Origin of the sequence: Bacillus coahuilensis m4-4, from assembly GCF_000171615.1 — a bacterium.
Classification (GTDB): domain Bacteria; phylum Bacillota; class Bacilli; order Bacillales; family Bacillaceae_K; genus Bacillus_T; species Bacillus_T coahuilensis.
In genome coordinates, this window is sequence record NZ_ABFU01000030.3 from 1 (window position 1) to 57671 (window position 57671).

At 36.0% G+C, this 57671-nt stretch carries 54 protein-coding genes, 13 pseudogenes, 1 riboswitch and 1 other annotated feature (1 of these 69 running past the window's edge); of the genes and pseudogenes, 56 read left to right on the top strand and 11 right to left on the bottom strand.

The genetic code is table 11. The features are described from left to right. The coding region (locus M44_RS07780) for a GNAT family N-acetyltransferase (protein ID WP_237705237.1) at window positions 1–471 on the top strand (471 nt) is incomplete at its 5' end. A gap of 151 nt (window positions 472–622) precedes the next feature. On the opposite strand, the pseudogene M44_RS28030 reads toward M44_RS07780, so the two are convergent. Continuing rightward, a pseudogene (locus M44_RS28030) lies at window positions 623–776 on the bottom strand (group II intron reverse transcriptase/maturase); the annotation flags it as partial. Between the two features lie 107 nt (window positions 777–883). Beyond that, window positions 884–1090, bottom strand: coding sequence for a transposase domain-containing protein (locus M44_RS26075; protein WP_081447448.1), 207 nt, complete (start codon window positions 1088–1090; stop codon window positions 884–886). 129 nt (window positions 1091–1219) lie between these two features. Between M44_RS26075 and M44_RS26875 the strand changes: the two genes are divergently transcribed. The 9 genes from M44_RS26875 to M44_RS07830 all read left to right on the top strand — a co-directional run bounded on the left by M44_RS26875 (window position 1220) and on the right by M44_RS07830 (window position 7728). Beyond that, window positions 1220–1387, top strand: a complete 168-nt coding sequence (locus M44_RS26875) for a hypothetical protein (protein ID WP_010172545.1) — start codon at window positions 1220–1222, stop codon at window positions 1385–1387. A 6-nt stretch (window positions 1388–1393) separates the two neighbouring features. Further along, the gene (locus M44_RS07790; RefSeq protein WP_010172546.1) at window positions 1394–1630 is read left to right on the top strand and encodes a hypothetical protein; all 237 of its coding nucleotides are present in this window, start codon (window positions 1394–1396) and stop codon (window positions 1628–1630) included. 256 nt (window positions 1631–1886) lie between these two features. Beyond that, the gene (locus tag M44_RS07795; protein ID WP_081447449.1) at window positions 1887–2684 is read left to right on the top strand and encodes an alpha/beta hydrolase family protein; all 798 of its coding nucleotides are present in this window, start codon (window positions 1887–1889) and stop codon (window positions 2682–2684) included. Between the two features lie 475 nt (window positions 2685–3159). Beyond that, window positions 3160–3435, top strand: a complete 276-nt coding sequence (locus tag M44_RS07800; protein WP_155814925.1) for a hypothetical protein — start codon at window positions 3160–3162, stop codon at window positions 3433–3435. A 310-nt stretch (window positions 3436–3745) separates the two neighbouring features. Further along, window positions 3746–4525 carry a DUF2268 domain-containing putative Zn-dependent protease gene (locus M44_RS07810; RefSeq protein WP_010172550.1) on the top strand — a complete coding sequence of 260 codons (780 nt, stop codon included), beginning with the start codon at window positions 3746–3748 and terminating at the stop codon, window positions 4523–4525. Between the two features lie 73 nt (window positions 4526–4598). Then, the gene (locus tag M44_RS28035) at window positions 4599–4928 is read left to right on the top strand and encodes a class I SAM-dependent methyltransferase (protein WP_010172551.1); all 330 of its coding nucleotides are present in this window, start codon (window positions 4599–4601) and stop codon (window positions 4926–4928) included. 355 nt (window positions 4929–5283) lie between these two features. Next, complete coding sequence (locus tag M44_RS07820; protein ID WP_010172552.1) at window positions 5284–5814, top strand: putative periplasmic lipoprotein; 531 nt, start codon at window positions 5284–5286, stop codon at window positions 5812–5814. A 121-nt stretch (window positions 5815–5935) separates the two neighbouring features. After that, window positions 5936–6718 (top strand): nucleotidyltransferase domain-containing protein, encoded by a 783-nt coding sequence (locus M44_RS07825; RefSeq protein WP_010172553.1) that lies wholly within the window; start codon window positions 5936–5938, stop codon window positions 6716–6718. A gap of 761 nt (window positions 6719–7479) precedes the next feature. Then, window positions 7480–7728: a hypothetical protein gene (locus M44_RS07830; protein WP_010172554.1), complete on the top strand. Its 249-nt coding sequence runs from the start codon at window positions 7480–7482 to the stop codon at window positions 7726–7728. Window positions 7729–8162: 434 nt separating this feature from the next. Here the strand turns inward: M44_RS07830 and M44_RS21445 are convergent. After that, window positions 8163–9415: pseudogene (locus tag M44_RS21445) on the bottom strand (MFS transporter). A 66-nt stretch (window positions 9416–9481) separates the two neighbouring features. Further along, window positions 9482–9737, bottom strand: a binding site (T-box leader). A gap of 503 nt (window positions 9738–10240) precedes the next feature. Between M44_RS21445 and M44_RS07845 the strand changes: the two are divergent. The 7 genes and pseudogenes from M44_RS07845 (at window position 10241) to M44_RS07875 (ending at window position 17360) form a co-directional block, all read left to right on the top strand. Next, window positions 10241–10537, top strand: coding sequence for a hypothetical protein (locus tag M44_RS07845; RefSeq protein WP_010172557.1), 297 nt, complete (start codon window positions 10241–10243; stop codon window positions 10535–10537). Between the two features lie 295 nt (window positions 10538–10832). Next, the gene (locus tag M44_RS07850) at window positions 10833–11162 is read left to right on the top strand and encodes a hypothetical protein (RefSeq protein WP_010172558.1); all 330 of its coding nucleotides are present in this window, start codon (window positions 10833–10835) and stop codon (window positions 11160–11162) included. A 568-nt stretch (window positions 11163–11730) separates the two neighbouring features. After that, the gene (locus M44_RS07855; protein ID WP_010172559.1) at window positions 11731–12459 is read left to right on the top strand and encodes a GntR family transcriptional regulator; all 729 of its coding nucleotides are present in this window, start codon (window positions 11731–11733) and stop codon (window positions 12457–12459) included. 4 nt (window positions 12460–12463) lie between these two features. Further along, window positions 12464–13607, top strand: a pseudogene (locus M44_RS21450) (BMP family lipoprotein). Between the two features lie 222 nt (window positions 13608–13829). Then, window positions 13830–15361: pseudogene (locus M44_RS21455) on the top strand (ABC transporter ATP-binding protein). Then, the gene (locus M44_RS07870; protein WP_010172562.1) at window positions 15354–16400 is read left to right on the top strand and encodes an ABC transporter permease; all 1047 of its coding nucleotides are present in this window, start codon (window positions 15354–15356) and stop codon (window positions 16398–16400) included. Before M44_RS21455 ends, M44_RS07870 begins: the two are co-directional and overlap by 8 nt. Beyond that, window positions 16401–17360, top strand: a complete 960-nt coding sequence (locus M44_RS07875) for an ABC transporter permease (protein ID WP_010172563.1) — start codon at window positions 16401–16403, stop codon at window positions 17358–17360. 37 nt (window positions 17361–17397) lie between these two features. Here M44_RS07875 and M44_RS07880 read toward each other — a convergent pair whose 3' ends face one another. Both M44_RS07880 and M44_RS07885 read right to left on the bottom strand, forming a co-directional pair. Continuing rightward, complete coding sequence (locus tag M44_RS07880) at window positions 17398–18288, bottom strand: manganese catalase family protein (RefSeq protein WP_010172564.1); 891 nt, start codon at window positions 18286–18288, stop codon at window positions 17398–17400. Window positions 18289–18307: 19 nt separating this feature from the next. Beyond that, a complete protein-coding gene (locus M44_RS07885) occupies window positions 18308–18523 on the bottom strand; it encodes a YuzF family protein (RefSeq protein ID WP_010172565.1) in 216 nt (71 codons plus the stop codon). A 175-nt stretch (window positions 18524–18698) separates the two neighbouring features. Here M44_RS07885 and yfmF point away from each other — a divergent pair. From yfmF to M44_RS21500, 23 genes and pseudogenes are all read left to right on the top strand, one after another. After that, window positions 18699–19978, top strand: a pseudogene (gene yfmF / locus M44_RS21460) (EF-P 5-aminopentanol modification-associated protein YfmF). Next, window positions 19978–21268 (top strand): annotated as a pseudogene (yfmH, locus tag M44_RS21465) (EF-P 5-aminopentanol modification-associated protein YfmH). Before yfmF ends, yfmH begins: the two co-directional pseudogenes overlap by 1 nt. A gap of 87 nt (window positions 21269–21355) precedes the next feature. After that, complete coding sequence (gene ymfI, locus M44_RS07910; protein ID WP_010172567.1) at window positions 21356–22081, top strand: elongation factor P 5-aminopentanone reductase; 726 nt, start codon at window positions 21356–21358, stop codon at window positions 22079–22081. A 68-nt stretch (window positions 22082–22149) separates the two neighbouring features. Further along, a complete protein-coding gene (locus M44_RS07915) occupies window positions 22150–22443 on the top strand; it encodes a DUF3243 domain-containing protein (protein ID WP_010172568.1) in 294 nt (97 codons plus the stop codon). A gap of 166 nt (window positions 22444–22609) precedes the next feature. After that, window positions 22610–23425: a DUF3388 domain-containing protein gene (locus M44_RS07920; protein WP_010172569.1), complete on the top strand. Its 816-nt coding sequence runs from the start codon at window positions 22610–22612 to the stop codon at window positions 23423–23425. Further along, complete coding sequence (locus M44_RS28780; RefSeq protein ID WP_010172570.1) at window positions 23422–23553, top strand: helix-turn-helix domain-containing protein; 132 nt, start codon at window positions 23422–23424, stop codon at window positions 23551–23553. The genes M44_RS07920 and M44_RS28780 overlap by 4 nt, the downstream gene beginning before the upstream one ends. Next, window positions 23553–24332 (top strand): helix-turn-helix domain-containing protein, encoded by a 780-nt coding sequence (locus tag M44_RS21470; protein WP_050770938.1) that lies wholly within the window; start codon window positions 23553–23555, stop codon window positions 24330–24332. The genes M44_RS28780 and M44_RS21470 overlap by 1 nt, the downstream gene beginning before the upstream one ends. 80 nt (window positions 24333–24412) lie before the next feature. Next, the gene (gene pgsA, locus M44_RS07930; protein WP_010172572.1) at window positions 24413–24991 is read left to right on the top strand and encodes a CDP-diacylglycerol--glycerol-3-phosphate 3-phosphatidyltransferase; all 579 of its coding nucleotides are present in this window, start codon (window positions 24413–24415) and stop codon (window positions 24989–24991) included. 22 nt (window positions 24992–25013) lie between these two features. After that, window positions 25014–26250: pseudogene (locus M44_RS21475) on the top strand (competence/damage-inducible protein A). Window positions 26251–26352: 102 nt separating this feature from the next. Then, the gene (locus tag M44_RS07940) at window positions 26353–27063 is read left to right on the top strand and encodes a nucleotidyltransferase domain-containing protein (RefSeq protein ID WP_010172575.1); all 711 of its coding nucleotides are present in this window, start codon (window positions 26353–26355) and stop codon (window positions 27061–27063) included. A 260-nt stretch (window positions 27064–27323) separates the two neighbouring features. Beyond that, window positions 27324–28361 (top strand): recombinase RecA, encoded by a 1038-nt coding sequence (recA, locus tag M44_RS07945; RefSeq protein ID WP_010172576.1) that lies wholly within the window; start codon window positions 27324–27326, stop codon window positions 28359–28361. A gap of 342 nt (window positions 28362–28703) precedes the next feature. Beyond that, window positions 28704–30269 carry a ribonuclease Y gene (gene rny / locus M44_RS07950; protein WP_010172577.1) on the top strand — a complete coding sequence of 522 codons (1566 nt, stop codon included), beginning with the start codon at window positions 28704–28706 and terminating at the stop codon, window positions 30267–30269. 108 nt (window positions 30270–30377) lie between these two features. Further along, window positions 30378–31172, top strand: coding sequence for a TIGR00282 family metallophosphoesterase (locus tag M44_RS07955; RefSeq protein ID WP_010172578.1), 795 nt, complete (start codon window positions 30378–30380; stop codon window positions 31170–31172). 239 nt (window positions 31173–31411) lie between these two features. Next, on the top strand, window positions 31412–31672 hold the full coding sequence (gene spoVS, locus M44_RS07960) for a stage V sporulation protein SpoVS (protein ID WP_010172579.1): 261 nt from the start codon (window positions 31412–31414) through the stop codon (window positions 31670–31672). Between the two features lie 70 nt (window positions 31673–31742). After that, window positions 31743–32662, top strand: a pseudogene (locus M44_RS21480) (dipeptidase). 76 nt (window positions 32663–32738) lie between these two features. Further along, a riboswitch (TPP riboswitch) is annotated at window positions 32739–32846 on the top strand. 119 nt (window positions 32847–32965) lie between these two features. Beyond that, entirely contained in the window at window positions 32966–33655 is a 690-nt protein-coding gene (gene tenA, locus M44_RS07970; RefSeq protein ID WP_010172581.1) for a thiaminase II, read from the top strand. Next, entirely contained in the window at window positions 33652–34230 is a 579-nt protein-coding gene (locus M44_RS07975) for an ECF transporter S component (RefSeq protein ID WP_010172582.1), read from the top strand. The genes tenA and M44_RS07975 overlap by 4 nt, the downstream gene beginning before the upstream one ends. Then, window positions 34214–34693, top strand: a complete 480-nt coding sequence (locus M44_RS25005; protein WP_029326791.1) for an ABC transporter ATP-binding protein — start codon at window positions 34214–34216, stop codon at window positions 34691–34693. The genes M44_RS07975 and M44_RS25005 overlap by 17 nt, the downstream gene beginning before the upstream one ends. A 14-nt stretch (window positions 34694–34707) precedes the next feature. Next, a pseudogene (locus M44_RS29375) lies at window positions 34708–35664 on the top strand (ABC transporter ATP-binding protein). Next, a complete protein-coding gene (locus M44_RS28785) occupies window positions 35665–36039 on the top strand; it encodes a CbiQ family ECF transporter T component (RefSeq protein WP_010172583.1) in 375 nt (124 codons plus the stop codon). A 25-nt stretch (window positions 36040–36064) separates the two neighbouring features. Then, entirely contained in the window at window positions 36065–36445 is a 381-nt protein-coding gene (locus M44_RS28790; protein ID WP_010172584.1) for an energy-coupling factor transporter transmembrane component T family protein, read from the top strand. Window positions 36446–36603: 158 nt separating this feature from the next. After that, window positions 36604–38143, top strand: a pseudogene (gene miaB, locus M44_RS21495) (tRNA (N6-isopentenyl adenosine(37)-C2)-methylthiotransferase MiaB). Continuing rightward, a pseudogene (locus tag M44_RS21500) lies at window positions 38144–38576 on the top strand (YlbF/YmcA family competence regulator). A gap of 259 nt (window positions 38577–38835) precedes the next feature. Here M44_RS21500 and M44_RS21505 read toward each other — a convergent pair. Then, entirely contained in the window at window positions 38836–39240 is a 405-nt protein-coding gene (locus M44_RS21505; RefSeq protein WP_010172586.1) for a GNAT family N-acetyltransferase, read from the bottom strand. Between the two features lie 111 nt (window positions 39241–39351). On the opposite strand from M44_RS21505, the pseudogene M44_RS21510 reads away from it, so the two are divergent. The 5 genes and pseudogenes from M44_RS21510 to M44_RS08035 all read left to right on the top strand — a co-directional run bounded on the left by M44_RS21510 (window position 39352) and on the right by M44_RS08035 (window position 42685). Beyond that, window positions 39352–40061: pseudogene (locus M44_RS21510) on the top strand (Type 1 glutamine amidotransferase-like domain-containing protein). Window positions 40062–40255: 194 nt separating this feature from the next. Then, window positions 40256–40825 (top strand): 2'-5' RNA ligase family protein, encoded by a 570-nt coding sequence (locus M44_RS21515; protein WP_010172588.1) that lies wholly within the window; start codon window positions 40256–40258, stop codon window positions 40823–40825. Between the two features lie 401 nt (window positions 40826–41226). After that, on the top strand, window positions 41227–41877 hold the full coding sequence (locus tag M44_RS08025) for a VC0807 family protein (RefSeq protein ID WP_010172589.1): 651 nt from the start codon (window positions 41227–41229) through the stop codon (window positions 41875–41877). Between the two features lie 113 nt (window positions 41878–41990). Continuing rightward, entirely contained in the window at window positions 41991–42221 is a 231-nt protein-coding gene (locus M44_RS08030) for a hypothetical protein (protein WP_010172590.1), read from the top strand. Between the two features lie 65 nt (window positions 42222–42286). Then, a complete protein-coding gene (locus M44_RS08035; protein ID WP_010172591.1) occupies window positions 42287–42685 on the top strand; it encodes a GNAT family N-acetyltransferase in 399 nt (132 codons plus the stop codon). Here M44_RS08035 and M44_RS29860 read toward each other — a convergent pair. Together M44_RS29860 and M44_RS26880 are read right to left on the bottom strand one after the other, a co-directional pair. Beyond that, a complete protein-coding gene (locus M44_RS29860; protein WP_081447454.1) occupies window positions 42649–42915 on the bottom strand; it encodes a DUF2254 family protein in 267 nt (88 codons plus the stop codon). The two genes, M44_RS08035 and M44_RS29860, sit on opposite strands and share 37 nt — an antisense overlap. Further along, on the bottom strand, window positions 42855–43019 hold the full coding sequence (locus tag M44_RS26880) for a hypothetical protein (protein WP_155814926.1): 165 nt from the start codon (window positions 43017–43019) through the stop codon (window positions 42855–42857). The genes M44_RS29860 and M44_RS26880 overlap by 61 nt, the downstream gene beginning before the upstream one ends. 302 nt (window positions 43020–43321) lie before the next feature. Between M44_RS26880 and proC the strand changes: the two genes are divergently transcribed. The 5 genes and pseudogenes from proC to M44_RS08070 all read left to right on the top strand — a co-directional run bounded on the left by proC (window position 43322) and on the right by M44_RS08070 (window position 47936). Continuing rightward, complete coding sequence (proC, locus tag M44_RS08040) at window positions 43322–44155, top strand: pyrroline-5-carboxylate reductase (RefSeq protein WP_040365373.1); 834 nt, start codon at window positions 43322–43324, stop codon at window positions 44153–44155. A gap of 49 nt (window positions 44156–44204) precedes the next feature. Then, window positions 44205–45231, top strand: a pseudogene (gene proB, locus M44_RS21520) (glutamate 5-kinase); the annotation flags it as partial. A 114-nt stretch (window positions 45232–45345) separates the two neighbouring features. Then, window positions 45346–46605 carry a glutamate-5-semialdehyde dehydrogenase gene (locus M44_RS08060; protein WP_010172595.1) on the top strand — a complete coding sequence of 420 codons (1260 nt, stop codon included), beginning with the start codon at window positions 45346–45348 and terminating at the stop codon, window positions 46603–46605. 301 nt (window positions 46606–46906) lie between these two features. After that, window positions 46907–47455 (top strand): outer spore coat protein CotE, encoded by a 549-nt coding sequence (locus M44_RS08065; RefSeq protein WP_010172596.1) that lies wholly within the window; start codon window positions 46907–46909, stop codon window positions 47453–47455. A gap of 115 nt (window positions 47456–47570) precedes the next feature. Next, window positions 47571–47936 (top strand): VOC family protein, encoded by a 366-nt coding sequence (locus tag M44_RS08070; protein ID WP_029326798.1) that lies wholly within the window; start codon window positions 47571–47573, stop codon window positions 47934–47936. A 377-nt stretch (window positions 47937–48313) separates the two neighbouring features. Here the strand turns inward: M44_RS08070 and M44_RS08080 are convergent, their stop codons facing one another. Together M44_RS08080 and M44_RS08085 are read right to left on the bottom strand one after the other, a co-directional pair. Then, on the bottom strand, window positions 48314–48553 hold the full coding sequence (locus tag M44_RS08080; RefSeq protein ID WP_029326799.1) for a hypothetical protein: 240 nt from the start codon (window positions 48551–48553) through the stop codon (window positions 48314–48316). A gap of 16 nt (window positions 48554–48569) precedes the next feature. Then, complete coding sequence (locus M44_RS08085; protein WP_010172600.1) at window positions 48570–48959, bottom strand: C40 family peptidase; 390 nt, start codon at window positions 48957–48959, stop codon at window positions 48570–48572. A gap of 80 nt (window positions 48960–49039) precedes the next feature. On the opposite strand from M44_RS08085, the gene M44_RS08090 reads away from it, so the two are divergent. Next, entirely contained in the window at window positions 49040–51205 is a 2166-nt protein-coding gene (locus M44_RS08090) for a sensor domain-containing diguanylate cyclase (protein ID WP_010172601.1), read from the top strand. A 31-nt stretch (window positions 51206–51236) separates the two neighbouring features. Here M44_RS08090 and M44_RS28795 read toward each other — a convergent pair whose 3' ends face one another. Continuing rightward, a complete protein-coding gene (locus tag M44_RS28795) occupies window positions 51237–51359 on the bottom strand; it encodes a hypothetical protein (RefSeq protein WP_272941183.1) in 123 nt (40 codons plus the stop codon). Window positions 51360–51498: 139 nt separating this feature from the next. Between M44_RS28795 and M44_RS08095 the strand changes: the two genes are divergently transcribed. The 5 genes from M44_RS08095 to M44_RS08110 form a co-directional block, all read left to right on the top strand. Next, complete coding sequence (locus tag M44_RS08095; RefSeq protein WP_010172602.1) at window positions 51499–52614, top strand: M20 family metallopeptidase; 1116 nt, start codon at window positions 51499–51501, stop codon at window positions 52612–52614. A 267-nt stretch (window positions 52615–52881) separates the two neighbouring features. Beyond that, window positions 52882–55485 (top strand): DNA mismatch repair protein MutS, encoded by a 2604-nt coding sequence (gene mutS / locus M44_RS08100; protein WP_010172603.1) that lies wholly within the window; start codon window positions 52882–52884, stop codon window positions 55483–55485. A 13-nt stretch (window positions 55486–55498) separates the two neighbouring features. Continuing rightward, the gene (locus M44_RS29865) at window positions 55499–55627 is read left to right on the top strand and encodes a hypothetical protein (protein WP_420167099.1); all 129 of its coding nucleotides are present in this window, start codon (window positions 55499–55501) and stop codon (window positions 55625–55627) included. 68 nt (window positions 55628–55695) lie between these two features. Beyond that, a complete protein-coding gene (gene mutL / locus M44_RS21525; RefSeq protein ID WP_420167100.1) occupies window positions 55696–57417 on the top strand; it encodes a DNA mismatch repair endonuclease MutL in 1722 nt (573 codons plus the stop codon). Between the two features lie 129 nt (window positions 57418–57546). Continuing rightward, window positions 57547–57671, top strand: partial view of a hypothetical protein gene (locus tag M44_RS08110; RefSeq protein WP_010172604.1) — the start only. Its footprint extends 226 nt past the window's final position; 125 of the gene's 351 nt are visible here — the first part of the coding sequence; it begins with the start codon at window positions 57547–57549; its stop codon lies off the right edge, out of view.

Below are 57671 nucleotides of genomic sequence, written 5' to 3' on the forward strand. Positions count from 1 at the left end.
ACGTCCCCAGCGACTCCTAACAAGTTAATAATTCAGGAGGTCACAATGCATACTTTTTTAACGATTGATGAAAACAACTTGCTTGATACTTTTTCTTTATTTACTCAATTGAGAACAGATTTGAGTCAGCAAGAGTATAAAGATTTATTTAAAGTCATGAAATCTGAAGGATATCAAATGATTGGACTTGTAGATAAAGGTGATATCAAAGTGTTGGCTGGATACGCAATAAGAACAAATTTTTATAATAAGAGACACTTGTATCTATATGATTTAGTTGCAGCAACTGAAGACAGATCAAAAGGGTATGGAAATAAAATGATGCAATATCTTGAGCAAATTGCATCTGTGAACGATTGCAAGTTTGTTGCATTAGAATCAGGTCTTATGCGAGTAGATGCTCATCGCTTTTATGAAGATAAAAATAATTATGAAAGGTTTTGCTATTCATTTAGAAAATCAATTTTGTAAATGTTACATCAATAAAGATAAATGATCTTTTTTCCGAGYGTTATATGTGTTGTTCAACAACTGACTGCTGAAACGCTCACYCAACATTTTTATTACCCTAATGTCTATTAATTTAAGATCAGTTTGGTATTCTGCGGTTTAATCAATATTATTATCSAAGACTTTCATATCTTATGATAAGACTAACGAGCCCTTGGCGATTCCAGTAGGAGTTACCAAGGGCTCTGTGTAGTATTGGCAACCCTACAATATCCCTTACGGGTATTCCCCCACTCATATGCTTTCCATTTTGGAACATTGAGTGCAACGTAAGCGTCAAACTAACAACACATATATCTTTTGATCAACTTGTGGTAGGGTACAAAAAAACCGCACTCTCTTTAAGGTGCGGTTCATGGGTTCAATTTATTTATTACCTCACACGACACGTGTCAGGTAAGTGCTTTGACCAGAGTAGTAACGAATCAAGCGCCTCAGGTTGATCGAGATCACTGTTCGGTAACATCTCAAATAAACAAGTTAAATACTGATACGGATTTAAGTCGTTTTCTTTCGCGGACACGATAATGCTATAAATGGTCGCACTTGCGTTGACTCCTTTTACAGAGCTTGAAAACAAACAGTTTTTTCATCCAATGACAAAGGGTTTTATCGTGCGTTTCAAGAAACGGGGGCGTTTTATGAACAAGCAGCCCCTACTGTTAAAGTAAAGGGCAGCTTTATCTCTTTCTTTATAGAGGGAGTTTAATTGAGTAACTTTATTGCGAATTTATTGAAAGTTATGAAACCTTATGTGGATGTTGAGCGTATGTATTGGGAAAAGGAGGGAAATTACTTAAAGAAAGCGATGATTGTATTTAATAAAATTTTGATAGAAGGCGGATTGATATGGGGAGTGGCAGAGTTTTTTGGATGAGACGTAATGGAGATTCTATTTCTGGGTGAGACATGGATTTTCGGATTATTATGGATATTTGTCTATTACACCACTCATATACATAACCAAATGAATGTGGGCACAAAGGGTTGGACTGGACAAGATGAAGGTGGAATAAAACGATTCCAATTCCGTCTATCTCCTTTGATCCTAGAAATTACATTGTTTATAATACTGAGTTTCGGTATCACTGAGATCCATTATACTGAATATTTTATTTAAACGATAACAGAAGGTCCTTCCAATTCAAACGAAAATTTTTACTATTGTATCTCACTTAACTTTAATATTTGGATTAGTCGGTTGTTCATATCCAACTATTGATGATTCTGATGGAATTCAATCAGAAGAAAAAATAACTGCACCAGAACAAATAGAATCAAAAGAATCACATGATACACCTAAAGCAGATGGTAGGGTTATATCGTTCAACCAAATAGACGTAATTGGAATAGACCCTGATTTAATCGCATATCAGATGATGTATTGGAGTGAAGGTATTGAGACATCAGCCTATGTAACAATCCCTAAGAAAAAAGGCTATTACTCTTTAGCTGTATCATGTCACGGAGGATACGTAATTCCCTTAGATATAGAAAATGTACAAAGTATTTCTGGTGATAATCTGGATGCTGAAACTATGCTAAGTGATGCTAAAAGTGAAATAATTACTCTCAGTCCCTTATACAGAGGTTATGGAGATAGCAAGGGAACGGTCGATGGGCTGAGCGGTGCCACGATAGATACCAATAATGCCATTGATGCTTTGTATGCCCATTTTAAAGAAGCGAATATGGAGAGCGCAATTAGGTCTGGTTTTGTTAGTGTAGGCGGTACATCTTTGGGTGGCGGGGTAGCATTGAAGTTATCTCAAACAAGAAAAGATATTAACAATGTTGTAGCAATAAACCCGTATGTTGGACTGGACTTATTATACCCATGGGCAGAAGATAATCTTGATAATGATTGGAATAAGGGGTTTTTAGAAACATATCATCAGGAATTTGGAAAGTATGACCCAACATCTATCCAAACCAAGGAAGAATCTATCGAAATAAAAAGGTCTCTGATCCCAATTCTAATTGTGCAGGGACAAAAGGATGAAGTAATGAACTGGGAACTTACACAAAAATTTTATGAGAAATTAAAAAAAGAAAACCAGAATGAACATACCACTCTCGAATTCATACCAGATGGTGACCATGGTTTAACAAAACACCAAGCTGATTTATATGAAATAATGGAAAATTGGTATAAAGAAATTAGTGAGAGGTAACAGGTTGTTTAGGAAGGGTTACTGATATGCCATCTTCCGTTAACGGAGGCTTTATTTGAAGTCCAAAATTTCTCGGTCTCAAGTCTTCAATAATCGGGCGCAAATCTGTAATAAGATTACTGCTCTTTTGCCCTTTACTACAATTTTTGAATAAGAATATTGATCACATGAATAAATATTAAAATAATTGATAGTGTGTTATCCAATTAGCAGTTATATTGGAGGGGGTTTTTTATAATAATACTTTTAATCCTCATAACAGTATTTGTTTTGGGTCCAATTAATATTTTCATTCATGAGCTAGGTCATGCAACGGGTATCCTTCTAACTATGAAAGAGCGTGAGGCTAATTTATTTTTAGGAGCACCTAATAGCAGAAGTTGTCTTAAATTTAAGATAGGAAGAGTAAATTTTCATATTCGAATTGCTTCAGAAGGCTTTTGTTATAATTAAAAAAGAAGAAAGTGATGAGAGTGTGGAAAAAGTAACACCAATTAAAGAGATTATTATTATGGCAAGTGGACCTATATTCTCCTTTATGGCTGCATTTCTTGCATTAATACTGTCTTATTACATTGAAGGAAATTTTAAAAGATTAGTAGTTGCATTTGCCATTCTATCATTCGCTACATTTATTAATACAGCCATTCCTCACAGATATAAATCTCGAAACAAGTATCTAAATGGTATAAAAAGTGATGGATTAGTTATCAAGGAAATACTTAGGAAGAATAAAGAAAAATCCGTTTGATCAACAAGGGAGTATGGGGAATCAAGGGGACGGTTCTAGCGATTCTATTTTAAGAATATTGAAACTTTAGAAACAAGAGAACCGTCCAAACGACTCCCTTACAAAAGGAGAGTGAGGAAATGATAAAAGCATTCAATCTATTAACTTTAGTCTCAATTTTAATTTWACTTGTGAGTTGTTCTAATAAGAGCATCTCTGAGTATAATGGCGAGGATGAAGTCCTTTCTCAGGAGTCGGCGGAGTTTTTCAAAACGGTCAAAATCTACGAATTATTCCTTTATATGAAGAAGTATTAGAATATACAAAAGAAATGAAGGAAGAAGAGTCGATAAATAATAAACAAGTCTATATTGATAACGTGTTAAAACCGTTTCAATTTATAGCTTGGAATAATGATGTAAATATAGGAAATGGTTACTTTTCTTTCTTTTCTCCTACTAATAATATTAACAAATTGGAAGAGAATACAATCCAGTTGCTGAAAAACCAAGAATTAATAAATGACTTGATTAAAGAAGCTCTTTTAGAATCAACCGCGGTTCTTCCTGGGAATGATAAAACGTTTTTTGTTATGCCACTCTCTCCTGAAGATACTTTTCCGATTCAAGAAATGGAGGGAGTAACAGGTGCAGCATTTAGTGAGAATGCAGTGTTGGTTAAAATAGACCCTTCGTTTGTTGAAGAAGCTTTAAAATATTTGGTGGCTCACGAATACCATCATACTGTACGTATGGAGGAAGCAGGCGTTATGGGAGGGACTTTGTTAGATTCATTCATCACTGAAGGTCAGGCTGAAGTGTTTGCTAGAAGTGTTTATCCAGATAAAAATCCTCCTTGGGAACAAGAGCCCCTAACGGAAGAAACAAAGAACATAATTCTAGAGGAGTTAACGAAAAATATAGATTCGACTGATAGGGATATTTACATTGACTTTGTAAGTGGGAATCCTTCCAAAGCGATTCCAACATGGGCGAATTACAGATTGGGATATAGGATTGTTGAGAGTTATATAGAAAATCACCCTTCTGTTAAAGTTGAGCAATGGACTCAATTAGATGCTGAGGAGGTTCTAAAAGGAAGTAGTTTTTAATGCCAATAAGAAAGCGGTTGAAAGAAATTCATCGGATATACCCGACTGGAAGAATAAACAAAGAGAGATTTTTTTGAAAAGCATACATAATGAAAATTATAGTAGGTTACTGGAGATTGGAGCAGGGACAGGGAAAGATAGTCTTTATTTTAAAGAGCAAGGATTAACTACATTCAGTACCGATATATCATCTGAAATGATTAAGCTGTGCAGAGATAAGGGTTTAAATGCTGCTGTTATGAGCTTTTACAATCTTGATTTTCCTAATCACCACTTTGATTCCATTTGGAGTCTTAATTGCTTACTGCACGTTCCCAAAGAAGACATTAGAGGTGTCTTAAATGAAATAAAAAGGGTGTTTAAAACCATCTGGATTATTTTATTTAGGAGTTTATGGTGGTGAAAACTCTGAAGGGATTTGGGAAGATGACCCTTATACTCCTAAAAGAWTTTTTTCCTTTTATGATGATGCATCTCTAAAAGAATTATTATCAGAACTGTTTATAATAGAAAATTTTGAAGTGGTGCCAAAAGACATAGTTGGCGGAAAATTCCACTTCCAATCAGTTATATTGAGAAATAAATAGATAACTTTGTGAAGATATGCACTTTAATTAAAGGGGGGCAATAACAGAAGATAATCTAATTGATCCGACGATTGCCCTTATTCCATTAAAGGGCAGCATTAATTGAATAATGGGCTGTGTGGAACTTTATGCTTTTTTGTTCGTAAAGGTATTAAAGGGGGAATTTTATTTATGAAAAAACTGCTAATTATTGTGCTTTTAACTTTATCAATGGTAGCTTGTTCTAACAAAGCTAACTATGAGTTACCTGTGGATGAATATCCGCAAACCATTTTTGACCAAATAAGTGAATTGCCTGAGGAAATTCAAGAAAAAATAATTGTTCCTACCGAGTTTCCATTCAAAATAGAGGAACCAAGCTATCGTAAAGAAGAAACCTCAGATGGAAGGGTACTTGTTACAGCCCTACATTTTATATCTGTCGCTGAAGAAAAAAATGATAAAATTGTCGTGCATTTCACAACATCCTATTTAGAAGGGCTTGATCCGTATGATGAGAATGCGGTAGAAACGCTTAAATTAGATAATGGCATCGAAGCAAATATAAGGAAAGATAATAAACAGGATAAAACAATTATTTGGACAAATGACAATGAGGCATTTCATACGCTGTCTATATTATCACTAGGCGAAAAAATTTCATTAGAACAATTGAAAATTATAGCTAACTCAATGACTTCAATATCTTCTTCAGGTAATTAGTAACGGTCCTCCTTATAAAGGGACAGGATAGTGAATAAAGCAATAAGAGAAAAGATAATAAAATGATATATTTTTATATATGGGGAGATAAAATGACTTAGAAGAAAAAAGGAGACCAGATATGGTTCTGGAGAAGGTTATAAAGAAAATCAATATTCAGAGTGAGTACAAGACTTTTGTAGAGGAGTATTCAGCTAGCTTGCTTTCAGAGTTCAATGGGAAAATTCACAGTATTTATATGTGTGGCTCAATTCCTAAAGGTACTGCTCAGCCATTTAAGTCTGATGCAGATTTTACAATAGTATGCGAAAGACCAGAAGATATAGATTATGATAGAGTTTCATGTCTGAAGGACCAGATTTTGCAAAAATATCGATTAGTAACCAAGGTTGATACGGTTATTTGTTCACTGGATGATGTAAGAAGAAAGCCCACTGAATGGGGATTTTGGCTCAAAATAATCTGTGTTTGTATGCATGGTACTGATATTGGCGAAGAAGTACCGCCTATTCTTATTTCACCTGAGTTCATAATAGACTTGAATTCAGACACTCAAGAGGAGGTGGCTCGCGTTCGCGGTTTTCTAACTAATGCCAATGATGACTCATTGAAATCTAGATATACCAAAGGTTACTCAAAGAAATTAATTCGTGCATTATACTCTTTGGTTTTAGAAGATACAGGGGTTTGGCAAGATGATATTACTAATATGAAGAGTGCCATATCAGATTATTCCAATATTGATTCAGCTTTAGTTGACTATCTGTATGCGTGTTATTTAGATAGTAATGTAGATGTTGAAGAATTTCTGGGGATTGCAGAAGAAGTATATAGTTATATTGAGAAGGCTTTAACTGTATTGGCTGCTTCTAGAACTTCCAGTTCCAGAACCTACTTAAAGTAAAGAATCAAGGGGACGGTTCTAGGGATTCTATTTTAAGAATATTGAAACTTTAGAAACAAGAGAACCGTCCCCACGACTCAGGTCTTCTTACTCCTATAATTGATATTTTAACTTTGCCAATCTCAATATTTGTTATCATGCTAGGAATTTTAAAAATGCAGTCCATGATGGCCATTTGTAACAAGCTAATTAGAATTTTATTTACTTAGGTTAGCTTTCTTTTTCTCTTTATACCCAAAATTACCCTTACTTTCAACATCTACCCATACTTCAAATGTCTTAGCTATATAAAAACTCTTAGGAATATTGAGAATAATCGAGAAAACAAGAGTTATCTCTGTTTTTATAGAGGGAGTTATATTGATGAATACATGAAACCAATTTTAAAGGTTGTCCGTATATATCTAGCAACAGATAGAAACAACAAGAGGAGGAATAAAAATGAACTTATTATGGGGCGTATTGATGATTTTAGCAGGGTTATTTTTATTTAGTTTTTGGGACAGTTAAGAGTGATTTTATTATCTATCGTCTTTTGGTTGCCCGTTCAAAGATACTATGGGGAGATAAAGTTCACTTAATGCACCAAATAAGTGGTGGTATCATTATCGTCTTAGGGGTGTTGTGGACATTGGGGCTGATTTGGTCAAAATAAATAATTATTTGGAATCAAGGGGACGGTTCTAGCGATTTTATTTTAAGAATATTGAAACTTTAGAATCAAGAGAACCGTCCCCACGACTCCCAAAGGGGGGCTAAATATGGAGTTCCGTTTACCTAATACTATCAAAAGTTTTTATTGGATTTTATTTCCTTTCATTATGATCATCATGAGTATTCAAAATATCTTTAGAAATTGGGAACTACAATACAATGGTTTTAATGAATTTGAAGATATAGGGACATTCTTATTTGTACTTGGGATAAGTGCTTGTGAAAGTGCTTTAATAGTAATCTTTTTATGGTGGTTAGTGAGGTTTATTAAAAAAGTTTCCAATAATCTTATCTAAGACATAAGGCGCACTTCACGAAAAAGAAGAGTACCTTTCTTTATTTTGGAGATTGCCTTTTTGTAGGAGATTTGAAAGTATTGGTATTAAATAAAAGGGCTGATTGCGAGAATAAGGAATGTTAAGGGGACAGGGACCTTGTCTTCTACCTTGTCTTCTACCTTGTCTAATCTAACGAACCTAGGATTTGACTACCCCCTACCACTTAAATGCTAAAACGTAATTTAAAAAAACAAAAAAGCCTTGATCCGTACCTCATGGCATTTAACTAAGAATTAGTAGGGTTTTTTTGAGGTTCAAGTTCTTCAGCAGGACAAAGTCCCTGTCCCCTCGTCCGTCGTCAGATTGGTGTTTAGGAAGTTATAGTACAAAGGGAAATACTTTAACCCAATTTCCAAAAGAATTGAAAATTGGGCCTTAGTTATACTCTGTTTTTACTTCGTGTTAGAAATTTGGAATGTGTGTTCCTCAGAATAATACGCTGCTTTAGAAGGCCTGGTATTGACGATGAATAATAAAATCGTTACGAAACACATGATTAGGCTTCCTGCTACTACGACAAATCGAATGGATAGGAATTCCGCTAATAGACCAAAAATGATGGTCCCAATAATGATGAAAAAAGCTTCAATAAAACCATATATGCTACCTACTCGACCCATTACATTGGCTGGAACATTGTTTTGATAAAATGTGTCAAATCCTGTGTTCATAAATGCCATCGAAAATGATAGGACAAAAAAGCCAAGAGAGGCGGTAAAAAAATCGTCTGAAAAGCATAAATGATATACCCGATTGAAATCAAAATGGAACCTAGACCAATGAGCCAGGAAGTAGCAACTTTTTTAACAATTATTATGTTGACTAAAGCTCCAACGATAATGCCAACTCCTGCAATACTCACTAGTAAGCCATAATCTCCCTCCGTTAATGAGAGTACTTCTAGAGAGAATGCTGCTTCTAGTGAATCGATGGCAGTTGCTAAGACCATCACAGAACTAATTAGTACGTAAATAATCGAAATGTAGATGTGATTCCGACTATAGTCAATAACTAATTTCCAATCTGTTTTTAATACCCTTACGCTAATTTTTTCATTAGTACCTTCGATGAAGTCCTCTTTTTCAATATTGGGCAAGAATAGGGTGAATAGTGATGATACAAATAGAGCTAGTGCATTCATGTAAATAGCGAAATTTGGTGTGCCAATCATAAACAACATTCCTGCAATAGCAGGCCCGATAACAAATGCTCCAGAATCAATTAAGCTTCGAAGTGAATTAAATCGTTTTCGTTGATGATGAGGAATGAACTTTGTGATATAAGTCATCGATGTGGGTTCATACATGGAACTAGCTATACTTATGATGAATACAGTACAGTATATGATCCATAGTGAAGAGAGGGATGGCAGTATGCTAATAAATGTCCCTTGGAAAATAGCAAGGAACACCATAAGATGCCTTTTATTGATTCGGTCTATGATACTACCGGACCAAAAGTTAGTAAAAAGTGTTGATGATGCTCGAAGTATATATAGACCCGAGACAGCCATTACACCCATCCTATCCAGTACAATTAAGTTTAATGCGATAAAATACACCCATTCACCTATGTTTGTAATTCCTATACTGGACAATAAAATGGAAGGGTATTTCCACGAAGACATAACCTCTTTTGAACGCATATTCTTATTCTCTCCTTTATGAATCTAAAATTTGAAAATAAAAAAACTCACCCCCAAGAACTGAATCTTGAGGACGAGTTATAGCGTTCCGCGGTGCCACCCCAGTTTGGTAATAGGTTACCCTATTACCCTCGTTAGGTACGGTATGAAATTCATACATATACCTTAGCTCTATAACAGGAGCTCCTGTCACACTATCACCTACATGGATCCAATGCGCTGCTCAGAGGCTTGCTTCCAACCATTCATTCTTACTCCTTTTCACCAACCGGAGCTCTCTTTTAAGAATTGCCGATTATACTCTTCTCTTCAAAGCATTTATTTATTGTGGTTAATAATACCAAAAATTTAAAGAGAAAGTAAAGAACTTTTTTAGTATCAAATAAAAATGCTTTTATCTTGAATGGCTTGGTTAATTTACTCCATATACCCTTTCTGAAAAGTGAAAAGAGTGTAAACAATTAATAGGTGTAATGGGGAGATGAGGGTTGATATGTACCTATAAAACAATTGAATATTCCGGATAAATGAAACTTTTACATTCTGAGAAACGTATATAACATAAAAAAAGAAGAGTTGGAAAAATCCAGCGATTTGAAAGGAATGTGAGCAAAAAGAAAGACGTTCTTGTAATCATATGGCAGCTTTGTAAAATTGAAATACCTTTATTAGGCATAACATGAAGTTATTCATGATTACACGTAAGGTGGGAATTAGTGGGTATTGATTAGGATTGGTAACCCGTATGCAAAATAGAAGTAAGGGTAAATATTGGGTGTTTTTATTAATGTTTCTATATACTTTATTTTATGGAGTGGGGGCTACATGCTAATAGTTCAAATTGGTGCAGTAGTGCTAACATTATTAATAAGCTATATAGTAGTGAAGAAAGAATACAAGAAACTAACAAGTGAAGAAAAAAATCTAGTAAAAGAAGATTTAAAGAATCCTAGTAAGGTGTTATTTCATCTGTTAGGTGAAATTGGATACGTTCTGTTATTTGTAGGAATTATACTTTCTCTTCAAACTGTACAATTTATTGCCTGTTTATTGATGGGATTAGGTTGGATTATTGATGGTGCTGAAATTTGGGAAACAGATCATCGAATTGGGTTAGTTTAATACTACTAGGTTCCACAATAATACTCATCCCTTCATTGTTAGCCGTAAAATTCTTTTTGTATTAACTATTCATCATTGAGAGGTTTATAATAGAATGATTTGGAATTAAAAGTGTGGTTCATGAGATTGTGCATGACAGACAATGGATATACGATTTGGAAATGGTAAACCTTGCGGCTGTAACAAAATGCTGGAATTAGCTGAAGATTTATTATGGAGGTAGCGTATTTATTCTTCTTGGACTGATTGCACACTTCCAGTTAGAAATACAATGCAATTAAGGGGTGAATCTGATATGAAAAAAAGGAATGCATCCATTTTTTCAGCAGTTTTCTTTATTATATCTGTTTTTCCAATTGTTGTTGGTTTAACAGAATGGGGGAATCCATTATATGTAGCAGTATTAAATATAAGTATCTTTTTTCCTTTAATGATAAGTATTGTCGGTTTTATATTCGCTTTTATCGGTATTGGAGGTAAGGTGAAAATTAGTCTAGTAGTGCTTAATGCAATAGGTAGTATACTATCTTCTTTTTTAATTCTTTATCGCTTTCTTTGGTTACCTACAACCTTAGAAACTACAATCTATCTTAAGAGGAAAAGTCTACTGTTAAAGAAGAATTAACTGTAAAAACTGTATATAAATATAGACACTATTAAAGTTCAAGAGTCTTGTTTAGGCATTTATACAGTAATAGAATAGTTCCCTCTATGACAAGAGCTAAGGTGATTTCACTAAGCTCTTTTTTTGTTAGAGAAAAAAGTATAAGTCTGAAGAAGTAGTTATAAATACTCCAGTATTAGGGAAGATGTTTACAATGTTTGCTTGTAATCTTAATGTTTTTCAAAATAAAATAGCTAAGCTTAATAAATAAATTACCAATAGACGTCAGACATCTATCCAATAATCTTTTAATATGCTATACTATTAAAAACGCTTTCATTTGAAAAGTAGTCGAGTATAAAATTGGAAAGGGTGATCTAATCTAACCAAAAAAAGAAAATGTAACCCTATTCATACTGTTGTAAGCGCTTTTTAACACCATCAGAACTTTAAGAATATTCTTGTTTTCAAGTTTTTTCGACAAAATGCTTAGATTCTATTTATTTATAAAATGAAAAGTGTTATAGTATTTTCGATTAGTAGGAAAGAATCATGTTAGTGGTAAAAGTTCATATGGTGGTGGTTTATTTTGACAATACGCTCAGACAACAGGCATTTATACTTACAAGTCATTGATCGATTAAAGAAGGATATTGAAACTGGAGTATACAAAGAGAAATCCAAGTTACCTTCTGAGTTCGAACTTTCTAAGCAGTTAGGTGTTTCAAGAGCAACACTAAGAGAGGCTCTTAGAATACTAGAGGAAGAGAATGTCATTGTAAGGCGTCACGGGGTTGGTACATTTGTCAATGTAAAGCCACTATTCACATCAGGTATTGAGCAACTAAATAGTGTTTCTAATATGATCCGACAAGCAGGAATGGAGCCTGGTACAATCTTCCTAAATTCATCTACTGCTACAGCTTCTGAAGAAGATATCAATAAATTCAGTATTGAAGAAGATGAAAAGGTTTTAATGATTGAGCGGGTAAGAACGGCTAACGGTGAACCAGTCGTATATTGTGTTGATAAGATTCCAATGGATTGTGCTCCAGCAAATCTATCTCACGCAGACGGTTCCATTTTCAACTTAATAGAAAATGAAGGAAAGCATTCCATTTCATATGCAGTCGCTCATATTGAACCTTTTGGTTATCATGAAAAAATTTCACCCATTCTTGAATGTGAACCTGAAACGGCACTGCTGATCCTTAAGCAGATGCACTACGATGAATATGACCGCCCAATTCTCTATTCTGTTAACTATTTTAGAGCAGATAAATTTAGTTTTCATGTGCTAAGAAAACGCGTGTACTAAAGTGATTTGCTTCACTACTAATTCTACAAAAAACCAATTTTATCAGGGGGTTAAGTTTTATGAAAAGCGTAAGTTTGGATTAGCTTTATCTCTAGTACTAGCAGCAGGAACACTTTTAGGTGCTTGTGGTTCTAGTGAGACAAATGAAGGGTCTACTGGTTCAACAGATTCAACTGAAGAAAAGTTCAAAGTAGCAATGGTAACAGATGTAGGTGGGGTGGATGATAAGTCCTTCAACCAATCTGCATGGGAAGGAATTAAAGCCTATGGTGCTGATAATGGATTAGAAGAAGGGAATGAAGGTTACTCTTACTTACAATCTCAATCAGATGCTGACTATGAAACAAACTTAAATACTCTTGCTCGCCAAGATTTCAATTTAGTTTATGGTATTGGATTCCTTATGATGGATGCAGTGAACAACGTTGCTAGCCAGCAAACTGAAACTCAGTTTGGAATTGTTGACGCCGTTGTAGAACAACCAAACGTTGCAAGTATTACATTTAAAGAAAATGAAGCAGGTTACTTAGCGGGTGTTGCAGCTGGTCTTGCTAACAAAAACAAATAAAGTTGGTTTTATTGGTGGAATGGAAATTGAAGTAATCGATCGCTTTGAAGCTGGTTTTATCGCTGGTGTAAAAGCTGTAAATCCTGACGCAGAAGTTGATTCTCAATATGCAGGTGCATTTGATAAAGCAGAATTAGGTCAAACCATTGCTGCTTCTATGTACTCTTCTAATGTAGATGTTATCTTCCACGCTGCTGGTGCTACAGGTAACGGGCTATTCAAAGAAGCTCGTGACTTAAAAGCAAAAGATCCTAGCCGTTACATCTGGGCAATTGGTGTTGATGCTGACCAAACTGCTGAAGGTTTACTAGAAATTGATGGAGAAGAGAAAAACATTATTTTAACTTCTGCATTAAAACGCGTTGACGTTGCTGTTAAAGACTTAGCTGAACAAGCTAAAGCTGGTACATTCCCTGGTGGAGAAGTAATTAACTATGGATTAGCTGAAGATGGTGTAGGTCTAGCTCCAGTAAATCCAGATGTTGAAAACGTAGATGATATCAACTCAAAGGTTGAAGAATATAAAGAGCAAATTAAAAATGGTGAAATTGAAGTTCCTGCTTCTGTAAGCGAACTTTAAGATTATAGAAGGAATAAGAAGGTTTAGCTTCTTATTCCTTTCTTACAAAAAAGAGAGACTTCCCTAGATTTTACAAAAATCTTAACTGAAGAATAGAAGAAATCTTCTGTTTTTCATTGAAGGTTTTTGTGGTGAGATCTTAATTTTTTTACCCTTTAAGGTCTGACTTCATACTTTTAAACGTAATAATCCTTGAATGATTGGATGAGGAGTGATAGATGTATGGAATATGTTATTGAAATGCTTAATATTCGGAAAGAGTTCCCTGGAATCGTTGCCAATAATAACATCACACTTCAAGTGGAAAAGGGTGAGATTCATGCATTATTGGGTGAAAATGGTGCAGGTAAGTCTACTCTAATGAACGTGTTATTTGGTTTGTATCAGCCTGAAAAAGGAGAGATTCGCGTTAAGGGGGAAAAGGTGAATATTACAAACCCTAATATTGCGAATGACCTTGGTATAGGAATGGTTCATCAGCACTTTATGCTTGTGGATACTTTCACTGTAACCGAAAACATTATTTTAGGTAGTGAACCTAAAAAAATGGGAACCGTTGATATTAAAAGTGCAGAAAAAGAGGTACAAGAGATTTCTGAACGATACGGGTTAAAAGTTGATCCTACGGCAAAAATTTCAGATATATCTGTTGGAATGCAGCAACGTGTGGAAATATTGAAAACATTGTATCGTGGTGCAGAGATCTTAATTTTTGATGAGCCAACCGCTGTATTAACACCTCAGGAAATTATTGAGCTAATTCAAATTATGAAAACGCTTATTAATGAAGGAAAATCCATTATCTTAATTACTCATAAATTAAAAGAGATTATGGAAGTGTGTGACCGAGTAACAGTGATCCGTAAAGGAGAAGGAATTGGTACGGTGAATGTTTCAGAAACAAATCCGAACGAGCTTGCTAGTTTAATGGTGGGACGTGAAGTTTCCTTCACAACGGAAAAAACAGCAGCTAGTCCAAAAGAACCCGTGTTAGAAATTAAAGAGTTAAATGTTTTAGATTCACGTGGCATTAAATCTGTAAAAGGACTTAATCTAGAGGTCCGTGCAGGTGAAATTGTCGGGATTGCTGGTGTAGACGGGAATGGACAAACTGAGTTAATTGAAGCCATTACGGGGCTAATGAAATCTGATTCTGGACAGATCATGATAAATGGAAAAGAAATTCAAAATCAAAAACCTCGACAAATCACTCGAGCAGGAGTAGGTCATATTCCTCAAGATCGTCATAAGCATGGACTTGTTCTTGATTTTCCTATAGGAGAAAACATGGTTCTTCAAACGTATAATCAAGAACCAAATTCGAAAGCTGGTATCTTAAACTATAAAATATTTATTCCTATGCAAAGAAAATCATTCAAGAATTTGATGTCAGAACACCTAGCGAATACACGCTAGCTCGTGCGCTTTCAGGTGGTAATCAGCAAAAAGCCATTATTGGGCGTGAGGTTGATAGAAACCCAGACCTTCTGATTGCTGCACAGCCTACAAGAGGATTAGATGTAGGGGCTATTGAATTCATTCATAGTCGACTAATTGAACAACGTGATCAAGGAAAAGCCGTTTTATTAGTGTCATTTGAATTAGATGAAATTATGAATGTTAGTGATCGAATTGCCGTTATCTATGAAGGTGAGATTGTTGCCGTCGTTAATCCAAAAGAAACAACAGAGCAAGAACTTGGGTTATTAATGGCTGGTCAATCGAAGAAAGCAGGTGAATCATCTCATGTCTAATCGTTTAACAAATAGCCTAATTCCTGTGATTGCAACCATTTTAGGTATTTTAGTAGGAACCATCATTATGTTAGTAACAGGCTATAACCCTATTATTGCTTTATCTGCTTTATGGAGTGGAGCTTTTGGAGAGTCTTATTATATTGGTGAAACGATTCGTCAAGTTACACCTTTGATTCTAGCTGGGTTGTCCGTGGCCTTTGCATTTAGAACTGGACTATTTAATATTGGTGTGGAAGGACAATTAATCGTTGGGTGGCTTGCTGCTGTTTGGGTAGGGATTGCTTTTGACTTTCCAGCAATTATCCACGTTCCATTAGCGGTTATTGCTGCAGCACTTGCGGGAGCTTTATGGGGGTTCATTCCTGGGTTATTAAAGGCTAAATTTAAAGTTCATGAAGTTATTGTTACGATCATGATGAACTATATTGCTCTTCATGTAACGAATCATATTATTAGAAATGTTTTATCAGAACAAAGTGATCGTACAGAATCCGTTGCTGAAACAGCGACATTACGTTCTGACTTCTTGTCTGGTATAACAGATTTCTCAAGGCTTCACTGGGGAATTGTTATTGCTCTTATTGCTGTATTTTTAATGTGGTTTATTTTAGAAAAAACAACAAAAGGATATGAATTACGTTCTGTAGGATTTAACCAACACGCATCACAATATGCTGGGATGAATGTGGATCGCAATATTATTCTATCCATGGTGATTTCTGGTGCATTCGCTGGATTAGCAGGAGCAATGGAAGGGCTAGGAACTTTTGGTTACGCTGCTATTAAAGGTGGATTTACTGGAACAGGATTTGATGGAATCGCCGTGGCCTTATTAGGTGCAGGAGGTCCAATTGGTATCATATTAGCTGCATTATTATTTGGTAGTTTAAAACAAGGGGCATTAAATATGCCACTTCAGTCTGGGGTGCCAAATGAATTAGTTGATATTATTATTGCATTAATTATTTTCTTTGTTGCTTCAAGTTATTTAATTAGAATCTTTATCGATCGTCTTAGCAAAAAGGGGGTGAAGTAAGTGGGGTTAGTTGATACATTATCCATTATTATTTCTGCTACATTAATTTGGGCAGCACCACTTATTTTCACAGCTATTGGGGGAGCTTTCTCTGAGCGTTCAGGTGTTGTAAACATCGGACTAGAAGGGTTAATGGTTACTGGAGCATTTACAGGAATTGTATTTAACCTTACGTTTGCTGGAAGCTTGGGTGACGCTACACCGTGGATTGCGTTACTTGTTGCCATGATAGTAGGGGCGCTATTCTCCCTTCTTCACGCATTAGCTTCTATAACATTTAGAGCTGACCAAGTCGTTTCTGGGGTTGCCATTAACATGCTAGCTTTAGGGTTATCATTATTTTTAGTGAAGATTATTTATGGAAAAGGTCAAACAGATATTATTCGTGAAGGTTTCGGGAAAGTAGATATTCCTTTATTGAAGGATATTCCAGTCATCGGAGATATTTTCTTCAATAATATCTATCTGCCATCTTACTTAGCTATCATTGTGGCAATATTGGTTTGGTTTGTTATGTTTAAAACTCCATTTGGTCTTCGTCTTCGCTCAGTAGGGGAACATCCAATGGCTGCTGATACTATGGGAATTAATGTGACAAAGATGCGTTATATTGGTGTTACATTATCTGGTGCGTTAGCAGGTATAGGAGGAGCTGTTTATGCTCAAGCCATTTCTTCAGATTTTTCTCACGCGACGATAAATGGTCAAGGCTTTATGGCATTAGCTGCTTTAGTCTTTGGTAAGTGGCATCCACTTGGAGCAATGGGTGCAGCATTATTCTTCGGATTTGCTCAAAGCTTGAGTATTATTGGTGGTTCTTTACCTCTTTTTGAAAACATACCGAATGTTTACTTATTGATTGCTCCGTATGTATTAACCATTTTCGCTTTAGCCGGATTCATTGGGAAAGCGGATGCGCCTAAAGCATTAGGAACTACTTATATTAAAGGAAATCGTTAAATGCAATAACCACCCTAATGACATTAGGGTGGTTGTTTTATATGTTTTCGAGCAATTTCTTCGCAATTCTCTTATAATCATCAGGATCAATACCAGGCGCAAACTCTTCAGGTAGATCATCAAGATCAGGAATAGGTGCTCCTTTTGGAGTTCCCTCAACTACACGTAAAGGCTTTCCATTTTCAGGATTTGTTCCCTTCCAAATTTGGTTAATATCTTTATAATCTGTATCACTCCATGTATATAAAATGTTATTCAACCCTTCTTCTTCATATTTTTTAGCAAAGTCAAAACGTGAATTACTTAAATCTGGTACAGGTATCAACTTTTGTACCTCAACACCTGTTACAATCTCAATGGCTTTTGCGTAGGCTAGGGCATGAGTTCCTCCTCTCACAAGTAAATATCCAATCATCTCTCTTGCTGTTACATGATCGGTCATTTCATATACTCTCATTTTATGAGTTCTGGCTCCTAGCTCTAGAAAGAAATTATGAAGTAAATCAAGTACTAGATTGCCGCTGTTAAATACATAATCTCCTGTCCATGCCTTCCCCATTGAGTCACCAGGAAGAGCTGTTTGGGCGGTCGCGATATAATGATAGGAATTTCGTTTTGACAGGGCATTTTGCAGAGGAGCAATATCTGGGTCACCAGGAAAAGTTGTTCCTTTTGTAAGAAGATTGATGGTTGTATTAACGAGCTCAACATGGCCAAATTCTTCTGCGGTAATACTTGAAACTAAATCGTAGAAAGGTTTTAATTTTTTCTTATTTCTAAAACCGAATGATTGATACATATAATTATTTAAAGTTGACATTTCTCCAAACCTACCACCAAGTAATTCCTGAACAGCTGCAGCAGCATTTGCATCACCGTGTTCAGGCACGGTTAGCTCGATTAACATTCGATCCATGCGCTTAAACATGTTGATCTCCTCCGTATGCTTATTCGGGTGAAACCCATACTACTTCAGTTGTTCGAATATAAAATGGTCGATTCGAAATCTCTACTACTAAATGATCTGGCATAACCGTTTTAAGTACACCTCTTAATGAACCTTGTGTGGTCTGAACGACAACCATTTCACCAATTATGGAAGTAAATGATTGATAAACATAGGCATCAATGATAGAAAATAAATTGACTTGCTCATTACTCAAAGCACTATCCCTCCCTTCACTGAACCTCCTTTAAATGTATATGTGGTATAAATTGAATTAAAGATTGTCTGCATTAAAGAAAGAAAAAGTTTGTGAAAGGCAAATTCTTGTATACATCTTACGAAAAAATGTATAGTAAGTATAAATACTTTGGAATTAACGAAGGAGGAAGAAGATGACTTTAACGAATGAAGTAATTCACAAGCAAAAAGGTTACCGCTTACATATCGTAAAAACTGAAAAGTATAAGACCAATACAATTGTTTGGAAAATGAAGGCACCTTTATCAGAAGACACTGTGACATTAAGAGGGTTACTACCTCATGTATTACAAAGTAGCTCGAATGCTTACCCAACAACAACAAAATTACGATCCTATCTTGATGAATTATATGGTGCTCATTTTTTTGTAGATGTAGGTAAAAAGGGAGAGCAGCACGTAATGAGCTTTAGTATTGAGTTAGCAAATGAGAAATTTTTAAAAGATCAAACGCCACTTTTAGAAAAAGCCATTGCGTTTTTAAAGGAAATTCTTCTTCAACCACTTTTAGAAGACGGTGCATTTCACAAAGAAACTGTTCAAAAAGAAAAAAGAAAATCAACTGCAACGGATCGAGTCTATTTATGATGACAAAATGAGATATGCAAACTCACGTATAACAGAAGAAATGTTTAAAGGTGAAGCTTTTTCTATGCAGCCTTATGGCATTAAAGGTAAGGTAGACGCCATTACTCCTAGAGACTTATTCGATTACTATGAAAAAGCCATCAATGAAGATGATTTAGATCTTTATATTGTTGGAGATGTAGAAGAAAGTGAAGTGATTGAATTAACCAATAGGTATATTCAATTACCTGAACGTACTGGAAACACGAGACCAAAAGGAGACGTAGCGTCCCGCTCAAATGTTAAAGAGGTAATTGATCGTCAGCCAATTAGTCAAGGGAAACTAAATATGGGATATAGAACGTTTATACAATTTGGTGATCAAGATTATTATGCTCTACAAGTATTCAATGGCATATTTGGTTGGTTTTTCTCATTCTAAGTTATTTGCTAATGTAAGGGAAAAGGCGAGTTTAGCGTATTATGCTGCAAGTCGTTTGGAAAGTCATAAAGGTGTGATGATGGTTATGTCAGGTATTGATTTTCCAAATTATAATCAAGCAGTAACGATCATAAATGAACAATTAGAAGCTATGAGACAGGGAGACTTTAGCGAGGAAGACATCCGGCAGACGAAGGCAGTAATTATAAATCAATTATTAGAAACGATTGATACTTCTCGAGGGTTAGTAGAAGTTCTTTATCATAATGTAGTTTCTGGTGTTGACATTGAGTTAACGACATGGATTGAAAAAATAGATGGAACAACGAAAGATGAAATTGTTCAAGCAGCCAAAAAAGTACAGTTAGATACCATCTACTTTTTAACAGAACAGGAGGGAGCTTAATGGAGAAAATTCAATTTGACCAACTTCAAGAGGAATTATACTATGAAAAGTTAGATAATGGGCTAGATGTCTATATTCTTCCTAAGAAGGGCTTCAATAAAACGTATGCCACATTTACAACAAAATACGGATCAATTGATAATCATTTTATTCCTCTTAATCAAAATGATTTTGTAAAAGTGCCTGATGGGATTGCTCATTTTCTTGAGCACAAAATGTTTGAAAGGAAGAAGGAGATGTGTTTCAGCATTTTAGTAAACAAGGCGCATCTGCAAACGCATTCACTTCTTTTACAAGAACCGCCTACTTATTCTCAAGTACCTCCAATGTTGATTCTAATTTAACAACACTGTTAAACTTTGTTCAAGAGCCGTATTTTACGGAAAAGACTGTTGAGAAAGAAAAAGGAATTATTGGTCAAGAGATTAGAATGTATGAGGATAATCCCGATTGGCGTTTATATTTCGGACTCATCCAAAATATGTTTCATCACCATCCTGTTAAGATTGATATCGCTGGAACTGTCGAAAGTATTGCAGACATCACGAAGGATATGCTATACGAATGCTACGAAACATTCTATCATCCGAGTAATATGCTGTTATTTGTGGTGGGTTCAGTAGAACCAAATGAAGTCATGAAGCTTGTAAAAGATAATCAAAAGAACAAACCATTTAAGAATCAATCTGAAATCAAGCGTAAATTTGACGAAGAACCTCCTTCTGTTGCTAGAGAAAAGCAGGTGCTAGAAATGAATGTGCAATCATCTAAATGCCTGGTTGGAATTAAAGAAAATCAACTAGGACAAAAAGGTGATGACATGTTAAAGAAAGAACTGATGACAAATGTTATGCTAGATATGATGTTTGGAAAAAGTTCTGATCATTACTTTGAACTTTATAATGAAGGGTTAATTGATGAATCGTTTTCATATGATTATACTCAGGAACAAGGCTTTGGTTTTGCTATGCTAGGTGGAGACACAAGGCATCCAGATAAGTTGGCAGAACGTCTTAAATCAATTCTGTTAAATGCTAGCGGTGGTGAAGATTTAACGAAAGAATCTCTTGAACGTACCAAAAAGAAAAAATAGGAGCTTTCCTAAGAGCAATTAATTCACCTGAGTACATCGCGAACCAATTTACTCGTTACGCATTTAATGAGATGGATTTATTTAAGGTAGTTCCTATTCTAGAAACCATAACAATTGATGATGTGAAAGAGAGAGCAGTGAACTTTGTATCCGAAGATCGGTTAACCGTTTGTCAGGTGATTCCAAAATCTTCATGAAAAATATGGACCTTCTAGACATCTAGAAGGTCTTTCTACGTAAGCTTTAGACATGCTCAATATTCTATCAAGAACAGGGAGTTAAAAATGAACGACCAAAAATTCGCATTAATTTTAGGGGCAAGTGGTGGAATCGGTAAGGCAACAGCATTAAGGCTAGGAAAGGAAGGCTGGTCTTTATATCTTCATTATCATCAAAATGAAGAAGCTGTTATAGAAATCATTAATGCATTAAAGGATGAACAAATAGAATGTATTCCACTACAATGTGATTTATTAGAAGAGGAGGCCATTGAAAAAATTGAACACTCGATTTTTTCAATAGATAGCCTCATCTATACATCTGGAACTTCTTCGTATGGACTTCTGCAGGATATCTCTCAAACAGAAATTAAAAATCAAATGAAATTACATCTAGAACAACCGATTTTATTAACTCAACGCTTACTTCCAAAACTCTTACAAACAAAGGGGAGTATCGTATATGTTAGTTCTATTTGGGGAGAAACAGGTGCTTCTTTTGAAACGGTTTATTCAGCTGCTAAAGGAGGACAAATCGCCTTTATGAAAGCATTAGCTAAAGAGGTTGGACCAAGTGGGGTTACCGTTAATTGTGTAGCACCAGGTGTAGTAAATACAACTATGATGGGCAGTTTTTCAGAGGATGAAAGACAAAGTATGGTGGAAGAGATTCCTTTAGGAAGATTTTGTCATCCGCATGAAGTAGCGGGATCTATTAGCTTTTTACTATCGAAGGATGCAAAGTATATTACTGGCCATGTACTTTCCATAAATGGTGGCTGGCACATGTAAATTACATGCATATTTTCATTTTTGTAATGCAAACTAACACTGTAATACAAAAAGGGAGGCATACAAACATGAGTGTATTAGATAACTGGTCAGATTGGAAGAATTTCTTAGGTGATCGTTTGCACCATGCCCAAAATGAAGGTATGGACGAAAAAGTAGTCAATGATTTAGCTTACGAGATAGGTGATTATTTAGCTAAGCAAGTTGAAGCTAAAAATGACCAAGAGAGAGTATTAGCAGACCTTTGGTCGGTTGCTTCTGAACAAGAACAACATGCTATCGCAAATATGATGGTTAAATTAGTTCAAAATAACGGAACTAAAGTAAAAAAAGAGAGGATATCCTCTCTTTTTTTGTTATAATAAATAATCAGATCATTTAAAAGTTAAGTTGTATTAATTCCTTTTTTTATTTATGTAAATCACATAAGTTATCTCACGTAAAACTTTCCTTATATGTTAAAATCATATATGATAAATATAATGACAAGTTTCTACAAAATTTCACTCCTTTTTGGGAGGTGTACGTATGGATAAAAAAGAATGGTATTTAGAATATGAAATTCAAGTAAATCGTCCAGGTTTGTTAGGTGATATCGCTTCATTACTTGGAATGCTCTCTATTAACATTGTGACCATTAACGGAGTAGATGAGGGGCGCCGAGGGATGCTATTACTAGCTGAAACGGATGCTCAAATAACAAGATTAGAATCTATCCTACACACAATGGATACCATTAATGTGACAAAGATTAGAGAACCTAAACTACGTGACCGTTTAGCAGTAAGGCATGGACGTTATATTCAACGAGATGCTGATGATAAAAAAACCTTTCGATTTGTTCGAGATGAATTAGGGTTATTAGTTGACTTTATGGCTGAATTATTTAAACAAGATGAACACAAACTAATAGGAATTAGAGGAATGCCTAGAGTAGGGAAGACAGAATCTATTGTAGCATCCAGTGTTTGTGCTAACAAAAAATGGCTTTTTGTTTCATCAACGCTCATTAAGCAGACCATCCGAAGTCAATTAATACAAGATGAGTACAATGCTAATAATATTTTTATCCTTGATGGTATCGTTTCAGCCAAGACATCAAATGAAAAGCACTGGCAGTTAGTTAGAGAAATTATGAGAATGAATTCGGTTAAAGTAATTGAGCATCCTGATATTTTTGTGCAAAACACGGAATATACGATGGAAGATTTTGATTACATTATAGAACTAAGAAATGATCCAAATGAAGAGATTACATATGAACTTATTCAACGAAATCAATTTTTTCAAGATCATGATTTTTGGTGGATTCGATTTTTAAATAGTGGAAGGTGTTACAGTTGACTGAACTAGGTTCTAGATTGAAAGAAGCTCGTGAAGCAAAAGGGCTATCTTTAGAAGACGTACAAGAAATAAACAAAAATTACAAAAAAGATATCTTCAAGGAATTGAAGAAGGTAATTATAGTGTGATGCCAGGTAAGTTTTACGTTCGTGCATTTATTAAGCAATATGCGGAGGCAGTAAATTTAAATTCTGATGAGCTGTTTTCTGAATATGCCAATGATGTACCTAAAACGGAACCAGACGATTATCAACAGCCACTTTCCCGAGTTAAAACAAATAGCCAAGTGTCTGAAAAAGGGTCAAAGTTAATGGAGTTCTTCCCCATGTTCCTTGTCATTTTCTTTGTTATCTTAGCAATTGTAGTTGCTTATTATTTTATTCAAAAGGCAATGAATACAACCAATTCGAGTGAAGTTCCAGATGAACCACAAGAACAAGTAATTATTGAAGAAACATCTGATCCAATAATTGAAGAGGATGAACCAGAAGAACAATCAGAACCGATTGAGACAGAAGAGACTCCTTCAAGTGAGCCAGAAGAAGATAGCCAACCACAATCGGTATTAGCTATAAAAGAAACTTCCGGCACCTCTACTACTTACACTCTATCAAATTCAGATGATTTTACGGTAGAACTAGAGGCGGCACCTGGCGGGGAATCATGGATTACGATGACCGATTCTAACGGAGAAAGAGTGTATTATAATTTCGTTAAAGATACACAAGTGGAGTCCTTTGATTTAAATGAGGCTACAAGCGTTACAATTAAAGTAGGAAGTGCACCGAATACGATCATTCGTGTTAATGGTCAAGAGCTTCAGTATGAGATTGATCCAAGTTCTAGTAATGGGATTACTCAAGAAATAATTATTGAAAAATTAGAACAAGAGAGCACTGAAGAATAATGAGGAGGTAGCGCCTGTCTTAGTTGATGTCATGGCATCAATATAGTTAGGCGCTACTATCTTTTACGCGGAGGATTATGATGAATATACCAAATCAAATTACGATTTCTAGAATAGTACTGATACCTATTTTTTTACTATTTATGTTGGTTCCTTTTGAATGGGGGGTAATCAACTTACTTGGCACATCGATTCCAATTGCCCATTTCATTGGCGCTATTATTTTTATCGTTGCTTCTACTACCGATTGGATAGACGGTTATTATGCTCGTAAGTTTAACTTAGTCACCAATCTAGGTAAATTTTTAGATCCGTTAGCAGACAAGCTACTTGTTTCTTCTGCGTTAATAGTTCTTGTTGACTTAGAACTTGCTGCCACATGGATCGTTATTACCATCATAGCTAGAGAATTTGCTGTAACTGGCTTGCGCTTAGTGCTTGCAGGCGGCGGAGAAGTAGTAGCAGCGAACAATCTTGGGAAAATTAAAACGTGGACTCAAATTGTGGCAATTTCTTCTTTACTTCTTTACAATATTATTTTTGAGCTGTGGAATATTCCCTTTGGAACGATATCGTTATACGTAGCATTATTCTTTACCGTTTGGTCTGGATGGGACTATTTTAATAAAAATAAAGAAGTATTTAAAAACTCGAAATAACTTTACGCAAGGGGCTTTTTGTATGAATGCTGAAATTATTGCCGTTGGATCCGAGCTCTTATTAGGTCAAATTTCCAATACGAATGGACAATTTCTATCTAGAGAGCTTGCTGAACTTGGAATATCTGTCTATTATCATACCGTCGTTGGTGATAATAAAAAAAGACTAGAAGCAGCGATTCAAATAGCTGAAAAGCGAGCAGATTTAATTATTTTCACGGGAGGTCTTGGTCCAACGGAAGATGATCTTACCAAGGAAGTGGTCGCTGATCATCTTTCTTTCCCTTTAGTTATTCACCAACCTTCATTAGATCATATCGAGAATTACTTTAAAAAAGTGAATCGTGTCATGACTGATAATAATAGAAAACAAGCGTTAGTGATTAGTGGTGCTCATGTATTCAAAAATGACAATGGTATGGCTCCAGGGATGATTAAGAGTAAAGATCGTATTCATTATCTACTTTTACCTGGTCCTCCTAGTGAAATGAAGCCTATGTTTACTAATAAAGCCAAGGAACTGCTAGTAAACTTAAAGGGTGAATTTAGTGTTTACATTCTAAAGTTTTACGATTTTTTGGGATTGGTGAAGCCCAATTAGAAACCGAGATTAAAGATTTATTAGACAAACAATTGAATCCTACTATTGCTCCTTTAGCTGAAAATGGCGAAGTTACCCTTCGATTAACGGCCATGGCCAACACTAAATCAGAAGCCAAAAATTTAATTGAAAACTTGAAAGAGATATTCATGAACGTGTTGGTCAATATCTTTATGGTTATGATGACTCTACTTTGTATTCACAGCTGGTTCACCAACTGTCATTACGAAATCAAACCGTAACATCTGCTGAGAGTTTGACAGGTGGACTATTTCAACGCGAGCTAACATCCATAAATGGAGCAAGCGCTGTATATAACGGAGGTTTGGTTACATATTCTAATGAAGTGAAAATGACCATTCTAGGCGTTTCGAAAGATATTTTACATGAGTTTGGTGCGGTTAGTGAACAGTGTGCTATCTCAATGGCAAAGAATGCAAAGCGGCTGTTTCATTCAGATTATAGTGTTAGCTTTACAGGAGTAGCGGGACCTACTCAGCTTGAAGGGAAAGAGGTGGGCACTGTTTGGGTTGGTGTGTCAACCCCAACTACTACCAAAGCTTATTTATTAAATCTTTCAGGAAGTCGTGAAGGAATACGAAATAGAAGTACTAAGTACGGAGCTTTCTATTTATTAAAAGAATTACAAAAAGGGTAACAGATAGAATCTGTGCCCTTTTTTACATCAAACCCGGTTAGATCAAGTGGTTGATATATAGTAATTTCTAACTTAGTAATAGGAGTAGGAGGCAGGAATACGTTGAGGAAATTAAGTGCAATGGATGCTGCAAGACAATTTGTAATAAAGTATCACCCTCATTGTGAAGGAGCTTTGCTTGCAGGAAGTGTTGTTAGAGGGCAAGCAACAGAGACTTCCGATTTAGATATCGTTGTATTTGATGGAAATCTATCATCCTCATATAGGAAATCATTTATAGAATTTGGCTGGAACATTGAATTATTTGCCCATAATTTGACTTCTTACGCACACTTCTTTAAGCAAGATTGCGAGTCTGGTAGACCGAGTATGCCATGGATGGTAAACGAAGGTATCCCTATAAGAGACAATGGAGTATTGAATACTATTAATCGAGAAGCAAAGGATTGGCTACAAACAGGACCAGAACGATGGAGTGAGAAAACAATTAAGGAAAAGCAATATTTTATTACAGATTGTTTAGAGGATTTAATTGGTTGTGAAGATAGAGAGGAAGGGTTATTTATAGTAGGGAAACTTGCTGAGTTAGTCAGTGAATTTATGTTAAGAACAAATGGCAAATGGACTGGCACTTCAAAATGGGCTTTCCGACCATTAGTTCAGTATGATGTGGTCTTAGCAAAAGAGTTTACTATCGCTTTGGACTACTACTATAAAACCAATAACAAGTCTAAGATTATAACATTTGTTGATAAAGTTCTGCTTCCGTATGGTGGAAGGTTTTTCGAAGGCTTTTCCATAGGCATGGATTAAAAGTTAAAAGTAGACTACATTGGAATATTTTTTTGCTTATCAAATAGCTCTAAATTCTTGTAAATTTATTAATTATTGTTTATCAAAAATTTCTTTTTAGTGGAAAAATGATACAAACAAAAAAACGAATGGATGTTCGATTTTTTGCTTGTATATCTTGTTAAAAACATTTATAGTATAGATAGGAATTAATGAACAATGTTTTTTTCTTTTTAGAAGAAACTGAATTATAGATTGATAGATTGAAGGAGGAATCCCTTTTGAGTAATGATCGTCAAGCAGCCTTAGATATGGCTCTTAAACAAATCGAGAAACAATTTGGTAAAGGTTCCATTATGAAATTAGGTGAACAACAAGATCGAAAAATCTCTACAATTTCAAGTGGTTCCGTTACACTGGACACAGCTCTTGGAGTAGGTGGATACCCTAGAGGACGTATTGTTGAAATTTATGGACCCGAAAGTTCAGGTAAAACAACTGTTGCACTTCATGCAATTGCTGAAGTTCAAGCACAAGGTGGCCAAGCGGCATTTATTGATGCGGAGCATGCTTTAGATCCTGTATATGCTCAGAAATTAGGAGTTAATATTGATGAGCTTTTACTTTCTCAACCTGATACAGGTGAGCAAGCTTTGGAAATTGCGGAAGCATTAGTGCGTAGTGGCGCAGTAGACATTTTAGTTATTGACTCTGTTGCTGCACTTGTTCCTAAAGCTGAAATCGAAGGAGAAATGGGAGACTCTCACGTTGGTCTTCAAGCTCGATTAATGTCCCAAGCTCTTCGTAAACTTTCTGGTGCTATAAATAAATCAAAAACGATTGCTATTTTTATTAACCAGATTCGTGAAAAAGTTGGAGTTATGTTTGGTAACCCAGAAACAACTCCTGGTGGAAGGGCGTTAAAGTTCTATTCTTCCGTACGTTTAGAAGTTCGTCGTGCTGAAACGTTAAAACAAGGAAATGATATGGTTGGTAATAAAACGAAAATTAAGGTTGTTAAAAACAAGGTTGCACCTCCATTCCGTGTAGCAGAAGTAGATATTATGTACGGGGAAGGAATTTCTAAAGAAGGTGAAATTATTGACCTTGGTTCCGATTTAGATATCGTTCAAAAAAGTGGTTCATGGTACTCTTATAATGAAGAGAGACTTGGTCAGGGTAGAGAAAATGCGAAACAATTCTTAAAAGAGAACCCAGACATTCGTCAAGAAATTCTATTGAAAATTCGTGAACACTACGGATTAGATGATGTTCAAGTTGAAGAATCAGACGAACAATTTGATTTATTAGGAGAATAAGTAGATAGAAGTGCGATCTTAGCAGATAGTTGTTGAATTTGCTAGGATCGCTTTTTTATATGTTCGCATGACCCTAAGATGAACCATAAAAATGGAAAAGACTTATAATTTTCAGTTAAAAAAGATTCTATTTTAAGTAAGTATAATCGCTCATTTTATCGAGAATACCAAATATACCCTTGCAAGCACTTGACAATGGGTATTGACAGACTTAAAATTGTAATGAACAATTTCTTAATTTTTCAATGAATATTTTGAGAAGCCTAGTGCTGTATGTTACAGAAAATGTACAAGCCGACATGTTAAAGACATGAAAATAAGATAGCAAGAGGAGGTGAAATGATGGATACCTTATTACTAGTCATCATCTCCATTTTGCTTATCCTACCAGTCGGTGTAGTTGTTGGCTATTTTTATCGAAAATCGATTGCTGAAGCGAAAATTAACGGTGCTGAGAATGCTGCAGAGCAAATCCTTGAAAAAGGTAAGCGTGAGGCAGAAGCTCTAAAAAAGGAAGCGTTATTAGAAGCGAAAGATGAAATTCACACTCTTCGAATCGAAACGGAAAATGAACTTCGTGAAAGAAGAGCAGAATTACTTAAACAAGAGAATCGATTAATGCAAAAAGAAGAGAATCTAGACCGTAAAGATGAAAGCCTAGAAAAACGTGAGGCTTCATTAGAACGAAAAGAAGATTCTTTACATGCAAAACAACAACATATTGAAGAGATGGAAAGCAAAGTGGACGAGATGATTTCCGCACAACAAACTGAGCTAGAAAGAATCTCGGGGCTCACTCGTGACGAAGCAAGAAACATCATTTTAGATCGTGTTGAAAATGAGCTTTCCCATGACATTGCCATTATGGTTAAAGACCACGAAAATCGTGCTAAAGAAGAATCTGATAAGAAAGCAAAAGAGATCTTATCATTAGCGATTCAACGATGTGCAGCAGATCATGTGGCAGAAACGACGGTATCTGTCGTTACATTACCAAATGATGAAATGAAAGGCCGTATCATCGGTCGAGAAGGTCGAAATATTCGTACTTTAGAAACGTTAACAGGTATTGATTTAATTATTGATGATACTCCTGAAGCAGTTATTCTTTCTGGATTTGATCCAATTAGAAGAGAAACTGCTCGATTAGCACTTGAAAAACTTGTTCAAGATGGACGTATTCACCCAGCTCGTATTGAGGAAATGGTGGAGAAATCTCGCAGAGAAGTTGACGAGTATATTCGAGAAGTTGGAGAGCAAACAACATTTGAAGTCGGTGTTCATGGTCTACATCCAGATTTAATCAAAATTCTAGGTCGATTAAAATACCGTACAAGCTATGGCCAAAATGTGTTAAAGCATTCTATGGAAGTGGCTTTCCTTTCAGGATTATTAGCAGCTGAATTAGGTGAAGACGAAATGCTTGCTAGACGTGCTGGATTACTGCACGATATAGGTAAAGCAATCGATCATGAAGTAGAAGGAAGCCATGTTGAAATTGGTGTTGAATTAGCTCAGAAGTATAAAGAACATCCTGTAGTAGTCAATGCGATTGCATCCCATCATGGTGATGCTGAGCCAACTTCTGTTATTTCTGTTTTAGTGGCAGCTGCTGATGCACTATCTGCTGCTAGACCTGGTGCAAGAAGTGAGACACTAGAGAATTATATTCGAAGACTTGAAAAGCTAGAAGAGATTTCTGAATCCTATGAAGGAGTAGAGAAATCGTTTGCTATTCAAGCTGGTCGTGAGGTTCGTATAATGGTCCGTCCTGATGCTATTGATGACTTAGAGGCACATAGATTAGCCCGTGATATTCGAAAACGAATTGAAGAAGAGTTAGATTATCCAGGACACATTAAAGTAACAGTTATTCGTGAAACACGTGCGGTTGAATATGCAAAATAAAAAAAAGCTGCTAGAGAGTACTCTAGCAGCTTTTTTAACTATAAGGAAACAACTAACGAACTGAAACAATTTTGCAACTAAAGCGATAGATTTGAGAGGATTGATGTTATGCGAATTCTTTTTATAGGAGATGTGGTAGGTTCACCTGGTCGTGATATGGTTAAAGAGAATCTGCCTTTATTAAAAGACAAATATAAGCCCCAATTTGTCATCATAAACGGTGAAAATGCAGCTTCTGGTAGAGGGATTACTGAGAAAATTTATAGGGAATTTCTTGAATGGGGAGCGAATATTGTTACATTGGGCAATCACGCTTGGGATAATCGAGATATTTTTGAGTTTATTGATCAGGCCAAAAACTTAGTTCGTCCTGCAAACTTTCCTGACGCACCCGGGCAAGGGATTGTGTATCAAAAATATAATGCTGAAGAAATTGCGGTGATCAATCTTCAAGGGAGAACATTTATGCCACCTCTTGATTGCCCTTTTAAAAAGGCAGATGAATTAATTGAAGAGGCTAGAAAAAGAACATCGATTATATTTGTGGATTTTCACGCTGAGGCAACTAGTGAAAAACAAGCGATGGGCTGGTATTTAGACGGACGAGTAACAGCCGTTGTAGGTACACATACACATGTACAAACAGCCGATTCTAGAATTCTACCTGAAGGGACTGCCTATTTAACAGATGTCGGTATGACGGGTCCTTATGATGGAATCTTAGGAATGGATAAGGGTCCAATTATGGGGAAATTCTTAAATTCATTACCTGCACGATTTGAAGTACCCAAAACAGATAAAAAAGTATTGAGTGGAGTTATTGTGGATGTGGACGTAAAGTCTGGGAAAGCAAAAAAGGTAGAAAGAATACTTATAAACGAGGATCACCCATTTCTATATTAGATTGAATAATATAAAGAGGCTACTCAAAAAGGTCGATTTAATCACTTTTTTAAGTTAGCCTCTTTTTACATAACTTTTTGAATCATTTCCTCATCATATTCTCTTTCATTTCCTGCAATCCTTGTACAAGCTGGAATACTCAAGCCTTTCGCTGAATATAGTAGCAGTGGATACTGTTATCCCACACATGTTCATGGAGCATGAACAATCGGTACGGGAAATGACAAGGAGGAAATGAAATGGAGATATTAAAAGTTTCAGCAAAATCTAACCCTAATTCTGTAGCAGGTGCACTGGCCGGTGTTCTCCGTGAAAGAGGAGCTGCAGAAATTCAAGCAATTGGTGCAGGCGCATTAAATCAAGCTGTCAAAGCAGTAGCCATTGCTAGAGGGTTTGTAGCACCAAGCGGTGTTGATTTAATATGCATACCTGCCTTTACTGATATTATGATTGATCAAGAAGAACGAACAGCGATTAAGTTAATTGTAGAACCACGTTAAATGAGAAAAAAGCTGATAGGAGATTCTCCTATCAGCTTTTTACTAATGACGTTACGAAAGGGAGTTTCGGATGATTTTTGATGCACATTGCGATGTTTTATATAAATGTATCTGAATCCCAGATTACAGTTTTATCAAGATTCCTCGCTGCACATCACTTATGAGCAGCTAGTATCCACTGGTGGGAAGATTCAACTGTTTGCCATTTATCTGCCTTCTCATTTAAAGCCGGGGGAACGGTTTTCTGCTGCACTTAGAATGGTGGATGATTTCTATGAAAAAATTATCCAACCTAATGAAAAGTTAAAATTAATCATTTCAAAGCATGATGTTACTTCTTTAAGAGAGGGAGAAATTGGGGCGATCTTAACACTTGAAGGCTGTGAAGCCATTGAAGAGGATATAATGAAACTTTCAACTCTCTTAAGACTTGGTGTTCGCTCTGTCGGATTAACCTGGAACTTTGCGAATGCTGTGGCTGACGGGGCAATGGAGCCAAGGGGGGCAGGTTTGACAACGTTTGGGTACGAGGTTGTAGAGATGTTAAATGAGTGGAATGCTTGGATAGATGTTTCTCACCTTTCAGAAAAAGCGTTTTGGGATGTGATGAAAGTAGCCCGCTTTCCAATTGCTTCTCATTCAAACTCGTATACCCTATGTCCACATCCAAGAAATCTAAAAGACAATCAAATAGATTGCTTGAAAGAAAAAGGAGGAAAAATAGGTATTACATTTGTCCCCCACTTTTTAAAAGAGAATGGTCCTGCCGTGATTGATGATGTTCTCTCTCATGTAGATTATATGCTGCAACGAACAGGAGAGCATGTGGTTGGGTTTGGGTCCGATTTTGATGGAATTGAAGAGACTGTAGTGGGTCTACATACCTATCGAAACTATCAACAATTAATTGATCGTTTATATAAAGAATATCGTCCGCAGGTAGTAAAGAATATCTTATTTTTAAATTTTGCCTCCGCTATTCATTTTTAAAAAATCATTGACAAAAATATGAAAATTTGTGAAGATAACGATGGAACGTTCCAAATTAAATTTAAAATTAAATTAGATTTACCACTAGGGGAGCTTTTAAAAAGCTGAGATTAAAGTAAGGACTTTAAGACTCTTAGAACCTGATCTGGTTAACACCAGCGGAGGGAAGTGGACTGATACATATTCTTTCGTATGTCTTCTATCCACTTTCATGTATGTGAAAGTGGATTTTTTATTGTGTATCGTTCATTTCTATCGGTTCATTCGAGTATTTCAAAAAAATAGAAATAGGAGGAAGAATCTATGAAATTTACTGAACAATTGCGTCAAAAAGCCAATTATTACTGGGAAGAAAGCTTTCAACATCCATTTGTCCAAGGAATTGTAAAGGGTGATTTAGAGCTAGAAAAATTTAGATTCTATATTATACAAGATACCTATTACTTACGTCATTTTGCTAGAATCCAAGCAATAGCAGCCAGCAAAGCAACAGATTTGAATATGACAGCAAGACTAGCATTCCATGCGAGTGCGACAGGGGAAGCGGAAACAAGCTTACACGAAAGTTATTATAATGATTTATTTATTACAAAAATGGACATTGATAAAGAGTCCCCGGCTCCAACCGCTTATGCTTATACGTCACATATGTACAGGGTAGCTTTAAACGGAACGGTAGGTGAAATGATTGCTGTTCTACTACCATGTTATTGGCTATACGGAGAGATTGGTGAACGATTTAAAGACGAAAAACCAGAAGTTGAAGTATTTGCTAAATGGATTGATACGTATAGTAGTTCTTGGTTTCAAGAACTAGTGGAAGAGCAAATTCATCGTTTAGATGAGTTGGCAGCTCTTGCATCGGTTGAGGAGAAAGAACGAATGACAGAGCACTTTCTCATTAGTTCACAGTACGAATTAGCCTTCTGGGAAATGGCTTTCACGTCAGAAGAGTGGCCTATGAATCAAATGAGAAGAGGTGTTCGAGCATGAAAAAACTAACGTTAACAGATATATTGGTGACAGTTACCATAGCATTTGGGTTTGGAGTAATTTATAAGTTATGGGGTCCATTATATTATAGTGTAAAACCACTTGGGATCCATTTGGATCAACTTATTTATGGCATGTGGTTCATTGCAGCAATCGTTGCCTTCGCCATTGTAAAAAAAGCTGGAGTTGCCTTTTTGGCTGAACTTGCCGCTTCCTCAGGAGAGCTGATTATGGGATCGGAATTTGGCCTTGAAGTATTATTATACGGAGCACTTCAAGGGGTTGGTGCTGAACTTGCTTTTGCTTTATTTAAATATGAAAGTGAATCAGTGATGGTCATGGCACTGGCTGGCTTATTCTCTGGTGTAGCTTCTCTTCTATTAGATTTTTTCAAAGGGTATATAGGAGAACTAGAGCTATGGAATTTACTGTTATTTATAGGCTTACGTTTAATGGGTTCTATCGTTTTAGCTGGTATTCTCGGATATGCCATAGCTAGAGGAATTGAATCAACAGGTGTTACTGCAAGCTTACATGGTGGTACAAAAGAGGATTACGATGCGCTCGAAAGATAATATAGGAATAACGGTTGAAAACCTTCGACTGAAATATCCAGGAACTAGTAGGAAACAATTTGACAAATTATCATTTCGTATAGAGCCTGGAGAAAAGATCTTAATCGTAGGTCCATCGGGGTGTGGTAAGTCCACACTCCTTCAATTATTAAGCAGTATTATACCAAGAAGCTACTCTGTCCCTTTTAAAGCTGACGAATTGGTGCTTCCAACCAGTACGGGAGTGGTATTCCAAGACCCTGACTCGCAGTTTTGCATGAATTTAGTTTGTGAAGAGGTTGCATTTTCATTAGAGAACAATAGAGTTCCTGCAGATGAGATGGACCGAATCATTCTAGAACTATTAAGGACTGTAGGGCTGAGAAACTTTAAAGAACAACCAATAAGAACATTATCAGGCGGCCAAAAACAAAGATTAGCGATTGCTTGCCTACTAGCTTCTTCTCCGTTTTACGTTTTTTAGATGAACCTACTGCCATGGTAGACGAAAAGGGAACAAAGGATATCTGGGAATCGGTTCAAAAGGTGTGGGATCAGCAAACCGTTATTATCGTTGAACATAAAATTCATCTTGTGCTTCCGTTTATTGATCGAATCCTCCTTTTAGATGATAAGGGTCAACTGGTTGTATTTGACAAAAAAGAAAAAGTTCTAAGGGACTATAAAGAAGATTTAGTACGATTTGGTATATGGTATGAGGATTCCTGGAAGCATTACATAGATCCTTTGTATCCGTTACATTTTGAATCCACTACTAAGATGATAGAGTCGGAGAGTTATCAAGTATTCCGAAATAAGAAGCCTATCCTTACCATAAAAGATATGACGATTTTTCACCAAGAATGGATAGGGATTATTGGTGAAAATGGAGCAGGTAAAAGTACGCTGTTAGAGGCTATAATGGGGTTGCTCCCTACATAGGGAGAACTGTTACTAGAAAATAAAGTTTATAAGCGTTTAGATCGAGCAGTGATGATGACGTTAGTATTTCAAAACCCTGAAATGCAGTTCCTACAACCAACCGTTAAAAAAGAGATAGAATATACGTTATCGTTACTTGGATGGGAGGAAAACGCAAAGAAATATCGTGTAGAAGAACTGCTTCAGCAATTCTCACTTGACCATGTCAAAGATATGCACTCCTACCAATTGTCCTTAGGGACAAAAAAAAGGGTTAGTATCGCTTCATGCATTGCCCATAGACCATCTATTGTTTTAGCAGATGAGCCGACGTTTTGTCAAGATGCACTCAATACGAGAGAAATTCTCCTAGCTCTTCAGGAACTTCAAAAAAACGGCACAACGATAATTATGGTTTGTCATGATCAATCTTTACTTGAGCGAGTCGCGACAAGAATTTATAAAATGGATCAAAGTACTATTTCGGAGAATAAGAGTAACCGTGAAGACTGCAACAAAAGGGTGATACTATAAATGGAAACGACTAGGGAAACATGGGTTCATAGAGTGAATCCTATTAGTAAGCTAGGTATAAGCGTCTTATTATTTGTCTGCCTATTATTTCTCCATAATCCATCCATTCTGTTTTATATACTGATCTTGCTGCTATTAAATATTTTACTATTATCAGGTCAATCTATTTTTCGTTTTTTCCTTTTTCTATTACCATTTCTCTTTATTTTTGTTTCAACTAGCTCGAGTATGATTCTATTTGGACAGGGAGAAAATATATGGTGGCAATTTGGATTGATCAAGATTTCAGAAGAAAGCTTTTATCTAGGTATTCACATTGGCCTTCGAGCTCTTTCATTTGCATTAATAGGATTTTTCTTTTATCCTGACTACTAAGCCGACAAGGTTATTTTATAGCTTAATGCAAAGTGCACGGTTACCCTATAAAGTCGGATATAGTTTACTAAGCGGCGTTCGGTTAATACCTCAGCTATTTAATCAATTTCAGCAAATGAGAAAGGCAATAATCGTTAGAAGTGGTGGGTCAAGAGTGTCCGCCGTCGAACAAATGAAACTCATCATGATCCCAATTCTTGCAGGTAATATTCGGAACGCCCATAGACTAGCTGCTGCAATGGAAGCAAAAGGGTTTACAGAAGATAAGAGAACCTTTTATTACTCGGACGATTATTCAAAGAGGGATGTTTATTATCTCATTTACGCCATATTTTGTTTCGTAATTGTGTCGATTTTGTCAACATATTATCCTATTTTCCCGATAGACAATGTTATGAGGCTATAACGAAGAGGTACACATATTGAGAAAAAGGTAGAAACCCGTTATACTAAAGTAATGCAAATCCTTGCATTACTTTTTTTATACATGAATGTAATGATTTTGAGTAAATACGTTAAGGTGTAATGAAAGGTTTCGACCTTTAGATAAGAAAGGGGATTTCAATGAACGAGGAACAACGTCTAGAAGGTCAACAGTCTGTTGTCACAAAAGACAATAAGCAGGAAAAAGATTATAGTAAATACTTCCAATCTGTTTATATGCCTCCAAGTTTAAAGGACGCGAAAAAGCGTGGGAAAGAAGAAGTAAAGTATCATAACGACTTTTCGATCTCAGAAGAATTTAGAGGCTTAGGTGAAGGAAAGAAATTTTATATTCGTACTTATGGTTGCCAAATGAATGAACATGATACAGAGGTAATGGCTGGAATTTTTTCTGCGTTAGGATACGTTGCAACAGACACGAAAGAAGCAGCAGATGTTATCCTTTTAAACACGTGTGCTATTCGTGAAAATGCTGAGGATAAAGTATTTGGTGAATTAGGACATTTAAAACATTTAAAAAGAGAAAAGCCAGACCTATTAATCGGTGTTTGTGGATGTATGTCACAAGAAGAATCTGTTGTGAACAAAATTCTAAAATCACATCAGCATGTTGATATGATTTTTGGAACTCACAATATTCACCGCCTTCCAAATATCTTGAAAGATGCTTACATGGCGAAGGCAATGGTAGTAGAAGTATGGTCAAAAGAAGGGGACGTAGTAGAAAACCTTCCGAAGGTACGTCGTGGTAATATTAAAGCCTGGGTAAACATTATGTACGGCTGTGATAAATTCTGTACGTATTGTATTGTTCCTTATACACGTGGTAAAGAACGTAGCCGACGTCCAGAAGAAATCATTCAAGAAGTACGTCATTTAGCGGCACAAGGTTATCAGGAAGTGACTCTTTTAGGTCAAAACGTAAATGCATATGGTAAAGACTTAGAGGATATGAAGTATGGTCTTGGCGATTTGATGGATGAATTACGAAAAATTGATATCCCTCGTATTCGTTTTACAACAAGTCACCCTCGCGATTTTGATGATCACTTAATTGAAGTATTATCGAAAAAAGGGAATCTTGTTGAACATATTCATCTTCCAGTTCAATCCGGTTCAACAGATGTTTTAAAAATTATGGCCCGTAAATATACACGTGAACAATTCTTAGAGCTTGTTCGTAAAATTAAAGCAGCGATTCCAGATGTTGCTTTAACTACAGATATCATTGTTGGTTATCCAAATGAAACACGTGAACAATTTGAAGAAACGATTTCACTATTCAAAGAGGTTGGATTTGAAGGGGCCTATACCTTTATATATTCTCCTCGTGAAGGAACTCCAGCTGCTAAAATGAATGATAACGTACCGATGGAAGAAAAGAAACGACGACTTCAAGAATTGAACGCGTTAGTAAATGAGTATTCCGCAAATGCCTTAAAGCAATATGAAGGTAAAGTTTTAGAAGTACTTGTTGACGGTGAAAGTAAAAAAGAATCCTGATATTCTAGCAGGATATACACGCAAAAATAAATTGGTCAACTTTAAAGGACCAAAAGAGATTATTGGTAAACGTGTGCTTGTGAAAGTTACAGAAGTGAAAACTTGGCACTTAAACGGCGAATTCGTTGAAGAAGTAGCTACAATAGGGGTGAATTAAATGGCAAAGTATACAAAAGAAGATATTATTGTCCGTGCAAAAGAATTAGCAAAGATGATCTCAGAAACAGAAGAAGTAGATTTCTTTAAACGTGCAGAAGCTCAAATTAATGAAAAACAAAAAAATCCGCCAAAAGATTACTAGCTTAAAAACTCTTCAAAAACAAGCGGTTAACTTCCATCACTATGGTAAAGAAGAGGCCTTAAAGCAGACGGAAGAGCGAATTGAAAAAATCGAAGCAGAAATCGATGAATTACCAATCGTTCAAGAATTCAAGCAGTCTCAAGATGATGTGAATGATCTTCTTCAATTAGTTGCCAATACTATTTCCAATACTGTGACGGATGAAATTATTATCTCAACAGGTGGAGATTTGTTAAAAGGTGAAACAGGTTCTAAAATAGCATCCACTACACCAGGTAGCTGCTCATAATAAAAGAACGAACAGAATGATATTCTGTTCGTTTTTTTTTATTAAAGCTTTGTTTAAGGGTATTGTTCAATTTATTATTTTCCAGCAGTTGAATGCAGCAAAATAGCGAAGACTCCACTAATGCCTAATGAAAAGCTCAACCATTTTTGGGAACCTGGCGACGTTATAAAACAGAGATTTTTATAAAAATTTTTGATAATAATAAACATCATGCCATTGATTAAATTTATACCCAACCTCTTTAATGACGCCAGCTTCTTTAAATCCTATTTTTTTTATGAAGGTGAACACTTCCTTTATTTCCTCCTGTGATTCCACTTATAACCGTATGAAATGCTCTTATTTTCCCTTCGCGTAGAATTTCAACAATTAATTTATTTCCTATCCCTTTTCCTCTATACGCGTTTGAAATATATATACTTAGCTCAACGGTTAATCGATACGCAGGCTTTATATTATAGGGACTTAGAGAAGCGTATCCTACAACCTTGCCTTGGTCCTCATATACAATGAGTGGATACTTTTCACCATAACTAGAAAACCATGCTTTACGTTCTTCCACACTTTTTTCTTTTGTATCAAAAGTTGCATTTAATGTTCGGATGGCTTCATTATAAATTTCAACTAAATCTGGTAAATCTTTCTCTTCGGCATATCGAATCATTTTCATACTCCTAACTATTTTTATCTATTTTAAATCCTTTTTGTTTTTTAAAAGAGGAAAGATTGAAAGCTTGTCGAATGGGTAAACGGAGATTAACTTACTTAAGGAGTGATGAAGGTGAGAAGACAAATTATTGCCATGGGTGGTGGCGGATTTTCAATGGAGCCAGACAACCTATTACTAGATCAATATATTCTGGATCAATCAGAAAAAGATTCACCTAACGTTTGCTTTTTAGCCACTGCAAGCGGGGATTCGGATGGATATATTGAAAGGTTCTATAATTCCTTTCAAACGTTAAACTGTGAGCCCACTCATCTTTCATTATTTAATCCTCATGTTAGAGATATTGAAGGCTTCATATTAGAGCAAGATATCATTTACGTTGGCGGTGGGAACACTAAAAACCTATTAGCCCTTTGGCGTGAATGGGGGATAGACACGTATTTAAGAACAGCATGGGAGAACGGTACCATTCTCGCTGGCTTAAGCGCAGGTGCTATCTGTTGGTTTGAGCAAGGAGTAACTGATTCATATGGTGACGGTTTGGAGTGTTTAACTAGTTTAGGATTTTTAACTGGTAGCTGTTGTCCACACTTTGATGGTGAAAAGGAAAGAAGACCTAGCTTTATAGACTTTATTCAATCTGGTTTTATGCAAGCGGGTTATGGGATTGATGATGGAGTAGCTCTCCATTTTATTAATGAAGAACTAGGAAATTGTGTTAGTTCTAGGGAAAATGCCGGGCCTATTATGTTTCACAAAAAGAAGGTCAAGTAACGGAGGACAAGCTTGAGGTGAATTACTTAGGTGAAAGGTAAGAAAGAGGGTGCGTTACCTCTCTGTCTCCAGAAGATACCGGTAGACTAATTTCAATCATTTTAAGTGAGGATGCCAGTTGGATAACAAAATAAATTATTCACTCGGATGGAAAATTTAGAGGTTAATAAATTGTTAAAATGCTTACAATGTAAGCATTTTTTTACATAAAAGCATTTGAAAAGGAGTGAATAATGTGAAGTATTTTATCGCCATTGTTCCCCCATCACAACTGATGAAGCAAATCATACAATTTCAAGGGAAGTGGGAGAATAATAGAATTCAACATGTGGCAGAGCCTCATATTACGGTGAAGGCTCAGAGTGGTTTAACAGAAGATTTAAACTGGTTAGAGTCCATTCGAAACGAATTGATAGATGTGGAAGGTTTTGATCTGACACTTAAGGAGCCTAGATTTTTCTCGAATGCTGTTCTGTATATTCATTCGGACTCTGAGGAAATAGATTACCTGCATAAAAGATTAATGAATGCAGTGTCGCCTGCTACTGAAGAAAGGTTAATGTACATGGAAGATGATCGTTTTATTCAACACCTAACCATTGGACAAACAAGATGGGGGCTAACTGAAAAAGAATTAAGAGAAATGAGAGAACAGATTGAAGGAGAAATTCCAATGAATATAACGTTCCGAGTAAACTACCTGAGGGTTTACCATGAAGTTGAAGAAAATGTTTATTGTAAGTATCTTGATCTACCGCTTGGAAGAGGACAGGAGTTAACTCAATTATCAAAGGAAAAAATTTGAAACTATTTCATCTGTCAGCCGTAACTAAATAGTGAGGTGATGGGTATGGGAACTTTCATTAGTTTACTCGTTTTAGTTTTCATTAGTATCCTTTTTATTGGACTAGGGTTGTCGGGGTCTAAAAGCCGAAAGAGACATTCATCTAACGTTTAATCTTATGATCATTCGAACCAAGCAGAGAGTTTTTTTGGTGGATTTGATGGAAGCGGAGGAGACGGAGGCGGCAGTGGAGAGTAGAAAACGGTCTCCTTTTTGTAGTAGTTTATTGTCATTAGAATTTCATTTAAAGAAGTCTAAAGATGTTTAAGAAGCGCTTTTTAAGAAAAGACAACCGATACTCATAGTAGTAGCATTTAGCTGTGTAAAAAGTGAGTAAGGGGTTTAGGAGTGAGTGAACCTTTATGAAAAAGAGTATCGTCGTTTTGGATTTAATATGTTACTTAGTCCTCCCACTTCTTCTATGGAATGAATTACGTGATGTTATGGGTGATTATTATGCGATGCTTTGTTCTTCTGTTCCAGGGATTCTCTATACCATATATCGATTTTATGAATTAAAGCGTGTCAATGTGTTTGGAATCTACATGTTATCCACCTTAATCATCGGAACGTTAATCGATGTATTAGCTGGAAATGAGATTCAGCTCTTATGGAATAATGTTTATTATGCAGCGGCTATGAGCCTATTTTTCTTAGGAACTATCATCTTTCGAAAACCAGTTACTTTATATTTTGGTTTAGATTTTGCAGAGCTCCAAGGGTATGATAGGGCATTCAGCAAACGTTTGTTCTATCAGCGGGAGTTGTTACTTATCTTTCAACTAATTACTCTTATTTTCGCATTAAGAAGCGGTGTATTAGCGGGAGTAAAAGCATGGCTAATCATTGAGTACGGAGTAGACGCTTTCGATAAAGGAATATGGTTACGTCAACTGTTTAGTTGGATGATGACGGGATTTACTATCGTTGGCTTCTTGCATATAGGTAAAATCATACAAAATCGACCGGATATCATAAAAAGAGTGGAAGATGAGCTAAAAGAAGTGAAATAGGCCAAGGGCTAGTCGCTTTTTTGAAAGCAGTATGATACTGGGTAAGAAAGGTACTACTATGAACACTTCGAGTTCAGAAATCTGCATGGAACTAAAATCAGAAGGTCTAAGCTATGAGTGATTCCATTGATGCAACAGCTAAGATGAGACGGAGAAGAAAAAGGTACCGATTAGATGACAAGGAATACCAAGAAAGCATGCTACATAATTCAAGCAATAGGCCGTTATTTCCTTTTTGGGTTCTTCATGTAGAGAAAACAGGGAACGTAATACATGTGAATTTGATGGTCCTAATTTTAAATCGGCCATTCCATTTTACTTTGGAGATAAGAAGTTTACACTAGGTCTGTATACTGGAAACGAAGGGTTTCTGTTTATAGCCATTTTACCAAGGGGAGAAACGTGAAACATGAACATTCAATTACGAAATGGCCAAAAGTCAGCAATCGTTCCATATACCCCTTCCCATTTTAAAGAAATTCATAGTTTGAATGAAAAAGAAGAATGGAGCAATCTAGTAGCTAAACATATTAATACCCGTGAGGCTTGGGACCACTCGACAATCGCTTACGTAGTAATCAATGAAAAGCGAGAACTGATTGGATATGTGAGAGGTCTGACAGATACAAAAATTACACTATATATCTGTGAAATTTTAATCGATAAACGCTATCGTGGACTAGGTGTCGGTAAAATTTTAATAGACTATGTTCATTCTCTTTATCCTGAAACAAGGATGGAAATGTTAGCTAGTAGTGAATCTCGTACGTACTATGAACAAAAATCCTGGTTTGTGCTTCGATTTTGACTTAATGTTATAAAATCCGCCGTTTCATTCACAAGTTCTTCGGAAAGTTCCTCCTCCTTTTTATAGACTGTAAATACTTTTTGATGGGTTGTCATAAACTCCCCAATTTTATGATGAAATTCAATAAATATTCCCTGCTCTAGAGCAAGTTTACGTAGATTTGTTACATCTACTCGAGATAAATAATGTGACCCTTTACAGTAGAATGAGAGGTTCCTTTTAACACATATATATCAAAATATATACTAATCAAGGCAATAAATAATCCTAACAAGCTATATAGCCCTGGTATTAACCAAAGACTATTTTTTACAGTAAAATATAGCTGCTTCATCAGTTTCATATCCTTTTTAAATAATAGGCATATGATTCTCAAATCGATACCTCTGTATTCACAAACCATTTAAAATTTAACAGCCCAGCAATTTTAAGCGCTAAAATTCCCCGATATCCAGGGCTTAGACGTTTTCTACATGCTTGAGAAAGGATTATAAGGATATACGAGAGAATGTTACCGCTTTCACTCACTATCTCGCACTTATAGTCATAACATTCCGTGAAACGGTTGAAATAAAACTTGAGGATGTTACGATCAATACTGTTAAAAAACGAACGAGAGCAAAAGGGAGTGGGGATGTGTTTACTCAAACAATAGCCTTCTTAGGGGCAGGATCTATGGCAGAGGCCATGATTGCAGGGATTGTACAGTCAAATGAAATTCCATTAGACCAAATCATTGTAACCAATCGTAGTAACCAAGAGAGATTAGAAGAATTAAATGCGAATTATGGTATTAAAGCACTACCATTAAAGGATGTAAATTTTAATGAAATCGATGTAGTGATATTAGCGATGAAACCTAAAGATGTTCAAAAGGCTGTAGATTCACTTGAGCTATCAAACAACCAGCTTGTACTATCTGTATTGGCAGGTGTAACGACTTCATTTCTTGAAGACGCATTTTCAAATGATCATCCGATCATCCGTGTGATGCCAAACACTTCAAGTATGATGCAGGAATCTGCAACAGCGATATCGACGGGACAGTTTGTATCCGTGGAACAGGTTCGATTGGCCAAAGCTTTGCTACAATGCATGGGTGAAGTTTTTCTCATTGATGAAGATAAAATGGATATATTCACTGGTATTGCAGGTAGTGGTCCTGCTTACTACTATTATTTGATGGAACATATTGAAAAAGTAGGGGCGAAAGAAGGATTATCTAGAGAACTAGCACGTGAGATAGGTGCTCAAACCATTTTAGGGGCTGCAAAGATGATTCTAGAGCAAGAAGAAACACCTGCTGAGCTAAGGGAAAACGTTACTTCACCAAACGGTACAACACAAGCTGGTTTAGATGCTCTTCGTGAAAATGGTGGAGGAGAGGCCATCTATAAAGCTGTCGAGAGTGCTTCAAAGAGATCAAAAGAAATAAGTGAACAATTACAGCAACAATTAGTGATGAGCTAATGTAACTAAAAAAAGATAGAATAGAGTAGAGAAAAACAGGAGTGATAAGATGTCAAGCGGTGCCCAGAACTATAGGGTTGTTATTAAAATTGGCAGTAGTTCTTTAACGAGCGTCCACGGTGAAATTAGCCGGAAAAAGTTAGAGAGATTAGTAGATGAAATCGTTCAATTAAAAGACGACGGTCATGAAGTACTTCTAGTGTCTTCAGGTGCCGTAGCTGCAGGATACCGAAAATTAGGATGTCTTACACGTCCAGATTCCTTACCAGAAAAACAGGCAGCAGCAAGTATCGGTCAAGGATTATTGATTGAGTCCTATTCCGATTTATTTTTTATCTCATGGATACGTAGCTTCCCAAATATTAATAACGCGAAGTGATTTTTTAGATGAACACCGATACAACAATGCCAGGAATACAATAAACGTTTTATTAGAGCGAGGGATTATTCCCATAGTGAATGAAAATGACACCATTACCATTGACCGTTTAAACTTTGGTGATAATGATACCCTTTCTGCTAAAGTTGCAGGGTTAGTAGATGCCGATAAGCTAATCATTTTATCAGATATTGAAGGGCTATATAACAGTGACCCTCGTAAAAATAAGAATGCAACGTTAGTTGAACGAGTGACAGAAATTACACAAGAAATTGAAGCGGCAGCTGGAGATCCTGGTAGTGCTGTGGGAACAGGCGGAATGAAATCAAAAATTAAATGCCTTTAAAATTGCCATGGCTTCAGGAATTCACTCTTTTTTAGGCAAGGCTGGTACACCTAATATCATTTATGATGCTGTTTATCATAAGGCTGTGGGAACATATTTTGAATACAGCTCAAACATGATTAGCTTAAATCAAAAAGAAAAAATGGTTAGCCTTTAATTCTGGTCCTGAAGGTGAAGTTGTGGTATATAAATCTGGAAAAGATGTAATGGTAGAAGAAATGAAGGATATTACTCAAACACAAATCTTACAAGTTAAAGGTCAGTTTAGCAAAGGAGTTGTCGTTCGAATCCGTGATGAACAGGGCTTTGAAATAGGTCTTGGCATTATTAATTATTCTTCTGAGGAACTAGGAATAATGAAAGAACACGAATCTGAAAATGAACTTTCCGTCATTAACAAGGACGATTTTGTTTGTCATTTAGATATTGAAATACCGGTAGGTGTATAAATTTAGGAGGGATTGGATGACCGTAACAACTGTTACGAATATTGAAAACCAAGCAATTGAAGCAAAAAGTGCGGTAAAGAAAATGGCAATGTTAACCACTAAAGAAAAGAATGAAGCACTATACCAATTAGCAGATTCCTTAGAAACCCATTATAAACAAATCCTTGAAGCGAATAACCGAGACTTAGACAGTGGTGTTGAGAAAGGGTTTGATCCTGCACTAATGGATCGACTCACTCTTACAAAGGATCGCGTGGTTGAATTTGCTAACGGACTAAGAGAAGTTGCAACTCTTACAGACCCGACAGGGCATACCATTTCTGATTGGACATTAGATAATGGTCTCCATGTGAAAAAGGTAACGGTTCCCCTAGGAGTCATTGGAATGATTTATGAAGCACGTCCAAACGTTACGGTAGATGCTACGGGACTAGCTTTAAAATCAGGGAATAGTATTGTTCTTAAGGGTGGTTCAAACGCCATTCATTCTAATCGAGCAATTGTTGGGGTCATTCACCAAGCTCTAGAGCAAACAGCGGTTCCAAGAGAAGCCGTTCAATTTATTGATAGTACGGACCGTGAGGCAACTAAAGCTCTATTTACGATGAACGACTATATTGATGTACTAATTCCCCGTGGAGGAGGCTCTCTCATCCAGGCTGTTGTTCAGAATGCAACAGTGCCAGTTCTTGAAACAGGTGTAGGAAATTGCCATCTTTATATAGACCAATCTGCTGACGTTCAAAAAGCGTTATCCATATTCATTAACGCAAAAACAGATCGCCCTGCTGTCTGTAATGCTGCAGAAACCATTCTTGTGCATAGAGAGTGGCTACGTCAACATAAAGAAGAACTAATTTCTGCCCTTCAATCACATACTATTAACGTACATGGTGATCCAGATGTAGTTAAAATCATTCCAGGCTCATCACTTGCTGGTGTTTCTGAATGGGAGAATGAGTTTTTAAGCCTAGATATCGCAATGAAGATCGTGTCTTCAACAGAAGAAGCTATCAGCCATATTGACCAATACGGAACCAAACATTCTGAAGCTATTATTACAGAAGATGCTGAACAGGCAAACGTATTTTTCACCTTAGTAGATGCAGCAGCACTGTATCATAATGCATCCACGAGATTTACAGATGGAGGAGCATTAGGTCTTGGGGCAGAAATAGGGATTTCTACTCAAAAACTACATGCACGCGGTCCGATGGGTCTCCCTGCTTTAACTACGATTAAATTTTTAATGAGTGGAAATGGTCAAATTCGATAATCATATCATTTCTAAATACCTTCTAGTGAACTGTTTTAAGTGAGCTAGAAGGTTTTTTTGTGGCGACCGTTTAAAGAAGTTCAATTCCTAAAATTCTTTTTAATAATGGTTCAGTTCTTTCTATTTGTAGCATATGAATATAGAGATGTTGGGCGAGAAAGAACTTGTATAAATCCCTATTTATTCGTAGCAATTTACCTCTCTCTCAAACAAATCGGGACTTTTACCTAAAATAGTTGGAACAAACGTCTAGATGGATGCATAGGATAAGAATGAGAACGAATGAGGAGGTTAGGCTCGTATGGCAGATTTTAGAGAAATTATTACGAAAGCGGTCGTTGCAAAGGGACGCAAATTTACACAATCCCATCACACAATTTGTCCACCGCATCACCCATCGAGCATTTTAGGTTGCTGGATTATCAATCATGAATATGAAGCTCGTAAAGTTGGGAAAAAGGTTGAAATTTACGGATCGTATGATATTAATGTTTGGTATTCCCATAACGATAATAGTAAAACATCCGTTGTAACTGAAACTGTTGAATACACTGATGTTATCCGGTTAAAGTATCGTGACCCGGATTGTCTAGATGACAGAGAAGTAATCGCAACAGTCGTTCAGCAACCAAACTGTGTGGAAGCTGTTATTTCACCAAATGGGAACAAAATCATTGTGCAGGTAGAAAGAGAATTTGTTGTAGAAGTCATTGGTGAAACGAAAGTGTGTGTTCATGTAGATCCACACGGTTGTGAAGATGATTGGGATTTTGACGATGATGACTTTGATGATGACGAATTAGACGAATTAGATCCAGATTTTTTGTTAGACGTAGAAGAAGACGAATAAAGGGCTAGGGAGAGAAATCTTCCTGGTTTTTTTGTGTCCTTTCTTCATGGAACCAAAAAAGCACTACACACAGGATGGTATAATTGGAGTATTCTATAGGATAGAAGGGGATAACATGATTGAAGGGATTGACCACATTCAAATTACTGCACCAAAAGGCTGTGAAGAAGAAGCAAGGGCGTTTTATGGAGGAATACTTAAAATGGTCGAAATTCCTAAGCCTTCACATTTACAGCTTCGAGGGGGATGCTGGTTTCAGTGTGGTAATCAAGAGGTCCATATAGGAGTTGAGGAACCATTTAAGCCTACTAGAAAAGGACACCCAGGATTTATTGTTAAAAGTATAGAGGAAGTGAAGGCTCACTTTGATCAAAAGAACGTATCATTCTTAGAGGATGAGCCTATAGAAGGCAGGGAACGGATATTTGTACTGGACCCTTTTGGAAATCGATTAGAATTTCTGTCCTTTACAGAGGAGTAGGAAAAATAAACCGCTTAGAAAAATTCTAAGCGGTCTACTGTGCTTTCATTTTAATTGAAGGTAATTTCCATTTCGGTTTCTCATTTTGCGCAGTAGTCTTAGCTGAGTCAGGCAAAATTGCTCGTTTAGCAAAAAAATTAATACTTTCTTCGATTAGACCTAAAAAAATAAATGGAGTTATGATTAGGAGTAATATCTTCCACATAAATGTTCACCTCTACTTATGCAAGGTATTCCCTCAAGTTTACAATCGTAAACTTATAAGTTAAAAAGTTCCAATTATAGTATATAACGAACTGGAAATAAAAACTAGTTATTTAGGAACTTGAATCAAAGCGCAGAGGTTGCATTCAACATGATCTAAACCTAACTTTCCTTCAATTTACCCCCATGTCTTCAAGTTGTAGTGATATAAGCTGTTCTTCAGATAAAGCAGCGTTATGTAAGCTTACTTTTCCTCCAGTAGAAAAATCACTTGGCATATATCCATTTAAGGGTAAAGATGGCTGAAATATCCCAAGGATTTCATAGGTTTCAGCTATTAATTTACTACATGTATAATCTTTATTTTTAGACTGAATATGAAAGAGCCTTCCTTCAATTACTTCTTCAATCATGGTCCATTCTGTTGGATTAGGGATTCCATGAAACTTCATTCATATAGGATTGTAATTTTTCGCTATTGATCGTGCCAGTATGAAGTGTTAAGTGTCTAATAGCGTATTGGGGCGGGATGTAAGGTTCCAAATCATTCCCGTACGTTTTTAATCGATCGATCAGTTTCACTATTTTGGGTCCAGTTTTATGATCATGCACGAATTCATCTTCTAAGTTCGTAAGTGCGGTGGATTCAAACAAGTATACTTCACCGTGAGGATCAGGACGGTAGACCATTCCAACGTGTGACCACTTGCTTCCTTCTAGTTTTTCGACAAGCTTACTCATTGCATATTGTCCGCTAAACAATATTAAATCTCCAGTCCTAGCAACCTTATAAACTTCATCAAAATGGATTGTTTTCATTAATTTCCCTCCAACTACTGTGAAAATGATGGTTCTTCTACTATAATTATACTATTCATTAAAGATATAGGAGCCATTTTATGAAATTAATAAGGAATATCATCCTATTTTTCGTAATATTCTTTAGTCTTTTTCCATTTAACTTACAAGCAAGCACCCAAACTGTTGAAATCACGTCAAAAACAACTAAGTTAGATTTAGTAAATAACTTACAGTTCTATGTTGATCGTGACAGTGTGATAAAAAATGATTCAAGTATATTAAAATATGAAAATCAGTTTAAGGATTTTATTCATACAGATGCTGCAGGCGATGTGTCGAATGCGACATATTGGTTAAAGACGACTCTTAAGAATGGTGAACCTACACCAATCCAATTTTATATAGAAATTCAAAAACCTCATTTGAGTTATATAAGTGTATTTAGTAAGGAAAGAGATCAGTTAGTATTACTAGATGAAACAGGGTATGCTTATCCTTTTTCAGATAGAAAAATAGCGCATCGTCATTTTGTATTTCCACTTACATTAGCTGGAAATGAACAAAAAGATGTGTATTTTAAAATCTCTACGGATTCTTTTTTTCAAGCACCTGTGATACTGTGGGAACCTGAAACCTTCTTAGAACAGCAATATAAAAATCAAATGGTTTTTGGAATATATTACGGTGTTATGATTGCTATGATTATATATAATAGTTTCCTATATATTTCTTTACGGCAAAAAACCTACTTGTACTATATTTTATTCTTAACTGGGTTTACTGTTTTACAAGCTATTTGGGATGGGTTTGCTTCTCAATGGTTATGGAGTGAACTTCCTTGGATCGCGTTACGATCTAATTCGCTAGCCATTATATTCACTTCCTTATTTTCCTTACTATTTGCTAAACACTTTCTTCAATTGGATACACTGTCACCTAAACTTTCTAAAGTGATAGATCATTTTGTTGTTATTAGTTCAATAGTATTCATAATCCCATTTCTATTAAACATATCCCTCTCCACCATGCTAAGTACACTTGTCTCAGCTGTGTTTCTTGTATTAAATATAGCCATTTTAATTAGTGTTCGTACTCGTTCACGTGCGGCTAAATTTTATTTAAGTGCTTGGGGATTATTATTTACTGGCATTGCTTTAAATTTATTAGCGGCATTTAAGCTACTCCCTTTAACGTTTATTACATTATATGGTCCCAAGATTGGAGGATTAGTTGAAGTATTCGTTTTATCACTAGCCCTAGCTGATCAAATCAATATGGTAAAAGAAGAAAAGAGGAGAGAAGAAAGAAAGTATTTTATTCAAACTCTACTACAAAAATCATTCAATCAGATGTCTACGTATACAGATATCAATTTAACCATAGATAGTGCACTCGATTCCTTGATGGAAGTGACACACTTTGAAAACGGCGTGTTCGTTAAACAAGTATCGGATAAAAAATGGACGATCATAAGTAACAAAGCAGAACATTCTATCTCGTTTGATCCTCTAAAACTGTACAAGTTTATGGACAAACCATACCCATTAAAGCAGGCTCCAAATGAAATGGAGTTCAACCAAGTGGTCCTTGGATTATTAATCATTCCTATTCAACTTAAAAGCTTAACAGGAATGTTTATGGTGTTTACGGAAAAAGAAGATAAATTAAATGATCAGGAAGCAACAGTCCTAGCAGAATCATTTCAACATCTTTTTGTTAGTAAAATGGATCAAATAGAAAGCTACGAATCTCTTAAAAGATCTGCTATGTTTGATCATTTAACTAATCTCTATAACCGTAAATTCTTCTTTGAAAAAGCAGAAGAGATATACAGAGTTTCCAATCAACTCGATTTACCACTTTCATTGCTATTAATTGATATGGACTATTTTAAAAAGATTAATGATACTTTTGGACATATGAAAGGTGACGAAGTGTTAATGTATGTGTCATCTAAATTAAATGAAGCATTTAGGGATAAAGGGATTATTGGAAGGTATGGAGGAGAAGAATTCATTGCCATCCTTCAAAATGCCGATGAAATAGAGTCCTATACATTTGCAGAAAATTTACGGATGACCATTCTAGATCATCCATTCCAATTACCTGAAGGAATTACGATACCATTGTCCCTTAGTATCGGAATCTCAACAGGTATTAAGAGTACAAAGACAATTTCACAATTAGTTCAAGAAGCAGATGAATCCTTGTATTATGCAAAAAATAATGGGAGAAACCGAGTCATCCACAAAGGTATGAATTAGTAAAATTACTCTCTTGTCGTAAAGTTTGTTGCTAATGAACCATATGTTCGTTCATTTCCATCAACTCCACGCGGAAAGCGAAGTCATTTTGCTGGAATCGGGCAGCGCTGTTTAACAGACCCATTAGAGTAAATCTTTTTTGTAAGCTATACATGTCATACTACACCATTATATTTACAGATATAAAAAAACTAGAAACAAGATAATGTATAATAGATAAAAACAGCTTTGCAAGGATAGAAAGTAGGATTAGAAAGTCATGGAAGAATATATCAAGCAAAAAAGAAATTGATATGCTAAAGCTTTTGGAAACTTTAGTAAATATTGATAGTGGTTCAAATTATAAACAAGGCGTAGATGCAGTAGGGCATATCATCACTAAATTGTTTAGTGAAATAGGATTTAATATGCAAAAAATTGAGAATAAAGAGTATGGAAATCACTATGTACTAACGCACCATCGATGTGATCAGCCTGAAATTATTATACTCGCTCATTTAGATACAGTGTTCCCTATGGGAACAGCTCTTGATCGCCCCTTTTCTATTATAGATGGCCGTGCATATGGTCCAGGTGTAGCGGATATGAAGGGTAGTTTGGTTACATTGTACTTTGCAATGAAAGCCTTACAGCGAAACCATGGAAATGAACTAAGTAATGTGAAAATTATATTAAATAGCGATGAAGAAATAGGTTCACCTACATCAAGAGAGTTAATAGAAAAAGAATCGAAAAATGCTCGTTATTCATTAGTAATGGAACCAGCAAGAAAAGATGGAAGTATTGTCAGTTCACGAAGAGGAAAAGGTAATTATACGTTAACCATTGAAGGCAAAGCAGCTCATTCTGGAATTGAACCTGAAAAAGGTAGAAGTGCTATTGAGGAACTTGCTCATAAGATTATACAATTCTATCAGTTGTCTGACCCAGAACATGGAATTAGTGTGAATGTAGGTGTAATAGAAGGAGGTACTTCTCCAAATACGATTCCTGATCACGCAGAGGCTACAATTGACATTCGAGTAAAAGACGCTTCTCAAGCGGAAGAATTGGAAGAAAAAATGGAAGAGATTGTGTCTTCCACCGAAGTAAAAGGAACATCCATCGTATTTGAGGGTGAAATGAATCGACCTCCTATGGAGAAAACAAAGAAGACTCAAAGTTTAATACGAGTGATTCAAGAAATAGGAGATAAAATTGGGGTGGAAATTGTTGATACAGCTACTGGAGGGGGATCTGATGCTTCTTTCACTGCTGCATTAGGCATAGCAACAGTAGATGGATTAGGTCCTATTGGTGGAAATGCTCATAGTGATAAGGAATATATCGAAATCGATTCATTGGTAGAGCGAACTCACTTATTAGCTATGATTATTAAACAATTAACCCTAAAAAAAGTAAAAGAGTAGACTAAAAAATAGTATTTGTGAAAAGCTCATTAAAGGGCTTTTTTATTTTTTGAGCTTTTGTAAATAATTTTGTCCTATTTTTCTGCAACGTTTTAGAACTAAAACGCTTCAAAAGAAAGCAGCTATTTTAGGGAATACGGGAGGCGTTCTTCAACCCAGCCTATTTCTTAGAGGTTGTCTTTTCCATATTGTTTATGCTACTGTCCAAGTTCTTAAACTATGCTATAATTAAATCTTAGAGAAACTGTACGAAAAAGGTGACAGAATATGGCAAATTATACGCCCATGATCCAACAATATCTACAAGTAAAGGCAGATTATCAGGATGCCTTTTTATTTTTCCGTTTAGGAGATTTTTATGAAATGTTCTTTGATGATGCAATAAAAGCATCACAAGAATTAGAGATTACGCTCACAAGTCGGAATGGTGGAGATGAAGACCGAATTCCAATGTGCGGGGTTCCCTATCATTCAGCTCCTAACTATATAGAACAACTTGTGCAAAAAGGGTTTAAAGTCGCGATTTGTGAACAAACAGAAGATCCAAAACTGGCTAAAGGTGTAGTGAAAAGAGAGGTTGTCCAGTTAATCACCCCTGGGACAGTGATGGAAGGAAAAAGTTTAGTAGAAAAAGAGAATAATTATATTACCAGCCTTTCAGAGTTTTCTGATGGAACGTTTGCTCTTGCCTATGCAGATTTGTCTACAGGAGAGAGCAAAGCGACGATTGTGAATAGCTTTGATGAGGCACTTAGTGAGATTAATACAATTGGAACGAAAGAAATCATATGTGATCCTGATTTGAACGAGCACTTACAACAAACACTAAAAGAACGATTCTCTGTAACGATTTCGTTCGAAAAGCGTACGGAAAGGTTAGAGAGTATTGAAGGTTTCTTTAACCAGTTAAAAAGTGAAAAAGCTGTTCAAACAGCAGGAAGACTTTTAAATTATTTGTCTATCACCCAAAAAAGAAGCTTAGACCATCTCCAACCTGTCGAATGGTATAATGTGATGAACTATTTAAAGATGGATCATTATTCCAAACGAAATTTAGAATTAACTGAAACTATACGTAGTAAAGGTAAAAAAGGTTCTCTACTCTGGCTTCTTGATGAAACCATGACCGCCATGGGAGGCAGAAGGTTAAAACAGTGGATCGATCGACCTTTAATTAATCTATCGGATATAGAAAACAGACAAAAAGTTGTCCAACTATTACTGGAACGATTTTTCGAAAGAGAAGAAATAAGAGAAAAACTAAAAGAAGTATATGATCTAGAACGATTAGCTGGTCGTGTAGCATTTGGTAACGTTGGTCCTAGAGACCTTGTTCAACTGAAAAGATCTCTTACTCAAATACCCTATTTACAACATATCCTTTTATCTATAGACAATAACCTATCACATGATCTAGCAAATCAGTTAGATCCTTGTGAGGATTTAACAGATTTGTTAGATCAATCCATTGTGGAGGACCCACCCCTTTCATTAAAGGAAGGTAACATTATTTGTGATGGCTATAACGAAGAACTAGACCAATATCGTCATGCCAGTCGCAATGGGAAAACATGGATAGCGGAGCTTCAGGCTAGTGAACGTGAGCGAACGGGGATTAAATCACTAAAGATTGGTTATAATCGTGTTTTTGGATATTATATCGAAGTGACTAAGGCAAATGTTCATTTGCTTGAGGAAGGAAGATATGACCGTAAACAAACGCTATCAAATGCTGAACGATTTATAACACCGGAACTAAAAGAGAAAGAAAGCTTAATACTAGAAGCAGAAGAAAAAAGTGTTGAATTAGAATATAGGTTATTTCAATTGATAAGAGAACAAGTGAAAGAGTTTATTCCTAGACTACAAAAACTAGCAAAGCTTGTTAGTGAAGTAGATGTGCTGCAAGGTTTCGCAACGATATCTGAAAAAAGGCAGTATGTGAAACCCCAATTCAATCAAGAGCGTCACCTTGTTATTGAAGATGGTAGACACCCTGTTGTAGAAAAAGTAATGAATGCACAGGAATATGTGCCAAATAGCTGTCACATGAACGGGGAGAGCGAGTTACTTCTCATCACAGGTCCAAACATGAGTGGTAAGTCTACTTATATGAGACAAGTCGCGCTAACGAGTATTTTGGCTCAGATTGGATGCTATGTTCCAGCAACATCCGCTAATCTTCCAATCTTTGATCAAATCTTCACTAGAATTGGAGCTGCCGATGATTTAATTTCTGGTCAGAGTACGTTTATGGTAGAAATGTTAGAAGCTAGAAATGCCATAACATATGCGACTGAAAATAGTCTTATTTTATTTGATGAAATTGGTAGAGGGACGAGCACGTACGATGGCATGGCATTAGCTCAAGCTATTATTGAGTACATTCATGAAAATATTGGATGTAAGACACTATTTAGTACTCACTATCATGAGCTAACCGTTTTAGAAGAAAAGCTCTCCATGCTTCAAAATGTTCATGTAAGTGCGATGGAGCATAATGGTAAGGTTGTATTTCTGCATAAAATTAAGGAAGGCCCAGCCGATAAGAGTTATGGAATTCATGTTGCTGAACTGGCTAATCTACCAGAATCGTTAATTAAGCGGGCTAAAGAATTGCTAGAGAATTTAGAGCATCAGAGTGAAGCAACAAATACAACTACTAAAAATAATAGTCAACCGTTAAAGGTTAATGACTCATTAACTCAATTGTCATTATTCGGAACGGACATTGAAAAGGAAAAACCAGTTATTAAACGCTCTAAAAAGGAAGAGTCCTTACTACTAGAAATTCAAGAGCTGAATTTACTAGAAATGACTCCACTTGAAGCAATGAATACATTGTATCAGCTTCAGAAAAAGTTCCGTTAGGAGGTTAAGATTCATGGGGAAAATTGTCCTGCTAGATGATTCACTTTCAAATAAGATAGCAGCAGGAGAAGTAGTGGAACGACCAGCATCGGTAGTGAAAGAATTAGTGGAAATAGTATCGATGCAAAAGCGACTAGAATAGAAGTTTTCTTAGAAGAAGCGGGCCTTTCAAAATTAGAATTGTCGATAACGGCGATGGAATAGAAGAAGATGATGTCAAAAAAGGCATTTCATCGACATGCGACTAGCAAAATTAAAGATGAGAATGACTTGTTTCGTATTCGAACCTTAGGTTTTAGAGGGGAAGCCATTCCATCAATCGCTTCAGTTAGTATAGTAGAAATGAGTTCATCTACAGGGGACGGACCAGGTACGTACATTAAATTAGAAGGCGGAAAAATTGTAGAAGAAGAAAAAGGCCCAAGTAGGAAAGGGACAGATATAACGGTCTCGAACTTGTTCTTTAATACGCCTGCTCGTTTAAAATATGTGAAAACGATCCATACGGAATTAGGAAATATAACTGATACAATCAACCGTTTAGCGCTTTCACATCCTTCAATTGCGTTTATTTTGAGACACAACGAAAGAACCCTATTACAAACAGCAGGTAATGGAGATGTAAGACAGGTACTTGCAAGCATTTACGGTATGAATATTGCGAAAAAAATGCTCCCTGTTTCTGTTGATAGCCTAGATTATTCAGTCCGGGGGCATATCGCTCTACCAGAAGTAACAAGGGCGTCTCGTAATTATATTTCCACCATGATTAATGGGCGTTTTATTAAAAATTATGGGTTAGTTAAAGCAATTCAGGAAGGGTATCATACATTGTTACCGATCGGTCGTTTTCCGATTGTCCTTTTAACCATTGAAATGGATCCTATTTTGGTAGATGTGAATGTGCATCCCTCAAAAATGGAAGTTCGACTTAGTAAGGAACAAGAGCTCTATGAAGTTATCACTACTATGATTAAAGATACATTTAAGAATCAGCAATTGATTCCTTCTGCATACAATGCCCCTAAGCTTGAAAAGGAAAAAAGTGAGCAAGGTGAGTTTGAACTAGATCCTTTTACGAAGGAAATAGAATCCTCTGATCTGCCATTTATTAATACTAATCAACATCTTGAAAATACGTATATTAAAAATGAAGTAGACTCGTCTTATTTATCTAATCCGCAACGAAATCATGTGATAAAAGAAGAAGGTAACAGGCATGTTAGTCAGTGGGAAACAACAAAAGAAACAAAGGATTCTCACGATACAACGAATCATACATTAGTTGAACAGGTGGTTACCAATCAGCAAGCAGTTGTAAAAGAGAAGAGAGAGGCTAATCCTGAATCAAGAGTCCCGGTCATGTATCCTATAGGTCAAATGCATGGCACATACATTCTTGCTCAAAATGAGAATGGATTGTATTTAATAGACCAGCATGCGGCTCAAGAACGAATCAAATATGAGTTCTTTCGTGAAAAAGTAGGCGTCGTGGATAGAGAGCTACAAGAGCTTCTGGTTCCTTTTACGTTTGAATTTTCTACGGATGAAACCATGAAAATTGAAGAACATCTTGAAGAGCTAAAAAAGGTTGGTGTCTTTTTAGAACCCTTTGGTCAGAATTCATTTATCAGTTCTTCTCATCCTCAATGGCTTCCTAGAGGAGAAGAAAAAGAAGTGATGGAAGAAATGATCGAACAACTTCTTTCAATGAAACGAGTAGATGTAAAAAAACTTAGAGAAGAAGCAGCGATTATGATGAGTTGTAAAGGGTCTATTAAGGCTAATCATCATCTACGTCAGGACGAAATCCAAAGCTTATTAGATGAATTAAGACAGTCCGAAGATCCATTTACCTGTCCTCATGGCAGGCCCATCATCGTCCATTTAACCACATATGAGCTAGAAAAAATGTTTAAGAGAGTTATGTAAAGGTATCTCTATTTCTTCTGAAAAACAGTCGATAAAGGCTGTTTTTTTATTTTATACATGACCATTAATGGTATAGTTAAGTGGGAGTTATCATACATACAGATTATAGGATAAGGAGTACGGTTCGAAATGGATCTGTTCATTGTGCTCTTACAGTATTTAGGAGTATTTGCACTATTATCGATACCTATCATTTCTATGGTTGTAGGATTACATCGACGTGATAAAGAACAAGAGGCTCATATTCCAAGGTC

Excerpts from the sequence above, each read along its gene's own strand:
- M44_RS25005 (WP_029326791.1), top strand. The coding sequence starts at position 34,214 with ATGCGCTCGAAAGATAATATAGGAATAACGGTTGAAAACCTTCGACTG.
- M44_RS07820 (WP_010172552.1), top strand. The coding sequence starts at position 5,284 with ATGAAAAAACTGCTAATTATTGTGCTTTTAACTTTATCAATGGTAGCT.
- M44_RS28795 (WP_272941183.1), bottom strand. The coding sequence starts at position 51,359 with ATGTATAGCTTACAAAAAAGATTTACTCTAATGGGTCTGTTAAACAGC.
- M44_RS07845 (WP_010172557.1), top strand. The coding sequence starts at position 10,241 with ATGCTAATAGTTCAAATTGGTGCAGTAGTGCTAACATTATTAATAAGC.
- M44_RS21470 (WP_050770938.1), top strand. The coding sequence starts at position 23,553 with ATGCCAGGTAAGTTTTACGTTCGTGCATTTATTAAGCAATATGCGGAG.
- M44_RS28790 (WP_010172584.1), top strand. The coding sequence starts at position 36,065 with ATGCAAAGTGCACGGTTACCCTATAAAGTCGGATATAGTTTACTAAGC.
- M44_RS08060 (WP_010172595.1), top strand. The coding sequence starts at position 45,346 with ATGACCGTAACAACTGTTACGAATATTGAAAACCAAGCAATTGAAGCA.
- pgsA (WP_010172572.1), top strand. The coding sequence starts at position 24,413 with ATGAATATACCAAATCAAATTACGATTTCTAGAATAGTACTGATACCT.
- M44_RS08030 (WP_010172590.1), top strand. The coding sequence starts at position 41,991 with ATGAGTGATTCCATTGATGCAACAGCTAAGATGAGACGGAGAAGAAAA.
- M44_RS08070 (WP_029326798.1), top strand. The coding sequence starts at position 47,571 with ATGATTGAAGGGATTGACCACATTCAAATTACTGCACCAAAAGGCTGT.
- M44_RS07790 (WP_010172546.1), top strand. The coding sequence starts at position 1,394 with ATGGAGATTCTATTTCTGGGTGAGACATGGATTTTCGGATTATTATGG.
- M44_RS08080 (WP_029326799.1), bottom strand. The coding sequence starts at position 48,553 with ATGATTGAAGAAGTAATTGAAGGAAGGCTCTTTCATATTCAGTCTAAA.
- M44_RS28785 (WP_010172583.1), top strand. The coding sequence starts at position 35,665 with ATGGAAACGACTAGGGAAACATGGGTTCATAGAGTGAATCCTATTAGT.
- M44_RS07870 (WP_010172562.1), top strand. The coding sequence starts at position 15,354 with ATGTCTAATCGTTTAACAAATAGCCTAATTCCTGTGATTGCAACCATT.
- spoVS (WP_010172579.1), top strand. The coding sequence starts at position 31,412 with ATGGAGATATTAAAAGTTTCAGCAAAATCTAACCCTAATTCTGTAGCA.
- M44_RS08065 (WP_010172596.1), top strand. The coding sequence starts at position 46,907 with ATGGCAGATTTTAGAGAAATTATTACGAAAGCGGTCGTTGCAAAGGGA.
- M44_RS07850 (WP_010172558.1), top strand. The coding sequence starts at position 10,833 with ATGAAAAAAAGGAATGCATCCATTTTTTCAGCAGTTTTCTTTATTATA.
- mutS (WP_010172603.1), top strand. The coding sequence starts at position 52,882 with ATGGCAAATTATACGCCCATGATCCAACAATATCTACAAGTAAAGGCA.
- M44_RS29865 (WP_420167099.1), top strand. The coding sequence starts at position 55,499 with ATGGGGAAAATTGTCCTGCTAGATGATTCACTTTCAAATAAGATAGCA.
- mutL (WP_420167100.1), top strand. The coding sequence starts at position 55,696 with ATGATGTCAAAAAAGGCATTTCATCGACATGCGACTAGCAAAATTAAA.
- M44_RS08095 (WP_010172602.1), top strand. The coding sequence starts at position 51,499 with ATGCTAAAGCTTTTGGAAACTTTAGTAAATATTGATAGTGGTTCAAAT.
- M44_RS07955 (WP_010172578.1), top strand. The coding sequence starts at position 30,378 with ATGCGAATTCTTTTTATAGGAGATGTGGTAGGTTCACCTGGTCGTGAT.
- M44_RS07975 (WP_010172582.1), top strand. The coding sequence starts at position 33,652 with ATGAAAAAACTAACGTTAACAGATATATTGGTGACAGTTACCATAGCA.
- M44_RS08085 (WP_010172600.1), bottom strand. The coding sequence starts at position 48,959 with ATGAAAACAATCCATTTTGATGAAGTTTATAAGGTTGCTAGGACTGGA.
- M44_RS08025 (WP_010172589.1), top strand. The coding sequence starts at position 41,227 with ATGAAAAAGAGTATCGTCGTTTTGGATTTAATATGTTACTTAGTCCTC.
- M44_RS07920 (WP_010172569.1), top strand. The coding sequence starts at position 22,610 with ATGGATAAAAAAGAATGGTATTTAGAATATGAAATTCAAGTAAATCGT.
- M44_RS08035 (WP_010172591.1), top strand. The coding sequence starts at position 42,287 with ATGAACATTCAATTACGAAATGGCCAAAAGTCAGCAATCGTTCCATAT.
- M44_RS07880 (WP_010172564.1), bottom strand. The coding sequence starts at position 18,288 with ATGTTTAAGCGCATGGATCGAATGTTAATCGAGCTAACCGTGCCTGAA.
- M44_RS08090 (WP_010172601.1), top strand. The coding sequence starts at position 49,040 with ATGAAATTAATAAGGAATATCATCCTATTTTTCGTAATATTCTTTAGT.
- M44_RS07915 (WP_010172568.1), top strand. The coding sequence starts at position 22,150 with ATGAGTGTATTAGATAACTGGTCAGATTGGAAGAATTTCTTAGGTGAT.
- M44_RS26880 (WP_155814926.1), bottom strand. The coding sequence starts at position 43,019 with ATGAAGCAGCTATATTTTACTGTAAAAAATAGTCTTTGGTTAATACCA.
- rny (WP_010172577.1), top strand. The coding sequence starts at position 28,704 with ATGGATACCTTATTACTAGTCATCATCTCCATTTTGCTTATCCTACCA.
- M44_RS07825 (WP_010172553.1), top strand. The coding sequence starts at position 5,936 with ATGGTTCTGGAGAAGGTTATAAAGAAAATCAATATTCAGAGTGAGTAC.
- tenA (WP_010172581.1), top strand. The coding sequence starts at position 32,966 with ATGAAATTTACTGAACAATTGCGTCAAAAAGCCAATTATTACTGGGAA.
- ymfI (WP_010172567.1), top strand. The coding sequence starts at position 21,356 with ATGAACGACCAAAAATTCGCATTAATTTTAGGGGCAAGTGGTGGAATC.
- M44_RS21505 (WP_010172586.1), bottom strand. The coding sequence starts at position 39,240 with ATGATTCGATATGCCGAAGAGAAAGATTTACCAGATTTAGTTGAAATT.
- M44_RS07795 (WP_081447449.1), top strand. The coding sequence starts at position 1,887 with ATGATGTATTGGAGTGAAGGTATTGAGACATCAGCCTATGTAACAATC.
- M44_RS07830 (WP_010172554.1), top strand. The coding sequence starts at position 7,480 with ATGGAGTTCCGTTTACCTAATACTATCAAAAGTTTTTATTGGATTTTA.
- M44_RS07810 (WP_010172550.1), top strand. The coding sequence starts at position 3,746 with ATGAAGGAAGAAGAGTCGATAAATAATAAACAAGTCTATATTGATAAC.